This is a genomic window from Comamonas sp. 4034 (assembly GCF_050434545.1).
Lineage (GTDB): Bacteria > Pseudomonadota > Gammaproteobacteria > Burkholderiales > Burkholderiaceae_C > Comamonas > Comamonas odontotermitis.
Genome location: NZ_JBNDIT010000008.1, coordinates 56,695 through 113,637, shown reverse-complemented (window position 1 = coordinate 113,637; position 56,943 = coordinate 56,695). Strand labels below are relative to the sequence as shown.

General features: G+C 62.1%; 50 protein-coding genes and 1 tRNA gene (2 of these 51 cut by a window edge). 36 read left to right on the top strand and 15 right to left on the bottom strand.

The window, feature by feature from the left end; genetic code table 11:
• The 4 genes from ABIE32_RS10665 to ABIE32_RS10650 all read left to right on the top strand — a co-directional run.
• Positions 1–103 carry the end of a 6,7-dimethyl-8-ribityllumazine synthase gene (locus ABIE32_RS10665; RefSeq protein WP_429015909.1) on the top strand. 422 nt of this gene lie to the left of the window's left edge, so only the last 103 of its 525 coding nucleotides appear in the window; its start codon lies beyond the left edge, outside the window; the stop codon is at positions 101–103.
• 60 nt (positions 104–163) lie between these two features.
• Positions 164–1,006, top strand: coding sequence for a heme-binding beta-barrel domain-containing protein (locus tag ABIE32_RS10660; RefSeq protein WP_429015907.1), 843 nt, complete (start codon positions 164–166; stop codon positions 1,004–1,006).
• A gap of 657 nt (positions 1,007–1,663) precedes the next feature.
• Positions 1,664–2,776 (top strand): sensor histidine kinase, encoded by a 1,113-nt coding sequence (locus tag ABIE32_RS10655; RefSeq protein ID WP_429015904.1) that lies wholly within the window; start codon positions 1,664–1,666, stop codon positions 2,774–2,776.
• Positions 2,777–2,965: 189 nt separating this feature from the next.
• Positions 2,966–4,162, top strand: a complete 1,197-nt coding sequence (locus ABIE32_RS10650) for a sugar transporter (protein WP_429015901.1) — start codon at positions 2,966–2,968, stop codon at positions 4,160–4,162.
• 56 nt (positions 4,163–4,218) lie between these two features.
• On the opposite strand, the gene ABIE32_RS10645 is transcribed toward ABIE32_RS10650, so the two are convergent.
• The gene (locus ABIE32_RS10645; protein WP_429015899.1) at positions 4,219–5,121 is read right to left on the bottom strand and encodes a LysR family transcriptional regulator; all 903 of its coding nucleotides are present in this window, start codon (positions 5,119–5,121) and stop codon (positions 4,219–4,221) included.
• A gap of 142 nt (positions 5,122–5,263) precedes the next feature.
• Between ABIE32_RS10645 and ABIE32_RS10640 the strand changes: the two genes are divergently transcribed.
• Positions 5,264–5,923 carry an NAD(P)-dependent oxidoreductase gene (locus ABIE32_RS10640; RefSeq protein WP_429015896.1) on the top strand — a complete coding sequence of 220 codons (660 nt, stop codon included), beginning with the start codon at positions 5,264–5,266 and terminating at the stop codon, positions 5,921–5,923.
• A gap of 77 nt (positions 5,924–6,000) precedes the next feature.
• Here ABIE32_RS10640 and ABIE32_RS10635 read toward each other — a convergent pair whose 3' ends face one another.
• The 6 genes from ABIE32_RS10635 to ABIE32_RS10610 all read right to left on the bottom strand — a co-directional run bounded on the left by ABIE32_RS10635 (position 6,001) and on the right by ABIE32_RS10610 (position 11,477).
• On the bottom strand, positions 6,001–6,798 hold the full coding sequence (locus tag ABIE32_RS10635; RefSeq protein WP_429015894.1) for an alpha/beta fold hydrolase: 798 nt from the start codon (positions 6,796–6,798) through the stop codon (positions 6,001–6,003).
• Positions 6,795–8,405, bottom strand: a complete 1,611-nt coding sequence (locus tag ABIE32_RS10630) for a glycosyltransferase family 39 protein (RefSeq protein WP_429015891.1) — start codon at positions 8,403–8,405, stop codon at positions 6,795–6,797. The genes ABIE32_RS10635 and ABIE32_RS10630 overlap by 4 nt, the downstream gene beginning before the upstream one ends.
• Positions 8,406–8,536: 131 nt before the next feature.
• Positions 8,537–9,262 carry an LrgB family protein gene (locus ABIE32_RS10625; protein WP_377779628.1) on the bottom strand — a complete coding sequence of 242 codons (726 nt, stop codon included), beginning with the start codon at positions 9,260–9,262 and terminating at the stop codon, positions 8,537–8,539.
• Positions 9,255–9,629: a CidA/LrgA family protein gene (locus tag ABIE32_RS10620; RefSeq protein ID WP_429015888.1), complete on the bottom strand. Its 375-nt coding sequence runs from the start codon at positions 9,627–9,629 to the stop codon at positions 9,255–9,257. Before ABIE32_RS10620 ends, ABIE32_RS10625 begins: the two co-directional genes overlap by 8 nt.
• Positions 9,630–9,731: 102 nt before the next feature.
• Positions 9,732–10,997: a cyanate transporter gene (locus tag ABIE32_RS10615; protein WP_429015887.1), complete on the bottom strand. Its 1,266-nt coding sequence runs from the start codon at positions 10,995–10,997 to the stop codon at positions 9,732–9,734.
• A 6-nt stretch (positions 10,998–11,003) separates the two neighbouring features.
• Positions 11,004–11,477, bottom strand: coding sequence for a nucleoside deaminase (locus tag ABIE32_RS10610; RefSeq protein WP_429015886.1), 474 nt, complete (start codon positions 11,475–11,477; stop codon positions 11,004–11,006).
• A gap of 215 nt (positions 11,478–11,692) precedes the next feature.
• Between ABIE32_RS10610 and ABIE32_RS10605 the strand changes: the two genes are divergently transcribed.
• Positions 11,693–12,484: a methylated-DNA--[protein]-cysteine S-methyltransferase gene (locus ABIE32_RS10605; protein ID WP_429015883.1), complete on the top strand. Its 792-nt coding sequence runs from the start codon at positions 11,693–11,695 to the stop codon at positions 12,482–12,484.
• 100 nt (positions 12,485–12,584) lie between these two features.
• Here the strand turns inward: ABIE32_RS10605 and ABIE32_RS10600 are convergent, their stop codons facing one another.
• Together ABIE32_RS10600 and ABIE32_RS10595 are read right to left on the bottom strand one after the other, a co-directional pair.
• Positions 12,585–13,823, bottom strand: coding sequence for a CaiB/BaiF CoA transferase family protein (locus ABIE32_RS10600; RefSeq protein WP_429015880.1), 1,239 nt, complete (start codon positions 13,821–13,823; stop codon positions 12,585–12,587).
• 325 nt (positions 13,824–14,148) lie between these two features.
• Positions 14,149–15,339 (bottom strand): acyl-CoA dehydrogenase, encoded by a 1,191-nt coding sequence (locus tag ABIE32_RS10595; protein WP_429015879.1) that lies wholly within the window; start codon positions 15,337–15,339, stop codon positions 14,149–14,151.
• Positions 15,340–15,621: 282 nt separating this feature from the next.
• Between ABIE32_RS10595 and ABIE32_RS10590 the strand changes: the two genes are divergently transcribed.
• Positions 15,622–16,557, top strand: coding sequence for a LysR family transcriptional regulator (locus tag ABIE32_RS10590; RefSeq protein ID WP_429015877.1), 936 nt, complete (start codon positions 15,622–15,624; stop codon positions 16,555–16,557).
• A gap of 89 nt (positions 16,558–16,646) precedes the next feature.
• Positions 16,647–17,315 carry a thiaminase II gene (gene tenA / locus ABIE32_RS10585; protein WP_429015874.1) on the top strand — a complete coding sequence of 223 codons (669 nt, stop codon included), beginning with the start codon at positions 16,647–16,649 and terminating at the stop codon, positions 17,313–17,315.
• A gap of 102 nt (positions 17,316–17,417) precedes the next feature.
• Here tenA and ABIE32_RS10580 read toward each other — a convergent pair whose 3' ends face one another.
• Positions 17,418–17,750 carry a four-helix bundle copper-binding protein gene (locus tag ABIE32_RS10580; RefSeq protein WP_429015871.1) on the bottom strand — a complete coding sequence of 111 codons (333 nt, stop codon included), beginning with the start codon at positions 17,748–17,750 and terminating at the stop codon, positions 17,418–17,420.
• Positions 17,751–18,106: 356 nt separating this feature from the next.
• Between ABIE32_RS10580 and ABIE32_RS10575 the strand changes: the two genes are divergently transcribed.
• On the top strand, positions 18,107–18,343 hold the full coding sequence (locus ABIE32_RS10575; RefSeq protein WP_184705877.1) for a hypothetical protein: 237 nt from the start codon (positions 18,107–18,109) through the stop codon (positions 18,341–18,343).
• A gap of 463 nt (positions 18,344–18,806) precedes the next feature.
• On the opposite strand, the gene ABIE32_RS10570 is transcribed toward ABIE32_RS10575, so the two are convergent.
• Positions 18,807–19,757 (bottom strand): LysR family transcriptional regulator, encoded by a 951-nt coding sequence (locus ABIE32_RS10570; protein ID WP_429015868.1) that lies wholly within the window; start codon positions 19,755–19,757, stop codon positions 18,807–18,809.
• A gap of 117 nt (positions 19,758–19,874) precedes the next feature.
• On the opposite strand from ABIE32_RS10570, the gene ABIE32_RS10565 reads away from it, so the two are divergent.
• The 5 genes from ABIE32_RS10565 (at position 19,875) to ABIE32_RS10545 (ending at position 30,363) form a co-directional block, all read left to right on the top strand.
• Complete coding sequence (locus tag ABIE32_RS10565) at positions 19,875–20,849, top strand: DMT family transporter (RefSeq protein ID WP_429015865.1); 975 nt, start codon at positions 19,875–19,877, stop codon at positions 20,847–20,849.
• 180 nt (positions 20,850–21,029) lie between these two features.
• Positions 21,030–22,556 (top strand): MdtA/MuxA family multidrug efflux RND transporter periplasmic adaptor subunit, encoded by a 1,527-nt coding sequence (locus ABIE32_RS10560; RefSeq protein ID WP_429015863.1) that lies wholly within the window; start codon positions 21,030–21,032, stop codon positions 22,554–22,556.
• Between the two features lie 13 nt (positions 22,557–22,569).
• The gene (locus tag ABIE32_RS10555; protein WP_429015861.1) at positions 22,570–25,701 is read left to right on the top strand and encodes an efflux RND transporter permease subunit; all 3,132 of its coding nucleotides are present in this window, start codon (positions 22,570–22,572) and stop codon (positions 25,699–25,701) included.
• The gene (locus ABIE32_RS10550; RefSeq protein ID WP_429015859.1) at positions 25,698–28,889 is read left to right on the top strand and encodes an efflux RND transporter permease subunit; all 3,192 of its coding nucleotides are present in this window, start codon (positions 25,698–25,700) and stop codon (positions 28,887–28,889) included. The genes ABIE32_RS10555 and ABIE32_RS10550 overlap by 4 nt, the downstream gene beginning before the upstream one ends.
• 10 nt (positions 28,890–28,899) lie before the next feature.
• A complete protein-coding gene (locus ABIE32_RS10545) occupies positions 28,900–30,363 on the top strand; it encodes an efflux transporter outer membrane subunit (protein WP_429015857.1) in 1,464 nt (487 codons plus the stop codon).
• 34 nt (positions 30,364–30,397) lie between these two features.
• On the opposite strand, the gene ABIE32_RS10540 is transcribed toward ABIE32_RS10545, so the two are convergent.
• The 4 genes from ABIE32_RS10540 to imuA form a co-directional block, all read right to left on the bottom strand.
• A complete protein-coding gene (locus ABIE32_RS10540; protein ID WP_429015855.1) occupies positions 30,398–31,492 on the bottom strand; it encodes a DNA/RNA non-specific endonuclease in 1,095 nt (364 codons plus the stop codon).
• A gap of 194 nt (positions 31,493–31,686) precedes the next feature.
• On the bottom strand, positions 31,687–34,815 hold the full coding sequence (locus ABIE32_RS10535) for an error-prone DNA polymerase (protein ID WP_429015853.1): 3,129 nt from the start codon (positions 34,813–34,815) through the stop codon (positions 31,687–31,689).
• An 8-nt stretch (positions 34,816–34,823) separates the two neighbouring features.
• Positions 34,824–36,260: a DNA polymerase Y family protein gene (locus tag ABIE32_RS10530; RefSeq protein WP_429015850.1), complete on the bottom strand. Its 1,437-nt coding sequence runs from the start codon at positions 36,258–36,260 to the stop codon at positions 34,824–34,826.
• Complete coding sequence (gene imuA / locus ABIE32_RS10525) at positions 36,187–36,999, bottom strand: translesion DNA synthesis-associated protein ImuA (protein WP_429015848.1); 813 nt, start codon at positions 36,997–36,999, stop codon at positions 36,187–36,189. The genes ABIE32_RS10530 and imuA overlap by 74 nt, the downstream gene beginning before the upstream one ends.
• Positions 37,000–37,168: 169 nt before the next feature.
• Between imuA and ABIE32_RS10520 the strand changes: the two genes are divergently transcribed.
• The 22 genes from ABIE32_RS10520 to nuoL form a co-directional block, all read left to right on the top strand.
• Positions 37,169–38,212, top strand: a complete 1,044-nt coding sequence (locus ABIE32_RS10520) for an MlaD family protein (RefSeq protein ID WP_429015845.1) — start codon at positions 37,169–37,171, stop codon at positions 38,210–38,212.
• A gap of 71 nt (positions 38,213–38,283) precedes the next feature.
• Complete coding sequence (locus tag ABIE32_RS10515) at positions 38,284–38,901, top strand: hypothetical protein (protein WP_429015843.1); 618 nt, start codon at positions 38,284–38,286, stop codon at positions 38,899–38,901.
• Between the two features lie 45 nt (positions 38,902–38,946).
• On the top strand, positions 38,947–39,657 hold the full coding sequence (locus ABIE32_RS10510) for an AzlC family ABC transporter permease (protein WP_224151800.1): 711 nt from the start codon (positions 38,947–38,949) through the stop codon (positions 39,655–39,657).
• Positions 39,654–39,989 (top strand): AzlD domain-containing protein, encoded by a 336-nt coding sequence (locus ABIE32_RS10505; RefSeq protein WP_429015840.1) that lies wholly within the window; start codon positions 39,654–39,656, stop codon positions 39,987–39,989. The genes ABIE32_RS10510 and ABIE32_RS10505 overlap by 4 nt, the downstream gene beginning before the upstream one ends.
• Positions 39,990–40,372: 383 nt before the next feature.
• On the top strand, positions 40,373–40,639 hold the full coding sequence (gene rpsO, locus ABIE32_RS10500; RefSeq protein WP_184705855.1) for a 30S ribosomal protein S15: 267 nt from the start codon (positions 40,373–40,375) through the stop codon (positions 40,637–40,639).
• Between the two features lie 204 nt (positions 40,640–40,843).
• Positions 40,844–43,066 (top strand): polyribonucleotide nucleotidyltransferase, encoded by a 2,223-nt coding sequence (gene pnp, locus ABIE32_RS10495; protein WP_429015837.1) that lies wholly within the window; start codon positions 40,844–40,846, stop codon positions 43,064–43,066.
• Between the two features lie 98 nt (positions 43,067–43,164).
• Positions 43,165–44,160: an NAD(P)H-quinone oxidoreductase gene (locus tag ABIE32_RS10490; RefSeq protein ID WP_429016143.1), complete on the top strand. Its 996-nt coding sequence runs from the start codon at positions 43,165–43,167 to the stop codon at positions 44,158–44,160.
• Positions 44,157–44,897, top strand: a complete 741-nt coding sequence (gene tpiA / locus ABIE32_RS10485) for a triose-phosphate isomerase (RefSeq protein WP_429015834.1) — start codon at positions 44,157–44,159, stop codon at positions 44,895–44,897. The genes ABIE32_RS10490 and tpiA overlap by 4 nt, the downstream gene beginning before the upstream one ends.
• 42 nt (positions 44,898–44,939) lie before the next feature.
• Positions 44,940–45,404, top strand: coding sequence for a preprotein translocase subunit SecG (gene secG / locus ABIE32_RS10480; RefSeq protein ID WP_429015831.1), 465 nt, complete (start codon positions 44,940–44,942; stop codon positions 45,402–45,404).
• Between the two features lie 116 nt (positions 45,405–45,520).
• A tRNA-Leu gene (locus ABIE32_RS10475) sits at positions 45,521–45,605 on the top strand.
• A 69-nt stretch (positions 45,606–45,674) separates the two neighbouring features.
• Positions 45,675–46,034 carry an NADH-quinone oxidoreductase subunit A gene (locus ABIE32_RS10470; RefSeq protein ID WP_184705847.1) on the top strand — a complete coding sequence of 120 codons (360 nt, stop codon included), beginning with the start codon at positions 45,675–45,677 and terminating at the stop codon, positions 46,032–46,034.
• 22 nt (positions 46,035–46,056) lie between these two features.
• Positions 46,057–46,536 (top strand): NuoB/complex I 20 kDa subunit family protein, encoded by a 480-nt coding sequence (locus tag ABIE32_RS10465; protein ID WP_021028558.1) that lies wholly within the window; start codon positions 46,057–46,059, stop codon positions 46,534–46,536.
• Between the two features lie 8 nt (positions 46,537–46,544).
• A complete protein-coding gene (locus tag ABIE32_RS10460; RefSeq protein ID WP_224151804.1) occupies positions 46,545–47,153 on the top strand; it encodes an NADH-quinone oxidoreductase subunit C in 609 nt (202 codons plus the stop codon).
• A 27-nt stretch (positions 47,154–47,180) separates the two neighbouring features.
• Positions 47,181–48,434: an NADH-quinone oxidoreductase subunit D gene (locus ABIE32_RS10455; protein WP_429015826.1), complete on the top strand. Its 1,254-nt coding sequence runs from the start codon at positions 47,181–47,183 to the stop codon at positions 48,432–48,434.
• The gene (gene nuoE / locus ABIE32_RS10450; RefSeq protein WP_224151806.1) at positions 48,431–48,922 is read left to right on the top strand and encodes an NADH-quinone oxidoreductase subunit NuoE; all 492 of its coding nucleotides are present in this window, start codon (positions 48,431–48,433) and stop codon (positions 48,920–48,922) included. Before ABIE32_RS10455 ends, nuoE begins: the two co-directional genes overlap by 4 nt.
• A complete protein-coding gene (nuoF, locus tag ABIE32_RS10445; RefSeq protein ID WP_224151807.1) occupies positions 48,919–50,274 on the top strand; it encodes an NADH-quinone oxidoreductase subunit NuoF in 1,356 nt (451 codons plus the stop codon). The genes nuoE and nuoF overlap by 4 nt, the downstream gene beginning before the upstream one ends.
• Before the next feature lie 14 nt (positions 50,275–50,288).
• Positions 50,289–52,403 (top strand): NADH-quinone oxidoreductase subunit NuoG, encoded by a 2,115-nt coding sequence (gene nuoG, locus ABIE32_RS10440; protein ID WP_429015823.1) that lies wholly within the window; start codon positions 50,289–50,291, stop codon positions 52,401–52,403.
• Positions 52,400–53,476 carry an NADH-quinone oxidoreductase subunit NuoH gene (nuoH, locus tag ABIE32_RS10435; protein ID WP_429015820.1) on the top strand — a complete coding sequence of 359 codons (1,077 nt, stop codon included), beginning with the start codon at positions 52,400–52,402 and terminating at the stop codon, positions 53,474–53,476. The genes nuoG and nuoH overlap by 4 nt, the downstream gene beginning before the upstream one ends.
• 15 nt (positions 53,477–53,491) lie before the next feature.
• Positions 53,492–54,004: an NADH-quinone oxidoreductase subunit NuoI gene (gene nuoI, locus ABIE32_RS10430; protein WP_184705833.1), complete on the top strand. Its 513-nt coding sequence runs from the start codon at positions 53,492–53,494 to the stop codon at positions 54,002–54,004.
• 35 nt (positions 54,005–54,039) lie between these two features.
• On the top strand, positions 54,040–54,708 hold the full coding sequence (locus tag ABIE32_RS10425) for an NADH-quinone oxidoreductase subunit J (RefSeq protein WP_224151810.1): 669 nt from the start codon (positions 54,040–54,042) through the stop codon (positions 54,706–54,708).
• On the top strand, positions 54,705–55,013 hold the full coding sequence (nuoK, locus tag ABIE32_RS10420; protein ID WP_184705829.1) for an NADH-quinone oxidoreductase subunit NuoK: 309 nt from the start codon (positions 54,705–54,707) through the stop codon (positions 55,011–55,013). The genes ABIE32_RS10425 and nuoK overlap by 4 nt, the downstream gene beginning before the upstream one ends.
• Positions 55,014–55,041: 28 nt before the next feature.
• Positions 55,042–56,943, top strand: partial view of an NADH-quinone oxidoreductase subunit L gene (nuoL, locus tag ABIE32_RS10415; RefSeq protein WP_429015815.1) — the 5' portion only. It continues 138 nt past the right edge of the window; only the first 1,902 of its 2,040 coding nucleotides appear in the window; its start codon is at positions 55,042–55,044; its stop codon lies off the right edge, out of view.

Sequence of the window (56,943 nt, the reverse complement as noted above, 5' to 3'; positions counted from 1 at the left end):
CACGGAACTGGCCCGCGCCTGCGACGCAACGGTTCAACTGCACCGCTCGCTGGAGGCCCAGCAAACCCACAGGCAGCAGCCTCTGCACAGCCTGGCTGCGTAAGCCGGATCAGACGCCTGTCTTTTAAAAGCCCATTGCCGTGCTTGTGAATCAAGCGCTGCAATGGGCTTTTCTGCATCTGCAGGCTGCGCTCAGGGTGGATGCAGTCTTCCATCACGGGCCCGTTTGACGTTGTGTTGCTTTTGCCGCAAATTCACGAGCAGGGATTTTTCATACCATTATGAAGGGGAGCAATTTTGTATTTCTTTTCCTGAGAAAATTTTGCCATTTGATCCATCGCAATGGGCAATGGCATGGCACAAATCAATAATAAAATTTTACAGAAAGAGAAAGATGAACCGTAAATATATAGCAATTTTAGTTATTGGTCTCAGCCTTGCTGGAGGTATTGCGCATGCCGACGAAAATTCGCTGGGCCCGCTTGCCAAAATGGTAGGTGTCTGGGAAGGTGATAAAGGCAATGATGTGGCACCAGCACAAAAATCGACTGGTGCTATTGGCGCACCCGCTGCAAGCCCCTACTTTGAGCGGATCTCCATTGTGCCGGGTGCAGGCGCCACCAATGCCAGCGAGCAGGACCTTGTCACCGTTCAGTACCACCAGGAAGTATTCCGAAAATCGGACAAAAAGAAATTCCATGACCAGGTGGGTTATTGGATCTGGGATAAGAAGTTCAACACCATCCTGCATTCCTACTGTATACCCCGCGCAGTTTGCATTACTGCCGAAGGTAAGTTGGAGGATCCGAATAAATTTGAAGTCGGCACCGACCGGGCAATTGCCGAAAGCATATTCATGAAAAACAACGGCACCACCCGTATGTTCAATATGTCCATGGCAGTCAATGGCGATGACATGAAATATAACCAGGTAATATTAACCACCATTTACGGCAAAGACTTCAGCCACTCGGACAGCAATACGCTCAAGCGCGTGAAGCAATAAGAGCCGTCCACACCACCCGGCAAATCGCGGATATGTGTTGGAGAAGAGGCGCCGGCTCGTGCCGTGCGAAGCCACAGGCAATACCAACCTGCGACATTGCTTGGTGCCAACGGCTTCGCGTCCCCGGCTAGGCGAGGCCCGCAACGTAGCAATGGCATATCCAGACGGGTCGTGGCGGGCCTGGTTGCAGGCACGGCCACTCCCGCTGGGGAAGATGAATCGGGTCATTCTTGCGTGCAGGCTCTCGCCGGCGCCCCGGCATAGACAGTGACCATCCCACCGCTCCATTCTGTCGGCACGCGCCCAATGGCCTTTGTGGGAGGTGGAGGAAGCGTTCATCTGGCTGAGTGGTCCGGCCGCACGAGCTGGAGCCCCACGACTCCTGCCTGATTCCAGCCATCTTCCACTCTGATAACGATGCCCGTACCGTGAGGGTTAGCGAAGAAGCGGCCATCAACGGCATTCTCTTTCTGCTGCAGGCAGGTATTCGATGGAGGCCGGGCCAATCATCTCTCTATAGCGCAGAAGCGGTAGAACGCACTTTTTGTAGGCAACTGCAGAACCGCACCATGCGCGCAGGCGATCCGATTGGGATAATGGCCATCATCACGATTGTTGGCGCCTCGGGCGCCACCCAGGCCCGAGGAGCCTCATCGCATGCGATTTTCGCCCTTTCCCGAAGATGGCCCCGAGAAACCGCATTTGGCTGCTTCAAAGGGACCGAGTCAGGAGCGGCGCAGAATTCTGCGGGCCTGTGTCTGGCTGGCTGCCGGGTACTGTGTAGCCATCATTTTCCTCACGACGATGATGCGTGGCTTTCTGGGGGGCGAGCGTTACGAGCTGACTGCCGCCCGAATGACGCTGTTCGCCCTTGCTCCGGTTCTGATCATGGCTGTTTCGCTGGCCTTGCTGTGGAGCAGGAGCCGCAGCCTTCGCTCCATGGCTGCCCAGTCCGTTGCACTGTCGCTGGGGGCCGCATGCATTTTTGGTCTTCTGGATCAAAGCCTCAACGTCTATGAGTCGCAGCAGGTTGCATTCGACCTGAGCGATTTCAGCTACAACATGCTGTACGGTTCAGCACTGGTCTTTGGCTGGTGCTGCCTGCTGGTGGCGTATCTGTTCAGCGCCGACCTGATGGAGCGCGAGCGGCGCATGCATGCCTGGCGCGAAGAGGCGATGAATGCCCAGATGCGCGCATTGCGCTACCAGATCAATCCGCACTTCTTGTTCAACACCATGAACGCGCTGGCGGGATTGATGGAAGAGCGGGCGGTGGACCAGGCACGGACGATGCTGCTGTCTCTTTCCAGCTATCTGCGTGCCACGCTCATGCTGGATCCTTCGGCGGCTATTCCTCTCGAGGAGGAAGTTGCGATGCAGCAACGGTATCTGGATATCGAGCAGGAACGGTTTTCCGACCGCATGCGGGTGAGCATCGATGTGCCTGCCTCACTGGGAAAGACGCTGGTGCCAGCGCTGGTGTTGCAGCCTCTGGTGGAAAACGCGGTCAAGCACGGTGTCTGCAGCATGCCCGGGCCGGTGGAGATTGCGGTGAGCGCACGCGCGGATGAAGATCAGTTGCTACTGGTGGTGGAAAACGACTTCTGTCCTTTGACGGGTCGAATCAGCCATGGCACAGGCATTGGCCTCAGAAATGTGCGCGAGCGTATTGCGCTGCAATTTCCTCAAAAGGCCGCACTGACCACGGAAACCGTGGGTGAGGGACGGCGGTTTCGCGTCACGGTCTGCCTGCCTCTGCGCTGGGGGTGATGGAGTAAGCGCAGACGGTTTTGCTGGAGAGGCAAAGAGGGCTTTTGTTCGCGCCACGGGTGCCGCTGTCATTTTTTGGCACACTGGCGAGCCGTTCTCCGCTTTGGCGCAGCGGCTTTTTCATCGCCAGGCAGCCCTTGGAAGGGTGACTGCCGCGCAAGGCAGGCAGGCTGGCGGATCCCTTTTGCAATGACTGAATCTTCTCCTCTGACCCGCCAGCAAGCCTGGCTGGGTGTGATCGCCCTGGCCATGGGCGCCTTCGTCTTCAATACCAGCGAATTTGTACCGGTGGGCCTGCTCAGCGACATTGGCGCGAGCTATGGCATGACCACCGAGCGCGTCGGCCTGATGCTGACCATCTACGCCTGGATCGTTGCCCTCACTTCCTTGCCGTGCATGCTGCTGACCAAGAATGTCGAGCGCCGCAAGCTGTTGATGGGCGTGTTTGCCTTGTTCGTTGTCAGCCACGGCGTATCTGCCATTGCCTGGAACTACCCAGTACTGCTCGCAAGCCGCATGGGCATTGCACTGGCGCATGCGGTGTTCTGGTCCATCACCGCGTCGCTGGCCGTGCGCATTGCACCTGAAGGCAAGAAGCCCCAGGCGCTGGGCTTGCTGGCCACGGGAACGACCCTGGCCATGGTGCTCGGCATTCCGCTGGGCCGCGTGGTGGGCGAAGCTCTGGGCTGGCGCACCACCTTTGGCGGCATCGGCCTGGTTGCCCTGGCAGTGATGCTGGTGCTGTGGCGTCTGCTGCCACTGCTGCCCAGCGAAAACGCAGGTTCGGCCCGGAGCATTCCGATGCTGTTCAAGCGCCCAGCCCTGTCAGCTACTTATGCGCTGCTGATTGTGATGGTGACCGCGCAGTTCACCGTGTACAGCTATATCGAGCCCTTGATCCAGCGTGCTGCGGGGCTGTCCAACGACGTCACCACCTGGGTCCTCTTGCTGTATGGCGGCATGGGCATTGTGGGCAGTGTGCTGTTCGGCGCCATGGGCCTGCGCTGGCCGCGCGGTTTTCTGCTGGCGGCCATGGCGGTGCTGACGGCCTGCCTGTGGCTGCTGCTGCCCAGCACGCAATGGCCGCTGGCACTGTATGCGGTGTGCGCAGTGTGGGGTGTGTCCATGCTGTGCATGGTGCTGCCGCTGCAGGCCAAGGTGCTGCGCCTCGCCTCGGACGCCACCGATGTGGGCATGTCGCTGTTCTCGGGCCTTTTCAATGTCGGGATTGGCGCCGGCGCCCTGTTAGGTAGCCAGATCGGCACGCACTGGGGCCTGCAGTACCTGGGGCCAGTGGGCGGCAGTATTGCCGTGGCAGGGGTGCTGTGGTGCGCTTTTGCCAGTTGGTACTGGGTAGGCACCTTCGCGCCAAAGCCGCAGCGTTGAGCTAGCTCCTGATGGAAAGACGCGCCGCAAGGCCTGCGCGGTAGCGCACAGGGGCATTACATGGCCAGCGGCGCAAAGTGTGCCTGCAGCGCCGCCAGTGCCAGGCGCACGCGCGCCGGTAGGGCGTGCCGCTGCGGCGTGATGGCCCATATGTCCAGGCTGCCGCAGTCCCAGTCGGGCAGCAGGCGCAGCAACTGGCCACTGGCCACGGGCTCGGCAACGTCCAGCGAAAAGAGCCTGGCCAGGCCCAGGCCTTCGCTGCACAGCTGCTGCAGGCCTTGTTGCTGGTTGCAGATGATGCGCGGCGTGGTGTGCAACTGCGCGGTAGCTCCCGTGGCAGGGTGCTGCAGGCGCAACTCGGTCACCAGGGCTTTGCCGGTGTTGCGCACGATCCACGGCAGGGCCCCCAGTTGCCGAGGATGCTCGGGCAACTGGGCCTGCGGGGCCAGCAGGCTGGGCGCCGCGCAGATCCACCAGGGCAGGCGGCCCAGGGGGCGAGCCACCCAGGTGGAGTCAGGCAGGCTGCCCAGGCGCACGGCCAGGTCAATGCGCTCCGAGACCAGATCGGTGTGCGCATCGTCCAGCAGCAGTTGCAGGCGCAGCTGTGGGTGGGCATGCAACAGGGGGGCCAGCGCGCGGCCCAGGGGGGCGGCGAGGCCCAGCACGGCGGCAATGCGCAGTTCGCCAATCGGCTCTTCGCGTTCGGCTTCCAGCTCTGCGCGGGCCTGGCGGGCCGCCTGCAGCATGACGGCGCACTGCGCGTAGAAGCGCTGCCCTGCCTCGGTCAGGCTGTGCTTGCGGGTGGTGCGCTGCAGCAGCGGCAGGCCCGATTGCGCTTCCAGCTGGCGGATATGCTGGCTCACGGCCGAGGCCGTCATGCCCAGCGTGCGGGCGGCGGCGCTCATCGAGCCCTGTTCCACCACGGTGGCGAACACGGCCATGCGATTGAGGTCTTCCATGTGGGTGATTTTGAAGTGTGGCTAAACAATCATTGCAGAAATTGATGAATTATCAAATGAATGGCTGCAATCTACAGTAGAGGCCTACGCACACCACAGGCGCACCAGACGCCTTCTCTTCAATTTGACCAAGGAATTCACCATGCAAGTCGCACTGATTGGCGCCACCGGATTTGTCGGCGCTGCCGTATTGAACGAGCTGCTGCAACGCGGCCACGAAGTGGTGGCGCTTGCGCGTCAGCCCGAAAAAATCGCCGCGCAGCCGCACCTGAAAGTGGTGCAGGCCGATGTGATGGACGCCCAGGCCGTGAAAAGCGCGGCGGCTGGCAGCGACGCCGTGTTGAGCGCCTACAACGCAGGCTGGACCAATCCGCATATCTATGACGACTTCATGCGAGGCTCACGCGCCATCGTGGAAGGCGTCAAGACCGCAGGCATCAAGCGCTATCTGGTGGTGGGCGGCGCAGGCAGCCTGTTCGTCAACGGCCAGCAACTGGTGGATTCGCCCGAGTTTCCTGCAGCCATCAAACCGGGAGCCAGTGCGGCGCGTGACATGTACACCGAGCTGCAAAAGGAGCACAGCCTGGACTGGACGATGCTCAGCCCTGCCGTGGGTTTTCATGGCGGGTCTGCTGCGCAGGCACAGGGCCGCACGGGTAAGTACCGCACCGGCAGGGACGAGCCGCTGATGCAGGCGGACGGCCAGAGCGGCGATATCTCGGTGCAGGATCTGGCGGTGGCGCTGGTGGATGCGCTGGAGCAGAACACGCATCTGCAGCAGCGGTTTACCGTGGCCTACTGATGATTGCAGGCAGATAATCAGCAAAATAGCTGCTGGCGCTCTCCTGCAAAGCGCCAGCAGCTATTGTTTTTGTAGTTTCAAATGTTCTTCAGAAACTGCGTGATGTGCGAGAGCACTTGCTCGGGCATCTCGCGGTGCGGCATGTGGCGCGCACCGGGCAGAATTTCGCAAAGCCCGCCACCGCCAGCGAGCCGGGCGATGCGGGCGGGCTGGGCACTGGAGCCGTATTCGTCCAGCTCGCCGTGCAGGGCCAGGAGCGGGCAGGTGAGTCGGGGCAGGCTGTTGTCGAGTGACCAGTCGGCAAAGGCCGGGCTCAGCCAGGTTTCCGTCCAGGCGTCCACCACCCAACGCGCCTTGTCGCCATGGTATTTGGCCAGTCGCGCCAGTTGCTCTGCCTCCTGAAACCGGGCGCGTGCCTCGCGGATGCCTGCCAGTGTATGGGGCTCCACCAACGCCTGCGCGGCGATGGTGACCACGGCCCGGCATTCGCTGCTGGCGCGCGCGGCGATTTCCACCGCCATGCCGCCGCCCACGCTGTGGCCCAGCAGCACATAGCTTGCCAGTTGCAACTGTTCGCACACGGCAGGAAAGTGCCGCGTGGCTTCCTGCGCCACAAAATCGAGGTCGGGCAGACCCTGACGGGCATCGGACTGACCAAAGCCCAGCCGGTCGTACGCCACCACCCGGCGGCCCGTGGCGTGTGCCAGCTGGGCCGGAAAATCCCGCCATAGCGCGACGCTGCCCAGCGACTCATGCAGCATCACGATGGGCGCGCTGCCTTCGCTGCCTGCGTTGTCAGAAGGCGTCCATGACTGCGCAAAAAGCCGCCCCTCAGGGACGGTCATCCAATGCTGTTGGGTGGTGATGGTCGTCATTGCAGATGGTTGTGCGCAGAAGCATGCAGGGCAGGATGTGCAGCGGCTGAAGTGGAGACAGCGGCGGAGGGGGCAGCCGGATAGACAATGAATTCGAGCTTCATGCGCGCCTGGTCCGGGTCGGTCCAGCGGTAAGGCAGGTTGTAGACCCGGCGCTCGGGCATGCTGCCGATCGGCCAGGCCGCCCACCACCAGGCGTCGGGCGCGGGGGTTTCGGTCGATACCTGCAGCAGGGGCAGGCCTTTCGCGCGGGCCTTCTCCGCTTTGCGCCAGGCGCATCCGAGGTGAAAGCCGGGGTCGTCTGCGTCGCAGACCACCACTTTGGCCTGCGGAAAGAGCATGTGCAGCACGCCGCCTGTGGTGTGGTGCTCGGCCAGAATCATGCCTTGGCCATTGAAGCCGGCCTGGCGCAGGCTGGCTGCAATGGCGTCCAGTTGCCAGTTCAGCCGGTCGCCATTGCCTCGCTGGGCGTCGCGCAGCGGCGCGAGCATGGCAATCGAGCACATCAGCACCAGCATGGCCAGGCACGCGGCCAGATAGCGCCGCGCACCCCTCTCGTTGTCACCTGCCTGGGGCCAGCGCGACAGCACCCAGAGCGGAGCCATCAGCAGCAAGGGCTGGATCCAGCGGCCATCGAACTTGGAGGCTCCTGCCAGCACCATCAACGCCAGCACCGCAACCACCACGATCGCGTAGTGGCGCAGCAATGGCTCTACCCATGGCAGGGTGCCGGGGCGTTCGCTGTGAGTGGGTGCGGCTGGTGCTGCGGGTGTCTTCCAGAACTTCCCCAGCGTACAGGCCGCCATCAGCAGCCAGGGCAGCACTGCCAGCAGCAAGAAGGCCAGCAGGTCGCCTGCGCCGGTGGCCAGCCCGTGCAGGCGTGAGGGCGTATCGGCGGGATGCAGTTTGTCGAGGGTCGAGCCGCTGGCCTTGTCCCAGTGCTCCAGCACCCACCAGGCATGCGGGGCTACGAGGGCAAGGGTGACCAGCGGCGCCAGCCAGAAGCCACGTGACAGTAATGCACGGCGCGGGGCTGGCACGGTCAGTGCAGCAACCAGCAGGGCGATGGCGACGAGTGCGTAGCTGTACTTGGACAGAATCCCCCAGGCCACGGCCAGACCGATCCATACAAAGCCGAGTGGACGCGGATTGCGGACATGGCGCAGCACCAGCCACCAGGTGCAGGCAATCGCACAGGTCAGCATGACGGTGTGGGTCTGGTCGCGCAGCAACTGCCAGCCGATGCCCGGCAGCCAGGCCAGGCCCGCCGCCGCCAGCCACGCCGTGCGCTCCGGCAGCACCTGGCGCGCCGCCAGCAGCATGAACACAAAGGTCAGGGCGATCAGGGAGTTCTTGACCAGCACCACCGCCAAGGTGGTGGGCCCCAGTGCGAGGTTCACCGCCCATTGCAGCCAGGTATAGAGGGGTGGCTGCGGCCCGTAGCCCAGCCGCAGCCGTTGCGACCAGACCAGTTGCTCGTTCTGGTCCCATGAGACGGCAGAAGACATCCACAGCCGCGTGATGATCACCAGCAGCGCCAGCACGGCAATCCAGAGCCAGGGCGCGCGGCTGGGTGCCTGCACGGTGGTGTCGGAAGAAGCGCTCATTGCCAAAATACAGTCACCATCGGATAGCTCGTCATGATGCCTTGATCATATCGGGCTTGGTACGGGCATTGAATAACTCTTGTCTTTATAGCGGACTGCGCTTGCCAAGCATGCGCTGCAGCGAATGGTTCTCAGAACCAGCGAGCCACAAGCGGCATCAGCAGCGCCGCCAGCAACACCTGCAGGCTCAGGGCAAGGCCTGCGTAGGCGCCCGCGTCGGCGTTCACCTGCAGGGCGCGCGCAGCGCCGATGCCGTGCGAGGCGGTTCCAAGGGAGAAACCTCGCGCGACCCAGTCCAGATCACTGGTGCCCACGCCCAGCAGCCTGAACAGGGCCCGCGCCGAGAGTGCGCCAACGAGGCCGGTCAGCACGGCAAACACGGCGGCCAGCGCCGGAACGCCTCCGATCTTCTCCGCAACCCCCATGGCGACTGGTGCGGTGACCGATTTGGGCGCGAGCGAGCGCAGCACCTCGGGAGACAGGCCCACGGCCCAGCCCGCGGCGACCGCGACAATGGCTGCGGTAGCGCCCCCGGCCAGGGCTGCCACTAGGAAGCGGCTCCAGCTGCGCTGCAGTTCGGCGCGTCGCTCCCACAGCGGAAAGCCCAGCGCCACCACGGCAGGCCCCAGCAGAAAGTGGATGAACTGCGCGCCTGCAAAGTAGGTGGGGTAGGACACGCCTGTCACCATCAGAGCAGAACCCAGCACCACCACCGACCACAGCACGGGGTTAGCCCAGGGTGCCTGGCCGGAGCGCACATAGAGGGCCTGTGCCAGCACATAGACAACGAGGGTGGACGTCAGGCCGAACAGTGGCGCGGACGACAGGTATACCCAGAGCTGAACGAAATCAGGCATCGCCGGACTCCTTTTTCCCATCTGCGAACTGGTCGCGCATCAGCACCCGCACCAGCAGCACGGTGACGGCCATGCCCGCCCAGGTGGACAGGGCAATCACCAGCATCAGCTTGAGCCCGTAGTCGCGCAGCAGATCGAGGTGGGTAATGACGCCTACACCCACCGGAACAAACAGCAGTGACAGGTGCGAGAGCAGAAAGCGCGCCGTGGCCTGCACCGGCTCGCGCACCAGGGGCACACGCAGTGCCACGACCAGGAGCAGCATGCCGACCACCGGGCCGGGAAACGGCAGGTTCAGGAGGTGCGCCAGTGCTTCACCGATGAGCTGGAGCACAAGAAGCCAAGCCATTCCTTGCAGTGCTTGCATAAGGAGAAAGCCTTTCAAAGTGAAGAGTTGAATCCGTTCAGTTCCATGTGCCGGGCGGCAGCGCAAAGCAGATCTGCCTGATTGCGCAGCATAGCGCCGCAATCAGGAGGAGGGCGGTTGCACAGGGGCTTGCATGGCCTTTGCATAGTGCTGCGGCGCAAACCGCAGCGCCAGCACCGCAACGGCGAGTGCCATGCCCGCCTGGTAGAGCCAGCCGCTGGTCCAGCTGCCACTCCAATGGTGCAGCTGTGCCATCACGAGCGGCGCCAGTGCCGCCAGCACAAAGCCGCCGCCTTGCATCAGCGCGTTCAGGGCGCCCGCCTGGGTGGGGCGGGGCAGATGGTCGAGTGCCAGCACCATGAAGAGGGAAAAGCAGCCGCCCAGCCCCACGCCCAGGATGATGGCGTTGGCGGTTGGTATGGCATCGGGCCACAGCGCAAGGCCGGCAAAGCCGATGACCTGCGCAGCCAGGGCCACCAGCATCCAGCCGCGCCGGTCGATATGGCGGCGAGCGAGCGCTGGCATGGCCAGAGCCGATGCAGCCTGCGCAATGGAGAGAATGGCCAGCAGCGACCCACTTTGCGCGGCCGACCAGCCATGGCCCTGGTAGAAGGGCGCGAGCCAGGCCACCGTCGAGGCATAGCCGCCATTCATCAGGCCAAAGCTGATCAGCAGCAGCCAGGTGCGAGGCCGACGCATCAGCCAGCCGGTATCGCTGGCGGGCACGGTGCCGGACGCGGCAGGCGCCAGAGCCTGCGTACTACGCTGAATGCGCGTGAGCGCCCACCAGGCAAGCGGCAATGCGGCCAGCACGGGCAGCGCCCAGATGGCCATGGCCGCCTGCCAGCCCATGCCCCATTGCATGGCCAGTGGCGAGAGCTGCGCGCCCAGTGCGCCGCCACCCATCAGCGCGGCAGAGTACACGCCCATCATTGGCGCTACGTGGCCCGGCGACTGGCGCTTGATCAGCCCCGGCAAGGCACTTTGCACCAGGGCGACGCCCACGCCGCAAAGGCCGGCAGTGGCAATCAGCACGATGGTGGTGGCGTTGCCTGCTGGCATGAGGCGCAACGCACAACCCATGGCAATGAGCAGCAACGATGCACAGACGGCCGTGCGCGCGCCCAGGCGCTGCAGGGCTGTGGGTGCCAGCCAGCCACCCGCACCCATCAAGGCCATGGGGAGCAGGGTGAGCCAGGAGAAGGCCCGCAAGTCCATGCCGGTGGCCTGTTGTATGGCGTGGCCCAGTGGGCCGGGGGCCGTCAGAAAGGGGCGCAGATTGAGGGTGACGAGCACCACCGTCAGCAGCCAGAGCGCAGGTGTGATGGCAGGCGCCGCCTGGGCGCCTGGTTGGGTCGGAGACGACATGGCCGCTCAGCCCTGCGGCGGCCAAGGGCTGTCGCCATACAGCTGGGCGGCGGAGATGCCGGTGTCGATGCGGGTGATGGGTAGCGGTGGCGGGTTCAGCTGGATACCCAGGCGCTGGTAGGTGCCTTCGCTCGACAGGTTGTAGGGCGCGGCATCGGCGTTGTCGAACGCAAAGAACACTTGCCTGGCATTGCCTGCCACCAGCGCGGCAAGGCACATGGGGCAGGGGTGGCCGCTGGCGTAAATGCTCAGGCCAGCCAGGCTGGGGTTGCCACGGGCACGCGTGCCGGCGCGGATGGCCTGCAGCTCGGCATGGGTGCTTGGGTCGTGGCTGGCGATGATTTCATTGACACCCATGGCGATCACCACGCCGTCCTGCGCCAGCACGGCGCCAAAGGGGCGGCCACCAGCCAGGCGGTTGCGGTGGGCCAGATCAACCGCCTGGCGCATCAGCGCCACATCAGAATTCTGGTTTGTCATTTGCTATGAATTAGTGAGCTATTGGCGCTTGTAATGAAGGCAAGGAAGCCACTTTTTGAATATTTTTCTACAACGTTCCATTTTGCCTTTGGCGTGCGCACTCCGGGAGGCGCACTCCCAAAGGCCGAGGTGTGAGGATGTGTTTACCGCCGTCTCCGGCAGGCTTTCTGCAAGCTGCGCTAGCCAAGGCCCCTGCAAAGCGGCAAGATGCAGGCATGCGTCCCACCACTCGCCTTGTTCCTGACGATGAAAACTGGCAGCCCGACCGCACGGGGTACGCCCTATTCACCACCCGGTTGGGTGTGTGCTCCATTGCCTGGGGCGTGCGGGGCGTGGTGGCGGTAATGCTGCCCGACCCATCCCCCGACACCACTCGCGACCGTGTGCTGCACAGCGCTACCCGGCGTCGCCCAGGGGGCTGGCGGCAGGCGTTGTCAGCAGGCAGTCTGAGCCCGGCTGCGCTGCAGGCCGTGGCAGGGGTGCAGGTTTTGATGGCGGGCCGTGCCGAAGGTGCTGGAGACGCATCGGCCACCAGGGAGGATTGGGCCTTTGCCCAGCCGCGCCTGACCGCGGCTGGCATGGTGCTGCCGGATGTGCGTACGCAGTTCCGCTCCAGCCGCTGGGCTGCCAACGGCCTTCCACTGCTCGACGATATTCCGCTGGACTGGCATGGCGTTCCCGAATTTGCCCGGCATGTGTACCGGCTGGCATTGGCGATTGCGCCGGGCCACACCCGCACCTATGGCGAGCTGGCTGCCGATCTGGGTGCTGGCAGCGGCACTGAAGAAGCTGCCAGCAGCGCGAACGGCGGCCGGGGCCTGGCGCGGGCCGTGGGGCAGGCGCTGGGCGCCAATCCGTTTGCACCGGTGGTGCCTTGTCACCGCATTCTGGCGGCGCAAGGCGGATCGGGAGGCTTTTCGGCCAGTGGCGGCACGCGCACCAAGCTCAGCCTGTTGGAATGGGAAGGCGCTGCGCTGGGCGACGGGGCGACATTGCCGTTATTTTGAAGACGGATAAACCAGGAAAGTCCGAAGCCCAAAGTTCAAGCCTTCAAAAACCAAGAGCCGCAATCGCGGCTCTTGGTTTTTTGGGGGGGGGGAAGAAGGCTTACACCACGCCACTCTCGCGCAACTCGGCAATCTGCGCCTGGCTGCGGCCCATCTCGGCCAGAATCTCGTCGGTGTGCTGGCCCATGGCGGGTGGCGGGCGGCGCACCACGGGGGGCGTGGCGGTCAGGCGCATGGGGCTTGCCACAGTGCTGATGGTGCCAATGCCGTCGCCCGCATCGCGTGGCGTCTGCACATGCAGGCCGCGCGCCTTGACCTGTTCATCATCAAAGGCCTCGGCAATGTTGTTGATCGGGCCGCAGGGCACGGCCTTGTCTTCCAGCAGCTTGATCCACTCGGCGGTGGTGCGGGTCTTCATCAGCGGGTAGAGCAGCTCGGCCAGAGCCTTGCGGTTGATGATGCGGTCCGAATTCTTGGTGAAGCGCGCATCCTGCGACCAATCCGGGTTGCCGGTGGCCGCGCAGAAACGGGCGAACTGGCCGTCGTTGCCGATCGCCAGCAGCACATTGCCGTCCTTGCTGGGGAAGTCCTGGTATGGGCCCACGCTGGGGTGGATGTTGCCCGCACGCTCAGGAATGACGTTGGCATTGAGGTAGCCCACGGCTTGATTGGCGAGCACGGACATTCCCACGTCGAGCAGTGCCATGTCGATGTGCTGGCCTTCGCCTGTGCGGTGGCGCGCATGCAACGCCGCCAGAATGGAGCTGCACGAGAAGATGCCGGTGAACACGTCGGTCACCGCCACACCCACCTTCAGCGGGCCGCCGCCGGGCTCGCCATCGGGGTGGCCGGTGATGCTCATCATGCCGCTCATCGCCTGCACCATCAGGTCATAACCCGCGCGCGGCGCGTAGGGGCCGGTCTGGCCAAAGCCGGTGACGGAGCAGTAGATGAGGCGGGGGTTGATCTTCTTCAGGCTTTCGTAGTCGAGCCCGTAGGCCTTGAGGCCGCCTACCTTGAAGTTCTCCACCAGAATGTCGGCGTCGCGGGCCAGCTCCACGATCAGCGCCTGGCCTTCTGGCGTTGCCATGTCGATGGTGATGCTGCGCTTGTTGCGGTTGCAGCAGGTGTAGTAGCTGGCCTGGTCGGTCTTTTCGCCGTCATCGGTGTGCAGGTACGGGGGCCCCCAGTGGCGCGTGTCGTCGCCTGCAATGGGTCGTTCCACCTTGATCACATCGGCGCCCAGGTCGCCCAGCATCTGGGCGCACCAGGGGCCTGCCAGCACGCGCGAGAGATCGAGAACTTTGATGCCGTCCAGCGGCGCAATGGGTTGGGTCATGGTGTCTCCAAATTTGATAGCTGGCAGCGCTTGTCAGATGCGCGCTATGGCCTGAAATTTTCAGCAAATCCTGTCGATGGTACGGCCAGCTTTGCGTCTGTACCATTCGCATCCCGCAAGGGGCTGGTTAAAGGATCGCAAAGCGCAGGGCGCAGAAGGCAGACAACCCACCCACGGCATGGTCTGCTGTGCGGTGGGTGTGTCATGAATTGCAATCAATTTGGCCCTTGGGGCTTCGTGGGTGTGCGCTGATTGCTATTGAAAATATAGTCAATCAAATGCCACCCATTGGGTAACGCCGGGCAGGGTGGGTCTGAATGCGTCCTCAGTTGGCGAATGCAGCAATGCCGGTCTGCGCGCGGCCCAGGATGAGTGCATGCACATCGTGGGTGCCTTCATAGGTGTTCACCACTTCGAGGTTCACCAGATGGCGGGCCACGCCGAATTCATCGCTGATGCCGTTGCCACCCATCATGTCGCGTGCCATCCGGGCAATGTCCAGCGACTTGCCGCAGTTGTTGCGCTTGATGAGCGAGGTCACCTCGATCACGTTCTGGTGCTCGTCCTTCATGCGGCCCACACGCAGTGCGGCCTGCAGGCCCAGGCTGATTTCGGTCTGCATGTCGGCCAGCTTCTTCTGGATCAGCTGGTTGGCAGCCAGTGGGCGGCCAAACTGCTTGCGGTCCATGGTGTATTGGCGGGCGGTGTGCCAGCAGAACTCGGCGGCGCCCAGCGCGCCCCAGGCAATGCCAAAGCGGGCGCTGTTGAGGCAGGTGAACGGGCCCTTCAAGCCGCGCACTTCGGGGAAGGCGTTTTCTTCAGGCACGAAGACGTCGTCCATCACGATCTCGCCGGTGATCGATGCGCGCAGGCCCACCTTGCCGTGAATGGCGGGGGCGGTCAGGCCTTTCCAGCCCTTTTCCAGGATGAAGCCACGGATCTGGCCGACGGCGCCGCCTTCGGAGACTTCCTTGGCCCATACCACGAACACATCGGCAATGGGGCTGTTGGTGATCCACATCTTGCTGCCCTTGAGTTTGTAGCCGCCGTCGACCTTGTAGGCGCGGGTGGCCATGCTGCCAGGGTCGGAGCCATGGTCGGGCTCGGTCAGGCCAAAGCAGCCAATGAACTCACCCGTTGCCAGCTTGGGCAGGTATTTCTGCTTCTGCGCTTCGGTACCGAACTCGTTGATCGGCACCATCACCAGCGACGACTGCACGGAGGCCATCGAGCGGTAGCCCGAATCGATGTACTCAATCTCGCGCGCCACCAGGCCGTAGCTCACGTAATTGAGGCCTGCGCCGCCGTATTCGGTGGGGATGGTGGGGCCCAGCAGGCCCAGCTCGCCCATTTCGCGGAAGATGCTGGCGTCCACCGATTCCTTGCGGAACATTTCCTGCACGCGGGGTGCCAGCTTGTCGCGGCAGTAGGCGCGTGCCGCGTCGCGGATCATGCGCTCGTCTTCGGTCAGTTGCTCGTCCAGGTGCAGGGGATCGTCCCAGGTGAAATTGGCCATGTGTGTGCTCCTTGAATCCGTTTGGATGTGTATTGAATGGGTAGGGGGGAGGCGCGGGCAACGTGTGCCCGTCCACTCCTGTACAGCCGCCATCGTAGGTGGGGGCGTGCTGTGACGCAAACGATTGTTTATCATCCAGATATGCTGAAAGATCATTTATGAATATTGGCTGAACACCATGCCTGCTATCAAATTGGTAGAGGTGACATATGTTGGTAGAAGGAAAATACTTAAGATGGACAGGAAAAATAACTCCGTGAGGCCAGAGGAAAAGGTTGAGTTATGCGCCGAATGATTCCATCTACCCAGGCATTGGCCTGCTTTGAGGCTGCCGCCCGGCACGAAAGCTATACCCGCGCTGCGCAGGAACTGGCACTGACGCAGAGCGCCGTCTCGCGCCAGATCATTGCGCTGGAAGAGCAACTGGGCGTGCAGCTGTTCAAGCGGTCGCGCCACGGCATGGTGCTCACACCCGCAGGCCACCAGTACAGCCAGCAGGTGGCGCAATGGCTGCAGGGCATCGAGCGTGGAACGCTCGACATCATGGCCCACCAGGGTGCAGGGGGTGCCATCAGCATTGCCGCCGTTCCCACTTTTGCCACGCGCTGGCTGCTGCCGCGGCTGCCGCAGTTCCAGCAGTTGCACCCCGGCGTGGTGGTGCATATCGATGTGCAGACCCGTCCCTTTGTATTTGCCGAGCGGCAGGTGGACGCGGCCATCTACGCCGGCACGCCTGAGCAGGCGAGGCAGTGGCCGGGCACGCAGGCTACGTGGCTGATGGACGAGATCATCGTTCCGGTCTGCAGCCCGCGCCTGCTGGAGCCGGCCATTGACCGTGGCCGGGGCCGCGCGTACCAGCCGGTTGCGCCCCAGGTGCTGGCCCGGCTGCCGCTCCTGCAGCAAAGCACACGCCCGGATGGCTGGCGCAGCTGGTTTGACGAGGTGGGCGTGGAGGCGCCGCATGCGCTCGACGGCCCGCGCTATGAGCTGTTTTCCATGTTGGCCGTGGCAGCGGCGCAAGGCATGGGGGTGGCATTGATTCCGCCGATGCTGATCGAGGACGAACTTGCGCGGGGTGAGCTGGTGGTGGCCTGCAACCTGCCGCTCAGGGGCAGCCGGGCCTATTACCTGATCACGCCCCTGGCCACCGACGGAGCGCCGATGCGGGCGGCGCTGGAGGCCTTTGCGCGCTGGCTGGCGGGTCGGGCAGCTGGCTGAATACGGTGTTCGCAGAGAGGCCATGCGCCCATCGCCGACAATCCCGGGTCATTTCCAAGAAAACCGACAGAAACCTTTCAGGAGTTGCCATGTCTTTCTGCCAAACGCTTTGGCAAGCCAACCACGCCCTGTACCAGCGCACGCTGGATCTGCCCTTCAACCGCGAACTGGCTGCAGGTACCCTGAGCCGCGAGCGCTTTCGCCATTACATGATTCAGGATGCGCACTATCTGGTGGCCTATGGCCGGGCACTGGCCGTGGCGGCAGCCAAGGCCGACAACGCCGAAGGCGTGGTGCAGTTTGCCAATGCGGCCAATGAGGCGGTGGTGGAGGAGCGCAAGCTGCACAGCGGCTTCATGCGCGACTTCGGCATTACCGCCGAAGAGTTTGCCGCCACGCCGCTCACTCCGGCCTGCCACCACTATGCGAGCTTTCTGGTGGCCAACAGCTGGTCAGAAAGCTATCCCGTCGCATTGGCTGGCTTGTTGCCGTGCTTCTGGATCTACGCCGAAGTGGGGCGAGACATCTATGCGCGCTCCATGCCGGGCAATCCGTACCAGGCCTGGATCGATACCTATGCGGGCGATGAATTCCACGCCATTGTGCGCGGCGTGATTGCCACGATCGACCGCGTGGCCGACGCCGCCGACAGTGCGACACACCAGCGCATGGCAGAGGCCTACCGCTATTCGGCGGAGCTGGAATGGATGTTCTGGGACAGCGCCTACCAATCGGGCGGTTGGCCGACGCGCCCTTGAAGATGCATCCTTAGAACGTGTTTTCGATCTCTACGCAGCCGCGTTGGAGTGCAATTGGGATGAGTTCGAAGCGATGAGACGCAGCCTGCCCCAAGGGCTTGCTCAGCGGTTCACCGCCTCGCAGGCGGCGGCGCACTGTCTGCACGCGTCTGCGCAGCGCTGGCAGTGGTCGTGGTGGTGCTGCACGCATTCATTGGCGCAGGCCAGGCAGATCTCTCCGCATACGCGGGCCAGGTGTCTGGCCATTTCGCTGTTGCGGGCCATGGCAGAAGCCGTCAGTTGGCAGATGGCTGCGCAATCGATGTCCAGCGCAATGCAGCGCGTCATCATCTGCATGTCTTCCTCGCGCAGGCAACCGGCCAGGCAGGCATTGCAGGCGATGGCGCAGGCGTTGCAGGCGTCAATACAGGCCTGGTAGCTGGGGGTAGGGGTCATGGGAATCTCCTGTTGGGTGGGCGGGTGGCGTACTTTTCGTTGTACTCCGCCCTGCCACAGGTGTGTGTAGGTGATGGGGCCCAGTTGGCCAGGCAATCGATGGAGGAGGCATGGGCGCTGCCTGACTCTGCTTGCGCGAGGCTCCGTGTAAACACTCTGTCGCTCTTTGGTAAAGCAGTGCAATGTCGGCTTGTGGATGACACGGTTGGCGGTGTTGGCCTACAAAACAGGCCATGGCGCGGGCCTACGCTAGCGGCGTTATCTCACCAGATGCGCGATGGCGCAGACCCCGAAGTCACCTGAATCCGAGGCCTACGACCTACGAAACACGCATCGCAACCAGAAAAGGAGTTGCCATGTTGTCTCTCAATCCCGTCAAGCCCGACACCGTCTACCACGCTCCCGTGTTTGAGCCCACCGTCGACGAACTGGCCTTGCTCAAGAAGCTGGAGCTGGGCGAAGTGATCTCGATAGCGACCGCCCTGCACGACCATGTCTCCAAGCGGCTGTTCGAGTGGGGCATGGTGGATCGCCGTGATGGTGATCTGGCGATCACGGCATTGGGCCTGCAGCAGATTCGCCGTGTTGAATAGTGGCTGTACGGGCGCACTGCAAAGGCAATGCGTACCGGCTGAGGCCGGAAGAATCTTCTCAGTCGCTGAAAGGGTAACCGCACTGGTTGCCCTTTTTTTCATCACCTGTATTTAAACCATTGCAAATCAAGGTGATGGGCCTCTTATCTACAGCTGTGCACAGTGTTTTCCCCAGCATTGTGCCCGGTGGATGGGGACAAGCGGCGGGTGGATGACTTGTCCACCCGTGATGGGCAAAAAGGATCTGCAAAGTCCATGCGGCGCACGCTGGCTGCTACAAAAACAGGCATATTTTCGACTGAAAGCCGGTCGGAGCGCGGATAAAACGCGTGTTGCTTAAAATTTGAGCTGTTTCATGTTTTTGTTGTTTTATCAAATGCTTGCGGTGCTTATCTACAGCTGTGCACAGTGCTTTCCACAGCATTGTGCCCGCCAGATGGGGACAACGGGCGTGTAGACCGGCTTACACCTCGTTTTCAGTGAGCGGGGTGCACTGTTCCTGCAGATAGTCCAGCATGGCACGCAGCTTGGGCGGGATGTGTGGGCCTGGCGCATAGACGGCGTAGACCATGCGCGGGGCATAGCCGCCGGTGAGTTGCCAATCGGGCAGCACCTGCACCAGGCTGCCATCGGCCAAGTGGCTGCGCGCCACAAAATCGGCCATCAACGCAATGCCTGCAGCAGGCCCCTGCTGCAGCGCGCGTAACATGCCGTGGCTGCTGGCGATGGTGATGGGGGTGTTGAGCCGCACTTTGGTGGCGGGTGTGGCTGGCGCTTGGGAAGGGAGCATCTCCACCGTGTTCTGGAACAGGCCATAGCCCAGGCTCATGCAGCGGTGGGCCAGCAAATCCTGCGGGGTGGCGATGGGGGCGTGATTGCGCAGGTAGTCGGGGTGCGCCACCAGCACATAGGCCATGCGCGCCAGTGGCCGCGCCACCATGCCGGGCGGCAGGGCATCGGCTGCAGCAATGCGGATGGCCAGATCCAGCCGCTCGGCGGTCAGGTCGGCCATGGCATCGGTCATGGACACCTGTACCTGCACCTCGGGCCAACGTGCGCAAAAGCCCGGCAGCAGTGGAGCCAGCCACCAGTCGCCAAACACCAGTGGCGCGTTGATGCGCAGCACGCCCTGGGGCTGCTCGCGGTGTGCTGCGGCGCGCGATACGGCCAGCTCGGCGCTCTGCAGCATCTGCAGGCAGTCGGCGTGCACGGCGGCACCCACTTCGGTGAGCGACAGCGAACGCGTGGTGCGATGCAGCAGCTTGACGCCCAACTGCGATTCCAGCCGGCCTACGCTGCGGCTTACCGCGCCGGTGGTGAGCCGCAGTTGGCGAGCCGCACCGGCAAAGCTATGGTGGGCCACCACCTGTGTGAATACCTGCATATCGGCCAACGGAAGCGTGTCGGGAGTCATGGCGGAGGCTTGCTGAGTTTATTGATTGAAATTCAATAATAAATTGAAATGAAATTGGATTGTTGATTTTTCATTGATGCATGACCATGCGCATATGGCAATGACAAGGAGTTGGTGATGGCGCATTCAAGTACGGTCTCTCCGGGGGCAGGGTTGAGGGGCTCTTCAGCCCAGGCGAAAACTGGCGGAGGCACCTGGCGCATGGTGGCCGCCATGCTGCTCTCGGGCACCATTGGCCTCGTGGTGATCGAAAGCGGCCTGCAGGTGGAATTGGTGGTGCTGCTGCGTTGCCTGCTGGGTGCACTGGGGTTGGGTGCATGGCTGTGGTGGCGCAAGGCGTGGGTAGCGCCCAGCCGGAGCGGCTTCTGGATGATGGCCGCAGGCGGTGCGGCCCTGGTGGGCAACTGGGTGGCGCTGTTCCATGCCTACGCCTACGTTGGCATTGCGGTAGCCACGGTGGTCTACCATGTGCAGCCGTTCTTGCTGGTGCTGGCGGCAGCACTGGGTGGCGAGGCGCTGCGCTGGCGCCAATGGCCGTGGATGCTGCTGGCCCTGGCAGGCGTGGTGCTCACCAGTGGCCTGGGCAGCGATGCGGCCCTGGCGGGGCCACATGCAGCGGCAGGCCTGCCCATATGGGGGGTGTTGCTGGCTTTGCTGGCGGCAGCGCTCTACACGGTGACGGTGATCACCACCCGGCGCGTGAAGAACACCGCACCGGCGCAGATTGCCATGGTGCAGATGCTGGCGGGTGGATCGCTGCTGGCGCTGTGGCAGGCGCCGGCACTGGCCGCCATGGTGCTGCAGGGCTGGCAGCAGCCGGAAGGGGTTCCGCTTGCGCAGACCGTGGCTTGCGTGCTGGTGGTGGGGCTGGTGCACACATCGCTCATGTATGGACTGATGTACGGTGCCTTCCAGCGCCTGGGGGCTGCGGCCATCGCCATGCTGAGCTTTGTCTATCCTGCCGTGGCCCTGCTGGTCGATCTGTGGTGGTTCGGCGCGCACCCGGCGCCTGCGCAGTGGCTCGGCATGGGCCTGATCGTGGTGGCGGTGGTGGGCTATCGCTGGCAGGAATTGCGGGCCGTGCAGCGCTGAAGCACCGAGGCAAGACTGGCGGCATGCGCTTGCTGCAATGCGGCATTTACTTTTCTTCGCAGTCGGGATAAAGCAAAGGCAACACGGCTGCACTAGGATGCGATCATTCTTCTTTACATGAGGCGTCCTCCTGAGGGTGGGGGTGCCTGCGAATGTAAGACCACTGATCGATCGCATGCCATGGACCACAATTCCAACAATTCCGCCCATCCTGCCCATATTTCCCAGCCTTCTGCTGCGCCGCTGACCAGTCCGGCCCCCAAGCCGCGCAGGCGCTGGGTGGGCTCCACCATTGCCGTGCTGCTGGTGGCGGCGTTGGCGGGCGGTGCCTGGTACCTGGTGCAAAGCAAAAAAGCCGGCAGCGGCGGGCCAGGCGGTCCCGGCTTTGGCGGCCCGGGTGCGATGCGGTCCATGACGGTGACAGTCGGCAGCGCCACCGTCAAACGGCAGAACCTGCCGGTGACCCTGACCGCGATGGGCACGGTGGTGCCCACCAACACCGTCACCCTGACCACCCAGGTATCCGGCGTGCTGCGCGATGTGCTGTTTACCGAAGGCCAGATGGTGAAAAAAGGCCAGAAGCTGGCGCAGATCGACCCCCGACCCTTCGAGCAGGCGCTGATGCAGGCCAAGGGCCAACTGGCGCGTGACCAGGCCCAGCTGGACGCCGCGCGCGTCACCTTGAAGCGCTACCAGACGCTGTGGAGCCAGGACTCCATCGCCCGCCAGGACCTGGATACCCAGGCGGCCACTGCCAAGCAACTGGAAGGCACGGTGATCGCCGATCAGGCAGCGGTGCAGTCCGCTCAGCTGAACCTGGGGTACTCCAGCATCACTTCGCCCATTGATGGCCGCATCGGTCTGCGCAGCATCGACCCCGGCAACTATGTGAGCGCGGGTGGCACCACAGGCATTGCCGTCATCACCAAGGTGGCGCCTATCGATGTGAGCTTTACCGTGCCGCAAGACCATATTCCCTCGGTTCTCGACGCGCAAAAGCAGGACGGGCGCCTGCCGGTGGTCGCGCTGGACCGCGCGGGCAGCAAACCGCTGGCCACTGGTGCATTCCTCACCTTGGACAATCTGGTGGATACCACGACGGGTACCGTCAAGGCCAAGGCACGGTTTGACAATGCCGATGGCGCGCTGTTTCCCAACCAGTTCGTCAACACCAGATTGACGCTCAAGGACATCAGCACCCTGGTGGTGCCGGTCACCGCCATCCGCACGGGCGGCAACGGTGACTTCGTCTATGTCATCAACCAGGACCGCACGGTGAACCAGCGCACCGTGATCCGGGGCATGAGCACGGTCGAGTGGGTGGCAATCAGCAGCGGCCTGAAAGAAGGCGAGCTGGTGGTGACCGAAGGTGCCGATCGCCTCAAGGACGGAGCCAGTGTCGCCCTGCAAGGCGACACACCCACGCAAGCACCGGGCGCCAGCAGTGGCCGCCGAGGCAACCGGGGCGAGGGCGGTAGCGGTGGTGGAGGACGGCGCGGCGGCGCGGGCCGCTCGGGCGATGCGCCTGCAGCTTCCGGCGCTGCGGCCAACGGTGGTGGAGGCGGCGCAGCCACGGGCAACCCGGCCGGGGTGGTGCCCAATGCGGCGCAACCCACACCGGCCTCGCCTGCAGTGCCGGTCCCTGACGTGGTGCCCACGACGCCTGCCTCTTCTGCGGCTCCGGCAACGCCCGCCAAGGCGCAGTAAGGCGGGTTGATCGATGAGTCCTTCCCGTCCATTCATTCAAAGGCCGGTGGCCACGGCCTTGCTGATGGTGGCCATTGTGCTGTCGGGCCTGGTCGGCTTCAAGCTGCTGCCCTTGTCGGCGCTGCCCGAGGTCGATTACCCCACGATCCAGGTGCAGACCCTGTACCCCGGCGCCAGCCCCGAGGTGATGAGCCGCACGGTAACGGCGCCGCTGGAGCGGCAGCTCGGCCAGATGTCCGGGCTTGACCGGATGTCGTCCACCAGCGCGGCAGGGGTCTCCATGGTCACCCTGCAGTTTCAGCTGGGCCTGTCGCTGGATGTGGCCGAGCAGGAGGTGCAGGCCGCCATCAATGCCAGCAGTGCGCTGCTGCCTGCCGATCTGCCTGCGCCGCCTGTTTATGCCAAGGTCAACCCGGCCGATACGCCGGTACTGAGCCTGTCTATTACCTCCAAAGAACTGCCACTGACGGAGGTGCAGAACATCGTCAATACGCGGTTGGCGCAAAAGATCAGCCAGGTCTCGGGCGTGGGTCTGGTCACACTCGAAGGCGGGCAGAAGCCGGCCATGCGCATCCAGGCCAACACGCAAGCGCTGGCGGCCAATGGCATCACCTTGAGCACGCTGCGCACCGCCATCAGCAATGCCAACTCCAACACTGCCAAGGGCAGCTTTGACGGCCCCAAGCGCGCCTACTCCATCAACAGCAACGACCAGTTGCTGACTGCCGAGGCCTACATGAACCTCGTGGTCAGCTGGAAGAACGGAGCGCCGGTCTACATGAAGGACGTGGCCCAGGTGGTGGCCAGCGCCGAGAACGACCGCCTCGCAGCCTGGGTGGATGAGACACCAGCCATCGTCGTGAACGTGCAGCGCCAGCCCGGCGCCAATGTGATCGCCACGGTCGATGCCATCAAGGCGCGCTTGCCGGAGCTCACGGCCTCCCTGCCCGCATCGGTGGAGGTGAAGGTGCTGACCGACCGCACCACAGGCATCCGCGCTTCGGTGGAGCATGTGCAGATGGAACTGGCGCTGGCCGTCATCATGGTGGTGCTGGTGATCTTCTTCTTCTTGCACAGCCTGCGTGCCACGGTGATTGCCAGCCTGGCGGTGCCGATCTCGCTCATCGGCAGCTGCGGCCTGATGTACCTGCTGGGCTACAGCCTCAACAACCTGAGCCTGATGGCGCTGACGATTGCGACCGGCTTCGTGGTGGATGACGCGATCGTGATGATCGAGAACATCGCCCGCTACATCGAGGAGGGCGAGACGCCGATGGCGGCAGCCCTCAAGGGTGCGTCGCAGATCGGTTTCACCATCATCTCGCTCACCGTGTCGCTGATCGCGGTGCTGATACCGCTTCTGTTCATGGGCGATATCGTGGGCCGGCTGTTCCGCGAGTTTGCGGTCACCCTGGCGATCACCATCCTGATCTCTGCCGTGGTGTCGCTCACCCTCGTGCCCATGATGTCGGCGCGCTGGCTCAAGCACGAAGACACGGGCGCACACAGCCACGGCTGGGTGGGAGCCGTGCAGCGCGGCTTTGACAAGGTGATCCACCACTACGACCGGGGGCTGCAGTGGGTGTTTCGCCACCAGGGCCTGACCCTGGTGGTGGCCGTGGCCACCCTGGCGCTGACCGGATTGCTGTACCTGATGATTCCCAAGGGACTGTTCCCGACCCAGGACACGGGCCAGCTCAAGGCCCAGATCGTGGCCGCGCAGGAGGTGTCTTTTGCCCGCATGAGCGCGCTGCAGCAGCAGGCGGTGAGCGCCATCCTGCACGATCCGGATGTGGAATCGGTCAGTTCGGTCGTCGGTGTGGATGCCGCCAACAACACCATGCTGAATACAGGCAGCCTGTCGATCAACCTCAAGCGGCCGCATGATGCGCAGGACGCGGTGATGCAGCGCCTGCGTGACCGCGTGGGCCAGGTGGCGGGCGTGTCGATCTTTCTGCAGCCCGCGCAGGATCTGACCATCGATTCGCAGAGCGGGCCTACCGAGTACCGCCTGTCGATCGGTGGTGTGAGCACCGACGAGGTGAACCAGTGGACGCAAAAGCTGGCCGCCCGCCTGCAGGAGGTGCCTGAGGTGCGCAATGCCACCAGCGACGCCGGTCGCCAGGGGCTGTCGGCCTATGTGAATGTGGACCGCGACACCGCATCGCGCCTCGGCATCAGCACCAGCAGCATTGATGACACGCTCTACAGCGCCTTTGGTCAGCGCATTGTCTCCACCATCTTCACCGAAACCAACCAGTACCGTGTAATCCTGGAGGCGCAGCAGGGCCAGTTGAACAGCGTGCAGACCTTGGGCAATCTGGCCATCAACGCCAACAGCACGGGGGCCACGCCGCTGTCGGCCATTGCACGGATCGAAGAGCAGTTGGCGCCGCTGCAGGTCACCCGTGTGGCCCAGTACCCCGCAGCCACGCTGGGCTTTGACACTGCGCCCGGCGTGTCGCTGGGCCATGCGGTCGACGCGATCAAGCAGGCTGCGCAGGACATCGGCATGCCCCGGTCGCTGACCATGGAGTTCCTGGGCGCGGCCGGCGCGTACCAGAAGTCGCTCACCAGCCAGTTGCTGCTGATCCTGGCTGCGCTGGTGTGTGTATACATCGTGCTGGGTGTGCTGTACGAGAGCTATGTGCACCCGATGACCATCCTCTCCACCCTGCCGTCCGCAGGTGTGGGCGCCTTGCTGGCGCTGATGCTGAGCGGCAATGACCTGGGCGTGATCGGCATCATCGGGATCATCCTGCTGATCGGCATCGTCAAGAAGAACGCGATCATGATGATCGACTTTGCCATCGATGCCGAACGCAGCCAGGGCATGGCGCCGCAGGATGCGATCCACCAGGCGGCGCTGCTGCGCTTCCGTCCCATCCTGATGACCACGCTGGCCGCGCTGTTTGCTGCGCTGCCGCTGATGTTCGGCTGGGGCGATGGTGCAGAGCTTCGCCGCCCGCTGGGCCTGGCAATCTTTGGCGGGCTGATGCTCAGCCAGCTGCTCACGCTCTTCACCACGCCGGTGATCTACCTCGCCTTTGACCGGCTGGGTGCACGTTTTCGCCGCAAGCCTCAGACCCCCGCGCCTGGCGGCAGCGTGAATGATGGCGGCGCAGGCGACGGAGTGGCGGCATGAATCTGTCCTTGCCATTTGTCAAACGCCCGGTGGCCACGGTTTTGCTGACCATCGGTATCGCGCTGGCGGGAATGGCAGCATTCTTTGTGCTGCCGGTGGCGCCGCTTCCCCAGGTGGACTACCCGGTGATTTCGGTATCGGCCAGCCTGTCAGGTGCCAGCCCCGAGAACATGGCATCGAGCGTGGCCACGCCCCTGGAGCGACACCTGGGCGTGATTGCTGGCGTCAACGAGATGACGTCGAACAGCTCGACGGGCTCCTCGCGCGTCACCCTGCAGTTTGATCTCAATCGCAATATCGACGGCGCCGCGCGGGAGGTGCAGGCCGCCATCAATGCGGCACGCACCGATCTGCCATCCGACCTGCGCAGCAACCCCACGTACCGCAAGATCAATCCGTCCGATGCGCCGGTCATCATCCTGGCGATGACATCGCCCACACGCACACCCGGCGAGCTGTACGACGAGGTCTCGAACGTGGTGAGCCAGCGCATCTCGCAGGTCGATGGTGTCGGCGATGTGGAAATTGGTGGCGGGTCGCTGCCATCGGTGCGTGTGGAGCTGCTGCCGCAGGCCCTGAGCAAGTACGGCATTGCCACCGAGGACGTGCGTGCCGCCATCCAGGCCGCCAACGCCAACCGTCCCAAGGGCGCCATTGAGAATGAAGGCAACCGCCTGCAGATCTATACCCCTGCGCCCGAGCGCAAGGCATCCTGGTACCAGGGCCTGGTGGTGGGCTGGCGCGACAATGGCGCCGTCAAGCTGGGCGATGTGGCACGCGTGATCGACGGCCCGGCCAACGTGCACACCATGGGCCTGTTCAATGGCCAGCCCGCCATTCTGGTGCTGATCACGCGCCAGCCGGGGGCGAACATCATCGACACGGTTGACAACGTGCGCAAGCTGTTGCCTGAGTTGCAGGCGCAATTGCCCAAGGATGTGACCATCCAGGTGGCCAGCGACAGCACCAATTCCATCCGTTCGTCGCTGCGCGAGATCGAGACGACGCTGATGGTGTCCGTCGCACTGGTGGTGCTGGTGGTGGGCGTCTTCATCCGAAAGGCGCGTGCGACGGTCATCCCGGCAGTGGCGACCGTGGTGTCGCTGCTGGGGACCTTCGCCATCATGTATCTGCTGGGTTTCAGCCTGAACAACCTGAGCCTGATGGCGCTCACCGTGGCAACCGGCTTTGTGGTGGACGACGCGATTGTGGTGCTGGAAAACACCAGCCGCCACATCGAGCAGGGCATGGACAAGATGGCTGCAGCCTTGCTGGGTGCCCGCGAAGTGGGTTTTACCGTGCTGTCGATCAGCCTGTCGCTGGTGGCGGTGTTCATTCCGCTTCTGTTCATGGATGGGCAGATCGGCCGATTGTTCAAGGAGTTCGCCGTCACCCTGTCGGTGGCGGTGATGATCTCGCTGGTGATCTCGCTCACCACCACGCCGATGATGTGTGCGTGGTTCCTGCGCGATGAGGATGCCGTCAGCGCTGAACCCCAGGGCCGCATGGCGCGGACGCTGGAGGCCGGTTACTCCTGGATGCTGCGCATCTATGAGCGCAGCCTGGACTGGGCGCTGCACAGCAAGGCGCTGGTCATGGCCATTCTGGTGGTGGTGATCGGGATGAACGGCTATCTCTTCGTGCATGTGCAAAAGGGCTTCTTCCCGCAGCAGGACAACGGCCAGCTGGCTGGCGGCCTGCGTGCGGACCAGAGCATCTCGTCCACGGCCATGGCCGACAAGCTCAAGGATGCGCTGGCCATCATTCAGCGCGACCCTGCTGTGGACACCGTGGTGGGCTTTTCGGGCGGCAGCCGTGCGGGTGGCGGCTTCATGTTCATCAACCTCAAGCCAGTGAAGGAGCGCGATGTGACCAGCCTGCAGGTCGTGGCGCGCCTGCGGCCTCAGCTGTCGCAGATCACCGGCCTGCGTGTATTCCTCAACCCGGTGCAGGATCTGCGCATGGGCGGGCGCTCGTCCAACTCCACCTACCAGTACACGCTCAAGAGCGACAACACGGCAGACCTGAAGAAATGGGCCACGCGCCTTGCCGACCGCCTCAAGCAGGAGGCGTTGCTGCAGGACGTGGATACCGACCAGGCAGAAAACGGCGTCGAGGTGTATGTGGATGTGGACAAGCAGGCCGCCGCGCGCCTGGGCGTCAACTCCAAGGCCATCAACAATGCGCTCTACAACGCATTTGGCCAGCGCTCGGTTGCCACCATCTACAGCGATCTGAACCAGTATTCGGTCATCATGGAGTGGGCGCCCGAGTACACGCGCGGACCGCCTGCGCTGCAGGATATCTATGTGCCGTCCAACCTGGCGGGTACCGTGGGAACGGCGGCCAACCCGGCGCTCAAGAGTGCCTCGACCGGCAATGTCATCAGCACGGCTGCCGACACCATGGTGCCGCTGTCTGCCTTTGCCAAGGTGGTAGAACGGCCCGCGCCCACATCGGTCAACCACCAGGATGGCGAGCTGGCCACGACGATCTCGTTCAACCTGGACGAAGGTGTGGCGCTGAGCGAGGCGCAGGCCGTGATCCGGCAGGCGGAAGCCGATATCGCCATGCCGATCAATGTACGCGGTAGTTTTCAGGGCACGGCGCTCAGCTTCCAGAAGACGCAGTCGCAGCAGCTGTACCTGATTCTCGCGGCGCTCGTGGTGATCTACATCGTGCTGGGCATTCTGTATGAAAGCCTGGTGCATCCGGTCACGGTGCTGTCTACCTTGCCGTCGGCAGGTGTGGGTGCGGTGATTGCGCTGATGCTGTTCGACATGCAATTCACAGTGATTGCGCTCATCGGCGTGTTTCTGCTGATCGGCATCGTCAAGAAGAACGCGATCCTGATCATCGATTTTGCGCTGGAAGCGCAGCGCGCGCGGGGCATCAGCGCCACGGATGCCGTGCGCGAAGCCTGCGTGCTGCGCTTCCGTCCCATTCTGATGACCACCCTGGCTGCCGCGCTGGGTGCGCTGCCGTTGGCCATCGGCTTTGGGCAAGGGTCGGAGCTGCGCCAGCCACTGGGCATCGCCATCATCGGCGGCCTGTTGGCCAGCCAGGTGCTGACGCTGGTAACCACACCTGTCGTGTATGTGCTGATGGACAAGCTGCGTCGCCATGCGCCCGATGAGCGCTATCTGAGCCGTGCGCAGCCGCAAGAGGCCGGGCCTGCACCGGGTTAAGAAGAAATTTATGAAAACACAACGCGAACAACCATCTCCACGCGCCAACGCGCTGCGCACTCTGGCCTTTGCGCTGTGCTGTGCGGGCATGTTGAGCGCCTGCTCCGTGGCACCTGTGTATGAAGTGCCGAGCACACCAGCGCCCGCCAGCTTCAAAGAGGCAGGCGCACTATGGCAAGGCGCCCAACCCAATGACGCCATGGACCGTGGCGAATGGTGGACCTTGTTTGGCGACGCGAAACTCAACCAGTTGGCCGCGCAGGTGCAGGTGAACAACCAGAACATCGCGGCAGCGGCCGCTGCCGTTGCACAAGCCCAGGCTGCGGTGCGCGTGCAGCGAGCAGGCCTGCTGCCAACGGTCAGCGGCTCGCTCGGACAGACACGCCAGGGCGGCAGCCAGGCCAGCGGCAGTGGCAGTGCATCGCTGGGCATCAATGCCGCCTGGGATGCGGATGTATGGGGGCGTTTGAAAGAGTCCGTCAGCGCTGCGCAGAGCAGCGCACAGGCGAGCGAGGCAGACCTTGCCGCCGCCCGACTGTCGGCGGTGGGCAGCCTGGTGCAGAACTACTACCGGCTGCGCGAGGCTGATGCGGAGCTGCAGATCCTGCAGCAATCCATCGAAGGCTACCAACGCAGCCTGCAGATCACGCAGAACCGCTACGACAGCGGCATCGAAGCCAGGACGGCCGTGCTGCAGGCGCAAACCACCCTGACCAATACCCAGGCCAGCGCCGAGTCACTGCGCCAGTCGCGCCAGACCTATGAGCATGCGATTGCCGTATTGACCGGCCAGGCGCCAGCACAGTTCGACCTGCCTGCTGCCCCTTGGCAGGTTACGGTGCCGGAGGTGCCGGGCGTGGTGCCTTCGACCTTGCTGGAGCGCAGGCCCGATATTGCATCGGCCGAACGTGCCGTGGCTGCTGCCAATGCGCAGATCGGCATTGCGCAGTCGGCCTACTACCCGAGCCTCAGCCTGTCGGGGTCGCTGGGCCGCACGGGATCCAATCTGGGTGATTTGTTCAGCGCTTCGAGCCTGCTGTGGTCGCTGGGCGCGTCTATCAGTCAGAGCATCTTCAATGCAGGGGCCACTGCGGCGCAGGTGGATTCGGCCAGGGCTGGGCATGCCGCCAAGACGGCAAGCTACCGGCAGACGGTGCTGGGAGCCTTCCAGGCGGTGGAAGATGTGCTCAGCAACATCGCCGCACTGAACGCCCAGCAGCCGTTGCTGCAGCAAAGCCTGGATTCGGCCGAGAAGGTGGAGCAGCAGATGCTCAACCGCTACAAGGAAGGGCAGGTGCAATACACCGATGTGGTGACCGCGCAGGCGACAGCACTGAATGCGCGCCGCTCACTGATCCAGCTGCAGCTGAACCAGCAGCTGGCCGCGGCGCAACTGATCCAGGAATTGGGTGGCGGCTGGCATGCGCCATGGATGCAAGCCTCGGATGGGGCAGTGCTACAGCCCAAGCCTTAGGGTACTTTGAAGGACTGCTGCTGCCTGCGCCTGTTCACTGCAGCTGGGGCAGAAAGTTACGCCCCGTCCGTTCTACAAAACGGCCATAGCTCATTGGCGGCCCAAGGGTAGCGTTTGCGTCGTTGGGCAGTACCCAGGCCCAGGCGCGCTGCTGCTGTTCGTCATACACCAGCTTGTACAGGTGGCTGGGCACCCAAACCTGGTTGCGGCCAATGGTGTGTGCGCCGCTTTCGAACAGCGGGCCGGTATATACAAATACATTGCCGTTGGCGCGTTTGGCGTACTTGCGCACATCGCCTTCCAGCTTGGACCAGATCTTGCGGTTGTTGGTGGGGTCCTGAGGCACCATGTTCGACAGCGCAAACGACTGCGCCATGCCGGTTTCGGTGCTCTGGTTGGCGGCGGCTGCCATGTGGCCTCGGTCGTAGCCGCTGCCTTGGTAATCGGACAGATCAGCCTTGTACGCGGAGCGCAGACGCGCATCGGCATAGAAGCGGTCGGTCCGTTCCTGTCCAGCTGCATGTTGCAGGCGATTGCGATTGAGCCGTTCGATGGTGACGATCGGGGTTTTGGACAGCCCAGAATACAGCACGGCAAAGCCATCCGAGCACAGCGCTACCGGCATCCAGCTGGTACCCACGCTGGCCAGCCCGAGCGGGGCGCTGGCGGGCAATTGTTCTGCGCACTGCGCAAAACTGTCTGATGCGGAGGGTTGCTTGCCGGCCTGGCCTTTGGGTGGAGCAGGCTGGCTGGCCCCACTGCTGCTCCCCTTGCCACCGGATGACGGATGCGCAGATTCACGGCTTTGGCGGGCCAGGGTCTGCAGGGCTTCCTGCCAGTTGGCCCAGCGGTCCTGTTGCTCTTCGAGCCAGTGGCCGGCGTCGCGTACCAGCGGCTGGGTTTGCAGCCAATGCTGCGTTTTGTCTCTGGCCCAGTGGCGGGCACCTTCCAACTGGGGGGCCAGCACGAAAGACCCTGCCGCAGCTGCTGCGCTGTAAGTCGCAATGGCAGTCTTGCCGATCAGCGGACGCAGCAGCCGGGCGATCAGGCTGCTGGAGGATTTGCGGGATGTGTTGCTGCGTTTGCCAGCACGAGATGCAGAGCGGGAACGGGACGGGGGACAGGCCATGGACGAACAGACACCGGGGCGCTCAATGCGCCCTTTGCAGGAGAGCAGCAGACAGAAAAACGCATGCGCAACTGGCGCTGCGGCAGGAAGCTGTCTGCTATCGTTATTGTGGCGCGCTTACAAGCAAGGGCGCGCGTAAATGATGAAATTATTTAAAACATTTCTGCATGCCCTGGTGCAACAGAACGGGGGGCTTAGTGAAAGTCACGGCTGCGGATGCGCAAGGTGTCAAACCAGTCGGACATATCGCGCAATCGGTGGGCGATCAGGTTGCCGACATCGCCCGTGCGCTGCCAGCGCCCTTCCACCGCCAGCAATTGCGAATGCAGCAGCGCCTCACGCTGGTGTTCGCGAATCTTGGGCCAGCAGATCACCTGCAGGTTGCCGGTCTCGTCTTCCAGGGTGATGAACACCACGCCTTTGGCAGTGGGTGGCTGTTGGCGCAAAGTGACGATGCCGCAGGCGCGCACCCAGCTGCCGTCACGCGCATCGCGCAGGGCCGCATGGGTGCGGAACCTGTGGCGTTGCAGGCGTTCGCGCAACAAGGCCAGCGGATGGCGGCGCAGGCTCAGGCCCAGCGCGGCATAGTCCCAGTGGATGTCTTCCTGCTCGGCGGCCGAGGGCAATTCCAGGTGGCTTTCGTGGATGGCGGCGGCTTGCAGCAAGGGGCTGTTGTGCCGTGGCGCAGCTGCTTGCCATAGCTGGTTGCGGCGATGGCCTTCCAGGCTGGCTAAGGCATCGGCGGCGGCGAGTTGCTGCATGGCAGGTGCATCCAGCCGGGCGCGCAGGGCCAGGTCTTCGGCGCTGATGAAGGGCGCGGCCTTGCGTGTCTGCACCACGCGTTCACTCTGGGCTTGCGACAACTGTTTGACCAGTCGCAGCCCCAGGCGCACTGCAGGCTGCGCGCCGCCGCTGTATTCCATGGTGCAGTCCACCATGCTGTGCATCACATCGACCGGCAGCACCTGCACGCCATGGCGCTGTGCATCCTGGATGAGCTGGCTGTTGCTGTAGAAGCCCAGTGGCTGGCTGTTGATCATGGCGGCCAGAAATTCGGCCGGGTAGTGGCATTTGAGCCAGGCGCTGAAGTACACCAGGATTGCAAAACTGGCTGCATGGCTTTCGGGAAAGCCGTATTCCGAAAAGCCCTGAATCTGCTGGAAGATGGCTTCGGCAAACTCGGGGGTGTAATTCCGCTGCGTCATGCCCTCGATAATCTTGGCATGGTATTGCTGCAGGTCGCCGGTGCGCCTCCATGCAGCCATGTTGCGGCGCAGCTGATCGGCTTCGCCGGGGGTGAAGCCGGCGGCGACGATGGCGATCTGCATGACCTGCTCCTGAAAGATCGGAATGCCTAGCGTGCGCTCCAGAACGTGCTCCAGATCATCGCTGGGATAGTTGACTTTCTCCAGGCCTTGCCTGCGCCGCAGATACGGGTGCACCATGCCGCCCTGGATGGGCCCGGGCCGCACCAGCGACACTTCGATGACCAAGTCGTAGTAGTTGCGGGGCCTGAGGCGCGGCAGCATGCTCATTTGCGCGCGGCTTTCTATCTGGAAGACGCCGATGGTGTCGGCGGCGCAGATCATGTCGTAGGTGGCGGGGTCTCTGTGCGGGATGTCGCCCAGCCCGAAGGTGCCGCCCTTGCGCGCGCCAACCAGGTGCAGCATTTTTTGCAGTGCCGTCAGCATGCCCAGGGCGAGCACATCCACTTTCAGCAGACCCACGGCATCCAGGTCGTCCTTGTCCCACTGGATGACGGTGCGGTTTTTCATGCTGGCGTTCTCGATCGGCACCATGCGCGACAGCGGCCCGCGCGTCAGTACAAAGCCGCCGACATGCTGCGACAGGTGGCGTGGAAAGTGGCGCAGGGTCTCCACCAGCTCCACCAGTTGGTGCACGGCCAGGTCATCGGCCTGCAAGCCAGCCTTTTGCAGTGCTTCGCTGCGCAGCAGTTCGGCGTCCCATTGCGAATGGTCGCGTGCCAGCAGGTCGATCTGCTCCGCTGCAAACCCGAGGGCCTTGGCCACGTCACGGATCGCGGATTTTCGCCGGTAGCGGATGACCACCGCCGTCAATCCGGCGCGGTGCAGGCCGTATTTCTTGTACAGGTACTGGATGACTTCTTCGCGCCGCGCGTGCTCGAAATCCACGTCGATATCGGGCGGCTCGTTGCGTTCCCTGCTGATGAAGCGTTCAAACAGCACCGTGCTTTCGGCAGGGTTTACCTCGGTCACGCCCAGGCAATAGCAGACGGCCGAGTTGGCTGCCGAGCCCCGACCCTGGCACAGGATGTTCTGGCTGCGCGCATAGCGCACGATGTCGTGCACGGTCAGAAAGTAGTGCTCGTAGTGCAGTTCGCTGATCAGGGCCAGTTCATTCTCCAGCTGGGCCTGGGCTTTGGTGGGAATGCCTTGCGGCCAACGGCTGGCCGCGCCTTCGTAGGTCAGCTGGCGCAGGTAGCTGGCAGGGGACAGGCCCACGGGCACGACCTCGTCGGGATACTGGTAGCGCAATTCATCCAGCGAAAAATGGCAGTGCGCCGCGACGGTGAGCGTGGCATCGAGCAGATCGCGAGGGTACAGTTGTGCCAGCCGCAAAAGGCTGCGGAGATGGCGCTCGGCATTGGGCTGCAGGCCGTAGCCGCACTCGGTCAGCGGCTTGCGCAGGTGGATGGCGGTGAGCGTGTCCTGCAGCGGTTTGCGCGAGCGCACGTGCATGTGCACATCGCCTGCGGCCACCAGGGGCATGCCTGTGGCGCGGCTGGCAGCGCGCAACTGCAGCAGCCAGGCTTCGTCGCCCAGGCTGCGGTCTTGCTGCACCGCAAGCCAGCAGCGGCCGGCAAAGTGATCCTGCAGCCATCGGGCCTGGGTATCGATGTGGGAGGCGCTTGCCTGGCGGTGCGGGGCCAGCAGCAGCACGCAGTCATCAAACACTCTTTTCTTGATAGCTGCTTGCGCAAGCGCGTATTGCCCTTTGGGTGCTCTTCTTCGCAAATGGGTAATCAGTGCGCACAGGTTGCCGTAACCGCGCAGGTTGCAGGCGAGCGCGATGAGGGTGAAAGGCGGCGCATCGTCATCACTGCATTGCACTTCGAACTGCGCGCCGATGATCAGTGGCAGGCCGCATTCGCGGGCTGCCACATGGGCGCGCACAATACCGGCGAGCGAACATTCATCGGTCAACGCCAGTGCGGCATAGCCTTGGCGGTGCGCGCGTGCCACCAGCTCGTGCGGGTGGCTGGCGCCGCGCAGAAAGCTGAAATTGCTCAGGCACCACAGCTCGGCGTAGCGTGGAATGGCGGGGCGGGGAGGGGATGTCATGGCAAGGCTCATGCAAAGCGGCCATGCAGAAACCAGGCGCTGTCCTGCGCTGACAGGCGGGTGTGAAAGACCCACAGCAGGCCTGCATGCGCACTGTGTGCCACCCAGTAATCGCGTACGGCGGTGTGCGCGATCTGGCGCGTGGGAATTGTGGGAGGCGGGGTGTCGGTGTCGGATTTCGTATCTGCTTCGCCAGCGCTGGGCAGCACAAAGCCAGGGCTGCGGTGCCACCAGCCGCCTTCGATGCGCTGCGGCCCTGCCAGCAACTGCAGCGGGCCTTGGTACAAGGGCTGGCTGTTGCCGTCCTGCAGCAATTGCAGGGGCTCGGCCAGCAGGAAGCTGGGTTGGGGCAGGGGTGGCACTGCGGGTTGTGTGGCTGGTTGTACGGGGGATGGAGCGCCAAGTTGGCAGGCGGGCTGCCATTGCACCTGCCATTCAGGGCGATGGTCGGCCTGCAGTTGGGGGCGCTGCACCTGGTGGCTGCCCAGGCGTGCGGTAATGCGCTCGAGCACCTGCACCAGGCTCTCGCCTTGTGCGGTGGTGTCGGGTAGCAGGCTGGCACTGGTTTCATGCAGGGCTTCGGGGGCATCGGCGTGCAGGCTCAGCTCGCCCACGGGCGCGAGCAGTTGCACATGGGCCAGATGCGCTTGCAGCAAGCGGGCCAGGTGCCCGACGTCGCGTGTAGTGGTGGCCGTATGCAATACCAGTTCGCCGCCATCGCCCACATGTTTTGAGCGCATTGCGTCATGGCACCAGCGCAGGGTGCAACTGCGTATGCCTGCCCGCTGCGCAGCAAGCCAGCCACACAGCTGCAGCAGCAGGTGGCGCGCGCCATGCATCAGGCCATCGGCCTGATCGATGCGCATGGGTAGCTCCAGCCGGGCATCAAAGCGCGCAGGCAAGTCTATCCAGGGGTATTGGTCGGGGCGCAGGCCATAGGCCTGGTCGAGCGCGGCCAGCAGATCTGCCCCCAAACGCCTTGTCACGCCGCCGCGCGGCAGGGCTTGCACCGCTCCCAGGCTGGTGCAGCCCAGTTGCGAGAGCAGTTGGGCGTGGTGTGCGGTCGCATCCAGGGCGGCCAGCGGCAAAGGTGCCAGCACCTGCGCCAGTGGCGCGCCAAAGCCGTGGCGCAGGCCGCAGCGTGCCAGGGCAATGGCGGCCAGGCTGGTGGGAGCCCAACTGATGGCGCGCACGCCCTGTTGCCGGGCTTCGCGCAGCAGGCGCCGGGCCAGTTGCTGACGGCCACCGAAGAGGCGCTGGCTGGCAGACAGCTCCAGCACCAGTGCATCGCCAAACGGCGCAGGTGAGGGCACGCAGGCTACGCGCGGTGTGAACTGCAGCGCCCACAACGCCAGGCCATGCATATTGGCATCAATGCGGCTGGGCGGTGGCGCGGTCTGTGTGTTTTGCAGATGGGGCAGCAGTGCGGCCCAAAGCGATGTCATGGCGTACAGGAGAGGGTGAGGGGGCTGAAAGAGGGGTGGAAGAAGGCGTGGGGGTTGCGCTACCCAGCATGCGAGGCGTCAGGAACGCTTGCAGGCTGTGCGGTGCGGCAGGCAGATCGAGCGTGCCGGTATGTGCCGGCCCGCGCCGCTTGACGATCTGCAGCTGCAGTGACCAGGGCCTGCTGGTATGCACCAGCAGGCGCAGCGGTGCGGCCGATGCCTGATGCTGGCCACTGCTGGGCCGAAAGAGGAAGACCAGCCCTTCAAATTGCTGCGCGCTGATCTGCAGACGACGGATCTGCTCGGGATTGGCCTGCGGCAGCCAGGCGAGGAGCACGCCTGCCGCATTGGCGCGGATGAGCTGCTCCAGCGCCCAGAGCCGATCCTGCGGCGTGGAGGTGTTGATCCACACGAACTGCTCGGGCGCCAGTCCCTGCTGCGCCAGGCCGCTGGCATGAGGCGGCAGCGGCGGGCCGATGGCCACGATGGCTTTGCGCTGCAAGCTGTGCTGCTGCAGCGCGGCGGCTGTCAGTCGCCATTCCAGCTGGCCTGCCTGGGATTGCAGCACTTCCGTCAGGCACTGGCTGGGCCAGCCTTTGCCGGGCAACTCGCAATCCAGTGCTTCCCATCCCGTAGGTGTACAGGCCAGTTGCGTGCGCACCAGGCAGTCGCCGCGCCAGATGCTGGCGGCAACCGATGGTGGCAAGACAGGAGCCGGATTGGACGGGATGGAATGCATGATAAATACTGTTTATATATACAGTATAAAGCGGTGCGAGGTGCTTGTCTGCAATGGCCGGGGCAAGAGGCTTTCCTCTTATCAAATGCATAGCGCACAATGCTTTGCCAGATAGCGCTGGCAGGATTTTTATTACCATGGCTTGCAGCACGGGTAAGATCAGGCCCACATGCATATACCAGAACCCCACGACTCCGCCGACCGGCCAGTGCCACCGCATGCAGCGGCTTCGGCGCGGCATACGGCCGTGGCCGATGGCGTAGCCATTGATGGCCTGGCGCCCGTTCCGCATCTGGAGCGCAAGGCCGCTGCGCTGCTGCTGTTCACGATACTGCTCATCCTGGGATCGGCGTTGTATCTGTTGTATGCGCGCGGTGTTTTTGAACCCAAGCAAGAGCTGATCCTGACGGCTGAAGACTCCGAGGGTGTGACCATTGGCATGGACATGACGTTTTCGGGCTTCCCCATCGGCAAGGTGGACAAGATCGAGCTGGCCCAGGATGGCACGGTGCGCATCCATGTGGCAGTGCCGGAAAAGGATGCGCACTGGCTGCGCATCAGCAGCGTGTTCACCCTGGTCAAAGGTTTGGTCGGGGGAACCACGATCAAGGCGTACTCGGGCATTCTGGACGATCCACCTCTGGAAGACGGCGCGGTGCGCGCCGTGTTGCTGGGCGATGCCACGGCGGAGCTGCCGCAGCTGATGAGCAATGCACGCCAGCTGCTGGAAAACCTGAACATGATGACCTCGGCCGGATCGGCGCTGGACAGCACCTTGGTGCAACTGCGCACGCTCAGCACCAAACTGAATGGCCCTGGCGGCGCGCTGGGCGTGGCGCTGGGTGGAGATGAAGAGGCCAAGAAGATCTCCGTCACCCTCGACCGTGCCAACCAGTTGCTCGCCCGCCTGGATGGCCTGGTCAAGAATACGGACAAGCAGGTCTTTGGCGCGCAGGGCGTCATGCCCGAGGTACGTGCAACCGTCCAGCAGCTCAATGGCGTACTGACGGATGTGCGCGGCAGCCTCAAGAAGGTGGATGCCGTGCTGGTGGAGGCGCAGGCTGTAGGTGCCAACGCGAAGGATGCCACTTCCAACCTGGGCGACTTGCGGGCCGATGTCGAGGCCAGCCTGCGCAAGGTGGAGGGCATGTTGGCCGAGTTGAACCGCAAATGGCCGTTTGCCAAAAAAGAGGCGGAGGTCAAGCTGCCATGATGCCGACGCGCTTTTTCTCTTCTTCTGCGGTACATCGGATTGCTATTGTTCTGGTAGCATCTTGCACGCTGGTGGCTTGTGCAGGAGGCCAAAAAGTACCAGATTGGGCCATCAGCGAACAGGGTGCGGCCGAGCGGGCAACCGATGCCTACCTGTCTGGCAACAGCCGCGTTGCCGATGCAGAGTGGCGCCGTGCGCGTGAGGAGGTTCGCCGCACTGCACGACCTGACCTGCTGGCCCGGCTGGAGCTGGCACGCTGTGCCGCACAGGTGGCTGCGCTGGATGTATCCCCATGCAGCGGCTATGAGGCAGTGGCTCAGGATGCGGCAGCGCCCGAGCAGGCCTACGCCCGTTATCTGCGCGGCGCACAGCAGCCTGCAGACATTGCACTGTTGCCCAAAGTCCAGCAGACCGTGGCGGCGCAGCAAGCCACCGGAGCTGCTGCAGCGCTGGCGGCCATGGAAGACCCGCTCTCGCGTCTGGTGGCGGCAGGCGCGCTGGCGGTGCGCAGCCCACTGCCCATGGAGGTGGTGCAGCAGGCGGTCGACACTGCTTCTGCCCAGGGCTGGCGCCGTGCACTGCTCGCATGGCTCATCAATCAGCAGCGTCTGGCGCAAGAGCAGGGCGATACCGCGTTGGCGGCGCAGGTGCAGCGGCGGCTGGATGTGCTGCAGGCGACGCAGAAGTAGCACAGCGCCTGCGCAACCTGTACGCCTTCCCTACAATCGCTGCCCATGCAACTTTCAACGCTGTGGCGGCAATCGTCCGCTTTTCGCATGGGGGTGTCGATCAGTATCGCCACCGGGCTGTATGGCATCTCCTTTGGTGCTTTGGGTGTGGCCGCAGGTCTCTCGGTATGGCAGACCTGCGCGCTGAGCCTTTTGATGTTCACGGGCGGTTCCCAGTTTGCATTCGTTGGTGTGGTGGCGGGCGGCGGCGCCGGAGTGGCTGCGCTGGGCGCAGCCAGCTTGTTGGGTGTGCGCAATGCGGTCTACGGCATGCAGATGGCAGCGCTGCTGGGCCCCAAGGGGCTCGCTCGGCTGCTCTCGGCACAGCTGACAATTGATGAATCCGCCGCCACTGCTCTGGGCCAGGCGGACAAGACCGAGCAGCAGCGCGGCTTCTGGACGGCGGGCGTTGGGGTCTATGTCCTGTGGAATCTTTTCACGGCAGCAGGCGCACTGCTGGGCAATGCGCTGGGCGACCCCAGCCGCTGGGGGTTGGATGGTGCGGCAGTGGCTGCTTTTCTGGGGCTGCTGTGGCCGCGCCTGAAGGGGCGGGAGCCGATTGCGCTGGCTGTGGCGGCTGCGGCAGTTGCCATGCTGGCGGTGCCCATGGTGCCGCCGGGCATTCCGATTCTGATTGCTGCCGTGCTGGGCGGTGTGTGGGGTTACTGTACCCGCAGCAGTGGGCAGGCACCCCGCGCCGCAGGAGGCGCCGCATGAGCACGGAAACCATTGCACAGATCGGTGCCCACTGGTGGCTCTGGGTGTTGCTGGCGAGCTCCATTGCCTATGCCACCAAGCTGCTGGGTTACGGCGTGCCCGCACGCTGGCTGCACCATCCGCGCATGGCTCGGGTTGCGGGTTCGCTCACCATCGCCTTGCTGGCTGCGCTGACAGCAATGAACACCTTTGCCAGCGGCCAGCAACTGGTTCTGGATGCGCGGCTGGCGGCCTTGGTGGTTGCGGCCATTGCGCTAGCGCTGAGGGCTCCGTTCCTAGTGGTGGTGGTGCTGGGGGCCGGGGCATCGGCGGCCGTGCGCTGGTGGATGTAAGAACGTGTTGACGATCTCCTTGCGCCGCGACAATGGCTTTGCGGGCGCCCCTGACCGGGCGTCCCTAGCCGGGCGCCCCCAAACCCACTGTCCCTACGGGTTGGGGTGAAATCGGACGATTTCTGCACGCTGGCCCTTGCTTGCACCCCGGTGCAAGCTGCGGCCCAGTGCTTCGAACTCATCCCGATTGAACTCCAACGCGGCTGCGTAGAGATCGTCAACACGCTCTTAGCGCCGCAAAGCAGTTCCTGGCACAGCGGTTCAGCACTTTGGTATAATCGACCGGTTTTGCATGGTGCAAGACGCACGTCGCAAGCTTTTCCGGCTGCGACGCAAGTAACCAAAAATGCCAGCGCGAGCTGCATTTTTCAGAAGGAAAACACATGATCGCCGCATCTATCAAGGCCGAAGTTGTAAAGGCCAACGCACGTTCCGCTTCCGATACTGGTAGCCCAGAAGTCCAAGTGGCTTTGCTGACCGCCCGTATCAACGAACTGACCCCTCACTTCAAAGAGCATGCCAAGGACCACCACGGTCGTCGCGGCCTGCTGCGCATGGTGAGCCGTCGTCGCAAGCTGTTGGACTACCTCAAGTCCAAGGACGCTGACCGTTACACCGCGCTGATCGCCAAGCTGGGCCTGCGTAAGTAAGCCTGGGGTGAAATGAAAACGCCTGAGTTAGTCCGCTAGCTCAGGCGTTTTTTACTTCGGAGGGTGTAAAGCAGAGCGAAGCTGTGTCATTCCAATGCTGCAAAATTTGTAGCTATAAGTGCAGCACTGGAATGGCATCGTGTTCTGTTTGTACCCTTAAATCAAGCAGGGCCTGCGTGCCCAGCTATCCATCAAGGAGTCAATATGACCATGTTCAATAAAGTGACCAAGACTTTCCAGTGGGGCCAGCATACGGTCACCATGGAAACCGGTGAAATCGCACGCCAGGCTTCTGGCGCCGTGCTGGTCAACATCGATGACACCGTGGTTCTGGCCACCGTCGTCGGTTCCAAGATTGCCAAGGCCGGCCAGGATTTCTTCCCGCTGACCGTGGACTACATTGAGAAGACCTACGCTGCAGGCAAGATCCCTGGCAGCTTCTTCAAGCGCGAAGCCAAGCCCAGCGAACTGGAAACCCTGACCAGCCGCCTGATCGACCGTCCGATCCGTCCGCTGTTCCCCGAAGGCTTCTACAACGACGTGCACGTGGTCATCCACACCATTTCGTTGAATCCCGAAGTGGATGCCGATATCGCCGCGATGATCGCCGTGTCTGCTGCACTGTCTGTCTCGGGCATTCCTTTCAATGGCCCGATCGGTGCTGCCCGCGTGGGTTACATCAATGGCGAATACGTGCTCAACCCCGGCCAGACCCAGCGCAAGGATTCGCAGATGGATCTGGTGGTGGCTGGTACCGAAGCCGCAGTGCTGATGGTCGAGTCCGAAGCACAGCAACTGCCTGAAGAAGTGATGCTGGGCGCCGTGGTGTTCGGCCACGACCAAGGCAAGATCGCCATCAACGCCATCCACGAACTGGTGCGCGATGCCGGCAAACCCGCATGGGACTGGGTTGCGCCCGCCAAGGATGAGGCACTGATTGCCAAGGTGACTGAGCTGGGCGAAGCCAAGCTGCGCGCCGCTTACCAGGAGCGTAACAAGCAAGTGCGCACGCTCGCCTGCCGCACCGCCTATGCCGATGTGAAGGCTGCGCTGACGGAGCAAGGCGTAGCGTTCGACGGCGTCAAGGTCGAAGGCATGCTGTTTGACATCGAAGCGCGCATCGTGCGTTCGCAGATCCTGGCTGGCGAGCCTCGCATCGATGGCCGCGACACCCGCACCGTGCGCCCCATCGAAATCCGTAACTCCGTGCTGCCACGCACCCACGGTTCGGCACTGTTCACCCGTGGCGAAACCCAGGCGCTGGTGATCTCCACCCTGGGTACCGAGCGCGACGCACAGCGCATCGACGCCCTGGCTGGTGAGTTTGAGGACCGCTTCCTGTTCCACTACAACATGCCTCCGTTTGCCACTGGCGAAGTAGGTCGCATGGGCTCGACCAAGCGCCGCGAAATCGGTCACGGCCGTCTGGCCAAGCGCGCCCTGGCGGCCTGCCTGCCCTCGAAGGAAGAATTCCCCTACACCATCCGTGTGGTGTCGGAAATCACCGAGTCCAATGGTTCTTCGTCGATGGCATCGGTTTGCGGCGGCTGCCTGTCCATGATGGATGCAGGCGTGCCCATGAAGGCGCACGTGGCAGGTATCGCCATGGGTCTGATCAAGGAAGACAACAAGTTTGCCGTGTTGACCGACATTCTGGGTGATGAAGATCACCTGGGTGATATGGACTTCAAGGTGGCGGGTACGACCAACGGCATCACTGCCCTGCAGATGGATATCAAGATCCAGGGCATCACCAAGGAAATCATGCAGGTTGCCCTGGCGCAGGCCAAGGAAGCGCGCATGCACATCCTGGGCAAGATGCAGGAAGCCATGGGCGAGGCCAAGGCTGAGATCTCGTCGTTTGCTCCCAAGCTGTACACGATGAAGATCAACCCCGAAAAGATCCGTGATGTGATCGGCAAGGGCGGCGCCACCATCCGTGCACTGACCGAAGAGACTGGTACCCAGATCAATATCGAGGAAGATGGCACCATCACCATCGCTGCCACCGATGGCGCCAAGGCGGACGAAGCCAAGCGCCGCATCGAGGAGATCACTGCCGAAGTCGAGATCGGCAAGGTCTACGAAGGCCCGGTCGTGAAGATTCTGGACTTCGGCGCTCTGGTTAACCTGCTGCCGGGCAAGGATGGTCTGCTGCACATCAGCCAGATCGCCCACGAGCGCGTCGAAAAGGTCACCGATTACCTGCAGGAAGGCCAAGTGGTCAAGGTCAAGGTTCTGGAAACCGATGACAAGGGCCGCGTCAAGCTGTCGATGAAGGCGCTGACCGAGCGTCCAGCGGGCATGCCGGAGCGCGAACCTCGCGAGCCACGCGAATTCCGCGAGCGTGCACCACGCCAGCACCGCGAGCCGCGTGAGCCACGCGTGGGTGCTGAGGGCGATCAGCAACAACAGCAGCAGCAGTAATGCCTGCTGGGCGCACCCGAGGTCCTGGGGCCTGGGTGCGTTTTTGTTGATCGAACAATGTGAATGATGTGATGTACCAAGGAAGCGCCATGGACAAAATGCGTGCTGTCGAGATGAACGGCTTTGGCGAGCCAGGCGTCTTGAAGCTGGGCGAGCGCCCCATGCCGCAAGCGGGGCAGGGCGAGCTGTGCATTCATGTGGCTGCCAGCGGTGTCAATCGCCCGGATGTGCTTCAGCGCAAAGGCCACTACGCACCGCCTCCGGGCGCGTCCGATCTGCCAGGGCTGGAGGTTGCTGGTGTCATCGTTGCCGGTGATACTGCGGCCATGGCCGCGCAGGGGTTGAAGCTGGGCGACCGTGTCTGCGCGCTGGTTGCCGGTGGCGGTTATGCAGAGTATTGCGTGGCGCCTGTTGCGCAATGCCTGCCGGTGCCTGCGGGTCTGTCGGACCTGGAGGCGGCAGCCCTGCCTGAGACCTTTTTCACGGTCTGGAGCAATGTGTTTGACCGCGGTGCGCTGCAGGCGGGCGAAACCTTGTTGATTCAGGGTGGCAGCAGCGGCATTGGCGTGACGGCAATCCAGCTGGCCAAGGCTTTTGGTGCACAAGTGATTGTGACGGCGGGTTCGGACGAGAAATGCCAGGCCTGCCGTGAGCTGGGGGCTGACCATGCCATCAACTACCGGACGCAGGATTTTGTCGCAGAAGTCCAGCGCATCACCGCAGGCAAGGGCGTTGATGTGATCCTGGACATGGTTGCAGGCGATTATGTGGCCCGTGAGGTGGAGGCGCTCGCAGAGGATGGCCGGTTGGTCATCATTGCCGTGCAAGGCGGTGTCAAGGCGGAGTTCAATGCCGGCCTGGTGCTGCGCCGCCGTCTGCAGATCACCGGTTCCACCCTGCGTCCCCGTCCTGTGGCTTTCAAGGCTGCGATCGCAAAGGCCCTGCAGGCCAAAGTGTGGCCTTTGCTGGCTGCTGGCAAGGTGCGTCCCATCATTCATAGCCGGTTCCCTGTGGCGCGTGCGGCCGAGGCCCATGCGCTGATGGAATCCAACCAACATATCGGCAAGATCATGCTGAGCTGGAGCGAGCAATGAAAAAACTGATTGCAGGCAATTGGAAGATGAATGGTAGCTTGGCTGCCAACCAATCCTTGCTGCAAGAAATTCTGCAAGGACTGGGGCAGGCTGCGTGCGATGTGGCAGTGGCTGTGCCTGCCGTCTATGTCTCCCAGGTACAAGGCTTGCTGCAGGGCTCTGCCGTGCAACTGGGTGCGCAGGACGTATCTGCGCACGACAGTGGTGCCTACACTGGTGAGGTGTCTGCAGCCATGCTGCGCGAGTTCGGCGTGCGCTATGTCCTGGTGGGGCACAGCGAGCGACGCCAGTACCATGGCGAGACCGATGCCATGGTGGCTGCCAAGGCGCAGAAGGCACTGAATGCGGGTATCACACCGATTGTGTGTGTGGGTGAGACCCTGGCGCAGCGCGATGCCGGTGAGACGGAGGCTGTGGTCAAGCGCCAACTGGCGGCGGTGATCCATGCCATTGGTGCCTGCACAACGGAAATCGTGGTTGCTTATGAGCCTGTCTGGGCCATTGGTACCGGCAAGACTGCGACGCCCGAGCAGGCGCAGGCTGTCCATGCTGTATTGCGCGCGCAACTGGCGGCTGCCAGTACCCAGGCGGCCAAGGTGCCGCTGCTGTATGGTGGCAGCATGAATGCAGGCAACGCCGAGCAACTGCTGGCACAGCCGGATATCAATGGTGGCTTGATTGGTGGTGCAGCACTGAAAGCACCAGATTTTCTGAAGATTATTGCCGCTGCCGCTTGATTTATAGGCGCGGGCAGCTATCGATTTTGATAAAGAGGGTAGATGATGGTAACGATTTTGTTGGCAATTCAGATGTTGGCTGCACTGGGCATGATTGGCTTGGTGCTGGTTCAGCATGGCAAGGGTGCAGATGCGGGTGCGGCTTTTGGTAGCGGTGGCGGTGCGGGCAGCCTGTTCGGTGCTTCCGGCAGTGCCAATTTCCTCTCGCGCAGCACAGCGGTGCTGGCTGCGGTGTTCTTTGCAGCTACGCTGGCACTGGCTTATTTTGGCAATGCCCGTCCTGCATCCGCTGGTAGCGTACTGGAGGGCCCTGCTGCAACCATTCCGCAGTCCAATGCACCGGCTGTTGATGCTGCAGTGCCTCCCGCAAGCTCTTCGGTGCCTGCACCGGCAACGCCTGCTGCTCCGGCTGCTGGCGGTGATGCCGCTGTGCCTGCGCCTGCAGCAGCAGCAGATGTTCCTGCCGCTGCAACGCCTGCCGAGCCAGCGCAACCCGCAGCGAAATAAGTCAACTATTTTGGAAAGAATCCCCGATATCAGGGTTTTTACAGAGTAGAATCTTGGTCTGTCTGGGAAGTAAATTGTTGCAAAAGCAATTACACCTGCCAGACCAGTCAAAAACAGCCGTCGTGGTGAAATTGGTAGACACGCTATCTTGAGGGGGTAGTGGCGAAAGCTGTGCGAGTTCGAGTCTCGCCGACGGCACCAACACAAAAAAAGGCCTGCCTGGGTCGCGTCTTGTGCTTACCCAGGTTGGCTCCTGCGGTGAGTACTCAGATGAATCTCGATCAATACCTCCCAGTCCTCCTGTTCATTCTGGTGGGCATTCTTGTCGGTGTAGGTCCTCTGGTGGCGGGATACATCCTTGGTCCCAATCGCCCAAATGCGGCGAAAAATTCCCCTTACGAATGCGGCTTTGAGGCGTTTGAAGACGCACGCATGAAATTTGACGTGCGTTACTATCTCGTCGCCATTCTGTTCATTCTCTTCGACTTGGAAATTGCTTTCCTCTTCCCCTGGGCAGTATCGCTGCACGAAGTGGGAATGCCTGGTTTTATCGCGGTTCTCGTGTTCTTGGCCATTCTGGTGGTGGGTTTCGCCTATGAGTGGAAAAAAGGCGCGCTGACCTGGGAATAACCGGAAATCACAAAGGTGCACGATGATTGAAGGTGTGTTGGAAAAGGGCTTTGTCACCACGAGCTACGACTCGGTGGTGAACTGGGCCAAGACAGGGTCCATCTGGCCCATGACGTTTGGTTTGGCATGCTGCGCTGTCGAAATGATGCACGCAGCTGCAGCGCGCTATGACATCGGTCGCTTTGGTGCCGAAGTGTTTCGCGCGAGTCCACGCCAGGCGGACTTGATGATTGTGGCTGGCACGCTGTGCAACAAGATGGCTCCGGCCATGCGCAAGGTGTATGACCAGATGGCGGAGCCGCGCTGGGTGATCTCGATGGGCTCTTGCGCCAATGGCGGTGGCTACTACCACTACAGCTATTCGGTGGTGCGGGGCTGTGACCGCATTGTTCCGGTGGATGTGTACGTTCCAGGCTGCCCTCCCACTGCCGAGGCGCTGATCTACGGCATCATCCAGCTGCAGCAGAAGATTCGCCGCACCCATACCATTGCGCGCGCCTAGGAGTCGGAATGAGTGTTGAACTGATACAGCCGACTGTGCTGCAACAAAACATCGCCCGTGTGCTGGGCGACAAGGCGCGTTCCGTGACCTTGGCGCTGGATGAGGTGACAGTGGAAGTGGCTGCCCAGGACTATCTGGCTGCAATGCAACTGCTGCGCGATGCGCCCGAATGCAAATTTGAAGTGCTGATGGATCTGTGTGGTCTGGATTACTCCGCATACAAGGATGTCGGTACCGATGGCCCCCGCTATGCGGTGGTGTGCCACCTGTTGTCGGTGAGCCTGAACCAGCGTCTGCGTGTGCGCGTGTTCTGTCAGGACGATGATTTTCCGGTCGTCGACACGTTGAGCGAGTTGTGGGGCTCCGCCAACTGGTTTGAGCGCGAAGCCTTCGACCTGTTTGGCATCGTGTTTGAAGGCCACTCCGATCTGCGACGCATTCTGACGGACTATGGCTTCATCGGCCATCCCTTCCGCAAGGATTTCCCGCTGTCCGGCCATGTCGAAATGCGTTACGACGCGGAGCAGGGCCGGGTGATCTACGAGCCTGTCTCGATCGAGCCACGCGAGATCACGCCCCGCATTATTCGTGAAGAGCATTACGGAGGCCTGCACTGAGGCATTCGGTCCTCACGATGAAAAAACATGGCTGAAATCAAAAACTACACACTCAACTTCGGTCCCCAGCACCCTGCAGCACACGGGGTGCTGCGTCTTGTGCTGGAGCTCGATGGTGAAGTGGTGCAACGCGCTGACCCGCACATTGGTCTGTTGCACCGCGCCACCGAAAAGCTGGCCGAGAGCAAGACATTCATCCAGTCGCTGCCTTACATGGATCGCCTGGACTATTGCTCGATGATGAGCAACGAGCACGCCTACTGCCTGGCCATCGAAAAGCTGATGGGCCTGGAAGTGCCTATCCGTGCGCAGTACATCCGTGTGATGTTCTCCGAAATCACCCGCATCATGAATCACCTGATGTGGCTGGGCTCTTCGGGCAATGACGGCGGCAGCTCCACCATCCTGATCTATACATTCCGCGAACGCGAAGACCTGATGGATATGTATGAGGCCGTCTCTGGCGCCCGCATGCATGCTGCCTACTTCCGCCCCGGTGGTGTGTACCGTGATTTGCCTGACAGCATGCCGCAGTACAAGGCCAGCAAGGTGCGCAATGCCAAGTCGCTGGAGCTGATGAACAGCAACCGCAAGGGCTCGCTGCTCGACTTCATCGATGATTTCACGGCACGCTTCCCCAAGTGCTGTGATGAATATGAAACTCTGCTGACCGACAACCGCATCTGGAAGCAGCGCAATGTGGGTATCGGCGTGGTTGATGCCGAGCGCGCGCTGAACCTGGGGCTGACCGGTCCGATGCTGCGTGGCTCCGGCGTGGCATGGGATATGCGCAAGAAGCAGCCTTACGAGGTCTACGACCGCATGGAGTTCGATGTGCCAGTGGGCACGACGGGTGACTGCTATGACCGTTACCTGGTTCGCGTGGCGGAAATGCGCCAGTCCAACCGCATCGTCAAGCAGTGTGTGGATTGGCTGCGTGCCAGTCCCGGCCCGGTGATCACCGACAACCACAAGGTTGCTCCTCCGGATCGCGAAGCGATGAAGAGCAACATGGAAGAGCTGATTCACCACTTCAAGCTGTTCACCGAAGGCTTCAAGGTGCCCGAGGGCGAGGCATACGCGGCTGTAGAGCACCCCAAGGGTGAATTCGGCATCTATTTGGTGAGCGATGGTGCCAACAAGCCCTATCGCATGAAGATTCGTCCACCGGGATTCGTGCATCTGGCCGCTCTTGACGAGTTGAGCCGCGGCCACATGCTGGCTGACGCCGTGATGGTGCTGAGCACCCTGGACATCGTGTTTGGAGACGTTGACCGATGATTACCGAAGCAACAAAAGCACGTTTTGCACGCGAAGTTGCCAAGTATCCGGCAGAGCAGAAGCAATCGGCCGTGATGGCCTGCCTGTCGATCGTGCAGCAGGAAGAAGGCTGGGTCAGTCAGGAGAGTGAGGCAGTCATTGCCGAATTCCTGGAAATGCCGGAAATTGCCGTGCATGAAGTGACCACCTTCTACAACATGTACAACCAGCATCCGGTCGGCAAATACAAGCTGAGCGTATGCACCAACCTGCCATGCCAGTTGCGCCGTGGCCGTGAGGCGCTCAAGCACCTCGAAGACAAGCTGGGCATCAAGATGGGTGATACCACCGCCGATGGCGTGTTCACCGTCGAACAGTCCGAGTGCCTGGGTGCCTGTGCCGATGCGCCGGTGCTGCTGGTCAATGACCGCCATATGTGCAGTTTCATGGATGACGAGAAACTGGATCAGCTGGTGGACGGATTGCGCGCAGCGGAGGACACCAAGTGACTACATCCGCTCAAATTCTCAAGCAGTTCCAGGCAACTGGCGTCGAAACCTGCTTTCATGACCGCCACATCGATCCGCAGATCTATGCGGGTTTGAACGGCACCAACTGGTCGATCAAGGACTACGAGGCGCGTGGCGGCTATGAAGCCCTGCGCAAACTGCTGGGCAAGGACGGTGGCGAGGGCCTGACCCAAGACCAGGTAATTGCGACCATGAAGGAATCAGGTCTGCGTGGCCGTGGCGGCGCAGGTTTCCCTACCGGCCTGAAGTGGAGCTTCATGCCTCGCAACTTCCCCGGCCAAAAGCATCTGGTATGCAATTCGGACGAGGGTGAGCCTGGCACCTGCAAGGACCGCGACATCCTGATGTACAACCCGCACATCGTGATCGAAGGCATGATCATTGCCGCGTACGCGATGGGTATTTCGCTGGGCTACAACTACATCCACGGCGAAATCTTCCAAGTCTACGATCGCTTTGAAGCTGCTCTGGAAGAAGCCCGTGCGGCTGGGTACCTGGGTGACAACATCATGGGCAGCAGTTTCAGCTTCCAGTTGCACGCACACCATGGTTTTGGCGCCTACATCTGCGGCGAGGAAACGGCTCTGCTCGAGTCGCTTGAAGGCAAGAAGGGTCAACCTCGCTTCAAGCCGCCTTTCCCTGCGAGCTTTGGCCTCTACGGCAAGCCTACCACCATCAACAACACCGAAACCTTTGCTGCGGTGCCATGGATCATCCGAAACGGTGGTCAGGCCTATCTGGAGTGCGGCAAGCCGAACAACGGTGGCACCAAGATCTTCTCGGTCAGCGGTGACGTGAACAAGCCAGGCAACTATGAGGTTCCGCTGGGAACACCATTCTCCAAGCTGCTGGAGCTGGCCGGTGGTGTGCGTACGGGCCGCCAACTGAAGGCAGTGATTCCTGGTGGATCTTCCGCGCCAGTGCTGCCGGCGAACATCATGATGGAATGCACGATGGACTATGACTCCATCTCCAAGGCCGGATCCATGCTGGGCTCGGGTGCCGTCATCGTGATGGACGACTCGCGCGACATGGTCGAGAGCCTGCTGCGTCTGTCGTACTTCTACCAACACGAATCCTGCGGTCAATGCACGCCTTGCCGCGAAGGCACGGGCTGGCTGTGGCGCATGGTGGATCGTATCCAGCATGGCCATGGCCGCAAGGAAGATTTGGACATGCTGGACTCCGTGGCCGGCAACATCATGGGGCGCACGATCTGTGCATTGGGCGACGCGGCTGCCATGCCGGTACGCGCAATGATCAAGCATTTCCGCCATGAATTCGAAGCAAAGATCAACGCTGCTGAAAAGCAGACCGCTGCTTCTTCCTGATCGCGAGAGAGCATATGGTTGAAATTGAAATAGACGGTCAGAAGGTCGAGGTCGCGGAAGGCAGCATGGTCATGCACGCGGCTGATGCTGCGGGCAAGTACATCCCTCACTTCTGTTACCACAAGAAACTGTCGATCGCGGCAAACTGCCGCATGTGCCTGGTGGACGTGGAAAAGGCTCCCAAAGCCATGCCTGCGTGTGCTACGCCGGTGACGCAAGGCATGATTGTGCGCACCACTTCGGACAAGGCGGTGAAGGCTCAGCAATCGGTGATGGAGTTCCTGCTCATCAACCACCCGCTGGATTGCCCGATCTGCGACCAGGGTGGTGAGTGCCAGTTGCAGGATCTGGCCGTGGGTTACGGTGGCAGCAGCTCGCGCTACCAAGAAGAAAAGCGTGTGGTGTTCCACAAGAATGTGGGTCCGCTCATTTCCATGGAAGAGATGAGCCGCTGCATCCACTGCACCCGTTGCGTGCGCTTTGGACAGGAAGTGTCCGGCGTGATGGAGCTGGGCATGGTCAATCGCGGCGAGCACTCCGAGATCACTACGGTGGTGGGCGACACGGTCGATTCCGAGCTCTCTGGCAACATGATCGACATTTGCCCCGTTGGTGCACTGACGAGCAAGCCTTTCCGCTACAGCGCCCGTACCTGGGAGCTGTCCCGTCGCAAGTCTGTCTCGCCCCATGACTCCACGGGTGCAAACCTGATCGTTCAGGTCAAGAACAACAAGGTGATGCGTGTCGTGCCTTTCGAGAACGATGCCGTCAACGAATGCTGGATCGCCGACCGTGACCGCTTCTCCTACGAAGCGCTCAACGGCGAAGAGCGCCTGACCAAGCCCATGATCAAGCAAGGTGGTCAGTGGTCGGAAGTCAGCTGGCAGGTCGCCCTGGAATATGTTGCCAATGGCATCAAGGGTGTGCAGCGCGATCATGGCGCCGAGGCACTGGGTGCATTGGTCAGCCCGCACAGCACGCTGGAAGAGCTGTTCCTGGCAGGCGAGCTGGTGCGCAGCCTTGGCAGCCGCAATATCGACTATCGCCTGCGCAATGCCGAATTTGCCAAGGACGACGGTGTTCGCTGGCTGGGTCGTTCCATTGCTTCGCTGTCGGATCTGAACACCGCTTTGGTGGTGGGCTCGAACGTGCGCAAGGAACATCCGCTGTTCGCGCAGCGTATTCGCCAGGCTGCCCGCAAGGGTGCGGTGGTCGCCACAATCAATGCCAAGGCTTTCGATCTGGCCATGCCTGTGGCCCACCAGTTGCTGGCTCCTGCTGCGCAGTGGGCTTACGCGCTGTCTTCGGTCGCGGCCGCCATTGCTCAGTCCAAGGGGATCGAGGCGCCGAACAATGCGGGTACGGTCACGCCTGAATCCATCGAGATCGCTCGTGCACTGCAAAGTGGTGAGCAAAAGGCCATCCTGTTGGGCAATGCGGTAGCGCACCATGCGCAAACCAGCACCTTGCTGGCGATTGCCAACTGGATTGGTACCCAGACGGGTGCGACCGTCGGCTTCCTCACGGAAGCGGCCAATACGGTGGGTGCCCAATGGGTGGGTGCCGTGCCGCAAGGGCAGGGCCTCCATGCTGGTCAGATGCTGGCTGGTGGCATCAAGGCCGCCATTTTGCTGAACACGGAACCCGCGTTCGATTCGGCCGCTGGCAGCAATGGTCTGCAAGGCTGCGAGATGGTGGTGAGCCTGAGCCCGTTCAAGGCCAACATGGACATCGCCGATGTGCTGCTGCCGATTGCCCCATTCACCGAGACATCGGGCTCATTCGTGAACGCCGAAGGCCGCGTGCAGGGCTTCCATGCAGTCGTCAAGCCTCTGGGTGATGCACGACCAGCCTGGAAGGTGCTGCGCGTCATGGGTAATCTGCTCGGCGCAGCAGGCATGGATTTCGAATCGTCCCAGGATGTGCTGGCCGTGGCTACGCGCTCGCAGGACCAAGTTCCTGCTGAGCTGCTGTCCAACAGCACCAAGACGAATATGGCGGTGTCGGCCCCTGCAACCCAGGAGCCGGTTGTCGCAAGCATTTACCAGTTGGATGGAATCGTGCGTCGTGCGCCTGCGCTGCAAATGACTGCGGATGCCCGCCAATCCTCGGAGGTGGTGGCACCATGATTGACGCGATTTACAACGGCGGTCTGACACTGATCGCAGCGAACTGGTGGTCGACGCTGGTCTGGCCGGTGATCTGGAACCTGATCAAGATCCTGTGCATCGTGCTGCCTCTGATGGGCGCGGTGGCCTATCTGACGCTGTGGGAGCGCAAGCTGCTGGGCTTCATGCAGGTGCGCTACGGTCCCAACCGCGTGGGTCCTTTCGGTTTGCTGCAGCCGCTGGCCGATGGCTTGAAGCTGGCGACCAAGGAAATCATCACGCCGACGGCTGCGAGTTCCGGCTTGTACCGCCTGGGCCCCATCATGGCCATCATGCCTGCGCTGGCAGCCTGGGTGGTGATTCCTTTTGGACCTGATGTGGCATTGGCCAACGTCAATGTAGGTCTGCTGCTGGTGATGGCGATCACTTCGATTGAAGTCTATGGCGTGATCATTGCGGGCTGGGCGTCGAACTCCAAGTACGCCTTCCTGGGTGCGCTGCGCGCATCTGCCCAGATGGTGTCCTATGAAATCGCCATGGGCTTCTGCTTCCTGGTGGTCATCATGGTTACGGGCAGCATGAATCTGACCGAAATCGTGCTTGCGCAAGGCAAGGGCATGATGGCATCGGCCGGTGCCAGCATCTTCTCCTGGAACTGGCTGCCTCTGCTGCCGATGTTCATCGTCTACCTGATCTCGGGCGTGGCCGAAACCAACCGTCACCCGTTCGACGTGGTGGAGGGCGAGGCCGAAATCGTGGCTGGCCACATGGTTGAATACTCGGGCATGGGCTTTGCCGTGTTCTTCCTGGCTGAATACGCCAGCATGTGGTTGGTGTCCATCCTGGCCGTGATCATGTTCCTGGGCGGCTGGTTGCCACCTTTCGAATTCCTGTCGTTCATCCCCGGTTGGATCTGGCTGGCAGTCAAGACTTTCCTGGTGGTGTCGATGTTCATCTGGATTCGCGCGACTTTCCCGCGTTTCCGCTATGACCAGATCATGCGTCTGGGCTGGAAGATCTTCATCCCCGTGACCCTGGTGTACCTGGTCTTTGTCGGCGGCTGGCTGCTGTCGCCCTGGAACATCTGGAAGTAAGCGGAGACACACAACATGACTACTGCAGTTTCTCCCCGCACTTTCTCGGTGAAGGACTTTTTCAAGAGCTTCATGCTCTGGGAATTGATGAAGGGCATGGCCCTGACGGGTCGCTACGCCTTCGCGCGCAAGATCACCGTTCAGTTTCCTGAGGAAAAGACGCCGCTGTCTCCACGTTTTCGTGGCCTGCATGCGCTTCGCCGCTACGAAAACGGTGAAGAGCGTTGCATTGCCTGCAAGCTGTGCGAAGCCGTCTGCCCTGCAATGGCGATCACCATCGAGTCCGATGTGCGTGATGACGGATCGCGCCGTACCACCCGTTATGACATCGACCTGACCAAGTGCATTTTCTGTGGCTTCTGTGAAGAAAGCTGCCCCGTTGACTCGATCGTGGAGACCCAGATTCTGGAATACCACGGTGAAAAGCGCGGCGACCTGTATTTCACCAAGGAAATGCTGTTGGCCGTGGGCGACCGTTACGAACCTGAAATTGCCGCAGCCAAGGCTGCGGACGCAAAGTACCGTTAAGGCGGCGCTTGGAGACTGATTGAAAAGAGCCCCACATGGACGTCACAACTGGTTTTTTCTATCTGTTCTCGGTGGTGCTGCTATACGCGGCATTCCGGGTCGTTACTGCCCCAAATCCGGTGCACGCTGTGCTGCACCTGATGTTGGCGTTTTCGCAGGCAGCCGGTATCTGGCTGCTGCTCAAGGCTGAGTTTCTGGCCATCGTTCTGGTGATGGTTTACCTGGGCGCCGTGATGGTGCTGTTCCTCTTCGTGGTGATGATGCTGGATATCCGCATCGACCAGTTGCGCAAGAGTTTCTGGAAGAACTTTCCGCTCGCCGCTGTTATTTTTGCGATTGTGGCCTTCGAAATGGGTGTCGTGCTCATCGGCGGCTTCAGCATGGTGGATGAGCCCAAGGTGATTCCAACGGTGGTGGATGCTGCTGGCAAGGTCGTTCCCTACAGCAACGTCAAGGCGCTGGGTACGCTGCTGTACACCGAGTACCTGTTCCCAGTGCAGATCGCTGCCGTGATCCTGCTGGTTGCCATGATTGCTGCGATTGCACTGACACTGCGCCATCGCAAGGATTCCAAGGCGATCGATGCGTCGCTGCAGGTGCGCGTGCGTGCCGAAGACCGTCTGAAGCTGGTGAAGGTGGAAACGGTGAAGCCTGCTGCCCCTGTGGTGCAAGAAGCTGCCGCAACCGAGGAGAAGAAGGCATGACACTGACACTTGGTCACTTTTTGACTCTGGGAGCAATGCTGTTTGCTCTGTCTGTGGTCGGAATCTTTCTGAACCGCAAGAACCTGATTGTGCTGCTGATGGCCATCGAGCTGATGCTGCTCGCGGTGAACATGAACTTCGTTGCCTTCTCCCATTACCTGGGTGACATGCACGGACAGATCTTCGTGTTCTTTATTTTGACGGTTGCCGCTGCGGAGTCGGCTATTGGCTTGGCTATCTTGGTGCTGCTGTTCCGTAACAAATCCACCATTGATGCGGAAGATCTCAATGCCCTGAAGGGTTGAGGCACCAATACTTGCAAGGTTAAGAAGAATGAGTCAAACCCTTTCTGCTTCAACACTGTTGGCGGTGCCTCTGGCTCCGCTCGCAGGATCTTTGCTGGCAGGCATATTCGGTACCGCATTTGGTGGCAACCGTATCGGCCGTGTCGGTAGCCGCTCGCTCACCATCCTGGGTGTGCTGATTGCTTTCGTCATCTCTGCGATGACGTTCCAGAGCGTTGTGTTCGAAGGTGCCACCTTCAACCAGACGCTCTACACCTGGATGACGGTGGGTTCGCTGAAGATGGAAATCGGCTTCATGATCGATTCCATCACAGCAATGATGATGTGCGTGGTGACCTTCGTGTCGCTGATGGTGCACATCTACACCATCGGTTATATGGCAGAAGATGACGGCTACGACCGCTTCTTCTCGTACATCTCGCTGTTCACCTTCTCGATGCTGATGCTGGTGATGAGCAACAACCTGCTGCAGCTGTTCTTCGGCTGGGAAGCAGTGGGTCTGGTGTCGTACCTGCTGATCGGTTTCTACTTCAAGAAGGAAACTGCGATCTTCGCCAACATGAAGGCTTTCGTGGTCAACCGCGTTGGTGACTTCGGCTTCATTCTGGGCATTGGCCTGATCGCTGCCTACACCGGCACGCTCAATTACACCGAGATCTTCGCCAAGACCAATGAGCTGGGTGGCATCACTCTGCCGGGTACCACCTGGTCGCTGATGACCGTGATCTGCATCTGCCTGTTCATTGGTGCCATGGGCAAATCGGCACAGTTTCCGCTGCACGCCTGGCTGCCTGATTCGATGGAAGGTCCAACCCCCATCTCGGCACTGATCCACGCGGCGACCATGGTGACCGCCGGTATCTTCATGGTTTCTCGCATGTCGCCGCTGTATGAGCTGTCGGACGCTGCGCTGAACTTCATTCTGGTGATTGGTTCGATCACTGCGCTGTTCATGGGTATTCTGGGCATCATCCAGAACGACATCAAACGCGTGATTGCATATTCCACGCTGTCGCAACTGGGCTACATGACCATTGCACTGGGTGTGTCGGCCTACTCGGTGTCGGTGTTCCACCTGATGACCCACGCATTCTTCAAGGCGCTGCTGTTCCTCGGAGCTGGTTCCGTGATCATGGGTATGCACCACAACCAGGACATCCGCTGGATGGGTGGTGTGCGCAAGTACATGCCCATCACCTGGATCACCTTCCTGCTGGGTAATCTGGCGCTGATCGGTACGCCATTCTTCTCGGGCTTCTACTCGAAGGATGCCATCATTGAGGCGGTGCACGCTTCAAATCTGCCTGCTGCCGGTTTTGCCAACTTTGCCGTGCTGGCTGGTGTGTTCATCACCGCGTTCTACTCGTTCCGCCTGTATTTCATCGTGTTCCACGGCAAGGAACGTTACGACCAGAACCCTGATGCGCACCATGATGACCACCATGGACATGACGACCATCACGGCCATAGCCACGATGCCAAGCCGCATGAGTCGCCATGGGTGGTGACCTTGCCTCTGGTGCTGCTGGCCATTCCTTCGGTGGTGATTGGTGCCATCGCGCTGATGCCCATGCTGTTTGGCGACTTCTTCAAGGGCGTTATCTATGTCGACGGCTCCAAGCATGGAGCCATGGCGGAGTTGGCCGAGAAGATTCACGGCTGGGTGCCGATGGCATTGCATGGCTTTACGGCTGCGCCTTTCTGGCTGGCCCTGGCAGGTGTCGTGGTGTCCTTCATCTTCTACATGGTCAAGCCCGAGATTCCTGCAGCCATCAAGCGCGCTTCGCAGAAGATCGGCCTGTACCAGGTGCTGGAAGGCAAGTACGGCGTGGACTGGGTCTATGAAAACGTCTTTGCCCGTGGCGCGCGCGTATTTGGCAATGTGTTCTGGAAGGTGGGCGACCAGGGCCTCATCGACGGCCTGATCGTC

Bases quoted from the DNA above. Each gene is read 5' to 3' on its own strand.
- ABIE32_RS10660 (WP_429015907.1), top strand. From the start codon at position 164: ATGGGCTTTTCTGCATCTGCAGGCTGCGCTCAGGGTGGATGCAGTCTT.
- ABIE32_RS10655 (WP_429015904.1), top strand. From the start codon at position 1,664: ATGCGATTTTCGCCCTTTCCCGAAGATGGCCCCGAGAAACCGCATTTG.
- ABIE32_RS10650 (WP_429015901.1), top strand. From the start codon at position 2,966: ATGACTGAATCTTCTCCTCTGACCCGCCAGCAAGCCTGGCTGGGTGTG.
- ABIE32_RS10645 (WP_429015899.1), bottom strand. From the start codon at position 5,121: ATGGAAGACCTCAATCGCATGGCCGTGTTCGCCACCGTGGTGGAACAG.
- ABIE32_RS10640 (WP_429015896.1), top strand. From the start codon at position 5,264: ATGCAAGTCGCACTGATTGGCGCCACCGGATTTGTCGGCGCTGCCGTA.
- ABIE32_RS10635 (WP_429015894.1), bottom strand. From the start codon at position 6,798: ATGACGACCATCACCACCCAACAGCATTGGATGACCGTCCCTGAGGGG.
- ABIE32_RS10630 (WP_429015891.1), bottom strand. From the start codon at position 8,405: ATGAGCGCTTCTTCCGACACCACCGTGCAGGCACCCAGCCGCGCGCCC.
- ABIE32_RS10625 (WP_377779628.1), bottom strand. From the start codon at position 9,262: ATGCCTGATTTCGTTCAGCTCTGGGTATACCTGTCGTCCGCGCCACTG.
- ABIE32_RS10620 (WP_429015888.1), bottom strand. From the start codon at position 9,629: ATGCAAGCACTGCAAGGAATGGCTTGGCTTCTTGTGCTCCAGCTCATC.
- ABIE32_RS10615 (WP_429015887.1), bottom strand. From the start codon at position 10,997: ATGTCGTCTCCGACCCAACCAGGCGCCCAGGCGGCGCCTGCCATCACA.
- ABIE32_RS10610 (WP_429015886.1), bottom strand. From the start codon at position 11,477: ATGACAAACCAGAATTCTGATGTGGCGCTGATGCGCCAGGCGGTTGAT.
- ABIE32_RS10605 (WP_429015883.1), top strand. From the start codon at position 11,693: ATGCGTCCCACCACTCGCCTTGTTCCTGACGATGAAAACTGGCAGCCC.
- ABIE32_RS10600 (WP_429015880.1), bottom strand. From the start codon at position 13,823: ATGACCCAACCCATTGCGCCGCTGGACGGCATCAAAGTTCTCGATCTC.
- ABIE32_RS10595 (WP_429015879.1), bottom strand. From the start codon at position 15,339: ATGGCCAATTTCACCTGGGACGATCCCCTGCACCTGGACGAGCAACTG.
- ABIE32_RS10590 (WP_429015877.1), top strand. From the start codon at position 15,622: ATGCGCCGAATGATTCCATCTACCCAGGCATTGGCCTGCTTTGAGGCT.
- tenA (WP_429015874.1), top strand. From the start codon at position 16,647: ATGTCTTTCTGCCAAACGCTTTGGCAAGCCAACCACGCCCTGTACCAG.
- ABIE32_RS10580 (WP_429015871.1), bottom strand. From the start codon at position 17,750: ATGACCCCTACCCCCAGCTACCAGGCCTGTATTGACGCCTGCAACGCC.
- ABIE32_RS10575 (WP_184705877.1), top strand. From the start codon at position 18,107: ATGTTGTCTCTCAATCCCGTCAAGCCCGACACCGTCTACCACGCTCCC.
- ABIE32_RS10570 (WP_429015868.1), bottom strand. From the start codon at position 19,757: ATGACTCCCGACACGCTTCCGTTGGCCGATATGCAGGTATTCACACAG.
- ABIE32_RS10565 (WP_429015865.1), top strand. From the start codon at position 19,875: ATGGCGCATTCAAGTACGGTCTCTCCGGGGGCAGGGTTGAGGGGCTCT.
- ABIE32_RS10560 (WP_429015863.1), top strand. From the start codon at position 21,030: ATGGACCACAATTCCAACAATTCCGCCCATCCTGCCCATATTTCCCAG.
- ABIE32_RS10555 (WP_429015861.1), top strand. From the start codon at position 22,570: ATGAGTCCTTCCCGTCCATTCATTCAAAGGCCGGTGGCCACGGCCTTG.
- ABIE32_RS10550 (WP_429015859.1), top strand. From the start codon at position 25,698: ATGAATCTGTCCTTGCCATTTGTCAAACGCCCGGTGGCCACGGTTTTG.
- ABIE32_RS10545 (WP_429015857.1), top strand. From the start codon at position 28,900: ATGAAAACACAACGCGAACAACCATCTCCACGCGCCAACGCGCTGCGC.
- ABIE32_RS10540 (WP_429015855.1), bottom strand. From the start codon at position 31,492: ATGGCCTGTCCCCCGTCCCGTTCCCGCTCTGCATCTCGTGCTGGCAAA.
- ABIE32_RS10535 (WP_429015853.1), bottom strand. From the start codon at position 34,815: ATGACATCCCCTCCCCGCCCCGCCATTCCACGCTACGCCGAGCTGTGG.
- ABIE32_RS10530 (WP_429015850.1), bottom strand. From the start codon at position 36,260: ATGACATCGCTTTGGGCCGCACTGCTGCCCCATCTGCAAAACACACAG.
- imuA (WP_429015848.1), bottom strand. From the start codon at position 36,999: ATGCATTCCATCCCGTCCAATCCGGCTCCTGTCTTGCCACCATCGGTT.
- ABIE32_RS10520 (WP_429015845.1), top strand. From the start codon at position 37,169: ATGCATATACCAGAACCCCACGACTCCGCCGACCGGCCAGTGCCACCG.
- ABIE32_RS10510 (WP_224151800.1), top strand. From the start codon at position 38,947: ATGCAACTTTCAACGCTGTGGCGGCAATCGTCCGCTTTTCGCATGGGG.
- ABIE32_RS10505 (WP_429015840.1), top strand. From the start codon at position 39,654: ATGAGCACGGAAACCATTGCACAGATCGGTGCCCACTGGTGGCTCTGG.
- rpsO (WP_184705855.1), top strand. From the start codon at position 40,373: ATGATCGCCGCATCTATCAAGGCCGAAGTTGTAAAGGCCAACGCACGT.
- pnp (WP_429015837.1), top strand. From the start codon at position 40,844: ATGACCATGTTCAATAAAGTGACCAAGACTTTCCAGTGGGGCCAGCAT.
- ABIE32_RS10490 (WP_429016143.1), top strand. From the start codon at position 43,165: ATGCGTGCTGTCGAGATGAACGGCTTTGGCGAGCCAGGCGTCTTGAAG.
- tpiA (WP_429015834.1), top strand. From the start codon at position 44,157: ATGAAAAAACTGATTGCAGGCAATTGGAAGATGAATGGTAGCTTGGCT.
- secG (WP_429015831.1), top strand. From the start codon at position 44,940: ATGATGGTAACGATTTTGTTGGCAATTCAGATGTTGGCTGCACTGGGC.
- ABIE32_RS10470 (WP_184705847.1), top strand. From the start codon at position 45,675: ATGAATCTCGATCAATACCTCCCAGTCCTCCTGTTCATTCTGGTGGGC.
- ABIE32_RS10465 (WP_021028558.1), top strand. From the start codon at position 46,057: ATGATTGAAGGTGTGTTGGAAAAGGGCTTTGTCACCACGAGCTACGAC.
- ABIE32_RS10460 (WP_224151804.1), top strand. From the start codon at position 46,545: ATGAGTGTTGAACTGATACAGCCGACTGTGCTGCAACAAAACATCGCC.
- ABIE32_RS10455 (WP_429015826.1), top strand. From the start codon at position 47,181: ATGGCTGAAATCAAAAACTACACACTCAACTTCGGTCCCCAGCACCCT.
- nuoE (WP_224151806.1), top strand. From the start codon at position 48,431: ATGATTACCGAAGCAACAAAAGCACGTTTTGCACGCGAAGTTGCCAAG.
- nuoG (WP_429015823.1), top strand. From the start codon at position 50,289: ATGGTTGAAATTGAAATAGACGGTCAGAAGGTCGAGGTCGCGGAAGGC.
- nuoH (WP_429015820.1), top strand. From the start codon at position 52,400: ATGATTGACGCGATTTACAACGGCGGTCTGACACTGATCGCAGCGAAC.
- nuoI (WP_184705833.1), top strand. From the start codon at position 53,492: ATGACTACTGCAGTTTCTCCCCGCACTTTCTCGGTGAAGGACTTTTTC.
- ABIE32_RS10425 (WP_224151810.1), top strand. From the start codon at position 54,040: ATGGACGTCACAACTGGTTTTTTCTATCTGTTCTCGGTGGTGCTGCTA.
- nuoK (WP_184705829.1), top strand. From the start codon at position 54,705: ATGACACTGACACTTGGTCACTTTTTGACTCTGGGAGCAATGCTGTTT.